The sequence below is a fragment of the Burkholderia orbicola genome (genome assembly GCF_900100915.1).
Lineage (GTDB): Bacteria > Pseudomonadota > Gammaproteobacteria > Burkholderiales > Burkholderiaceae > Burkholderia > Burkholderia orbicola.
Genome location: NZ_FNKW01000002.1, coordinates 573,034 through 630,704, shown reverse-complemented (window position 1 = coordinate 630,704; position 57,671 = coordinate 573,034). Strand labels below are relative to the sequence as shown.

Here is a 57,671-nt window from a genome sequence, read left to right as displayed (position 1 = left end):
AGCGCGAGCGCGGTGGTCGCGTTCCAGCGCCAGCGCACGCCGAACATCGGCGCATCGAGCAGCGCCTGGATCAGCACGTGTTCGGCGCTGGTCGAACGCAGGTAGCGCCACACCTCGTCGAGCGCGAAGCTGTGCGCGAGCGACAGCGACAGGATGATCGCGTCGTCGGTTGCAGCGGCCTGCAATTCGAAGTTGAAGTTGCGACAGAAGCGCTTGCGCAGCGCGAGCCCCCATGCGCGGTTGATGCGGCTGCCGAACGGCGAATGGATCACGAGCTGCGTGCCGCCCGATTCGTCGAAGAACCGCTCCATCACGAGCGTGTCCTGCGTCGGCAATGCGCCGAGCGCGGCGCGGGTGCGGGCGAGGTAGTCGGCGATCTGGCGCGCGGCGTCGGGCGACAGGTGGAGATCGTCGACGAGCCAGCGCAACGCGGGCGCGAGGCGGCTTTCGGTGGGGGCGAGCGCGGTGCCGCCGGGCGCGTAGTCGGGCGAGGCGGGCGGCGCGTCAGTTTCGGCGGCCGCTTGTCGGGATTTGCCGCGGGAGGGCGTCTTGCCGGCCTCGGTGACGTTCGCGTGCTTCGCCGTGTCGGTCCGCGCCTGCCGGTCGCCGTCCGCGAACAGCCCGTCGAGCCGCGCACGCAGCCGGCCGACCGCCGCCGACAGTTCATCGCTGCGCCCCAGCCCCTCGCCGAGCCAGAACGGAATGCTCGGCGATTGACCCTGCGCATCCTCGACGCGCACGCGGCCCGTTTCCACGCGAATGATCCGGTACGACTGGTTGCCGAGCTGGAACACGTCGCCGGCCAGGCTCTCGATCGCGAAATCCTCGTTGACGGTGCCGACCTGGATGCCCTGCGGTTCGAGCAGCACCGCGTAGTCGGCCATGTCGGGGATCGTGCCGCCGGAAGTGGTCGCGGTCATCATCGCGTTGCGGCGGCCACGCACGGTGCCGCCGACCACGTCGCGGTGCAGGTACGCGCCGCGCACGCCGCGCCGGCTCGTGAACCCCTCGGCGAGCATCTTCATCACTTCGTCGAAGCGCTCGCGCGCGAGCCGCGCATACGGCGCGGCGCGCGTGAAGCTCGCATACAACGCGTCTTCCTGCCATTCCGCGCACGCGACTTCGGCGACGATCTGCTGCGCGAGCACGTCGAGCGGCGCCTCGGGAATCCGCAGCGCATCGAGTTCGCCGCGCTGCACGCAATCGAGCAGCGCCGCGCATTCGACCAGCTCGTCGCGCGACAGCGGAAAGAGCCGCCCCTTCGGCACGCCGCCGACGTGGTGCCCCGAGCGCCCGACACGCTGCAGGAGCGGCGCGATGCCGCGCGGCGAGCCGACCTGGCAGACGAGATCGACGTCGCCGATGTCGATGCCGAGTTCGAGCGACGCGGTCGCGACGAGCAGCTTCAGTTCGCCGCGCTTCAGGCGCTGCTCGGCGTCGAAGCGGTGCTCTTTCGCGAGACTGCCGTGATGCGCGGCGATCGCGTCCTTGCCGAGCCGGTCGGCGAGATGGCGCGCCATGCGCTCGGCGGTACGCCGCGTGTTGACGAACACCAGCGTCGTGCGATGCGCGGCCGCGAGCCCGGCGATGCGGTCGTACACCTGTTCCCACACGTCGGTGGCCATGACCGGTTCGAGCGGCACGTTCGGCAGTTCGAGCGCGAGGTCGCGCTCGCGCGTGTGGCCGGTGTCGACGATCGCGCAATCGCGCGGCGCGTCGGCCGGCCCGCCGACGAGGAAGCGCGCGACCGCGTCGATCGGCTTTTGCGTGGCCGACAGCCCGATGCGCGGCAGCGCGCGCCCGGCCAGCGCGTCGAGGCGTTCGAGCGACAGCGCGAGATGGCTGCCGCGCTTGGACGACGCCAGCGCATGGATTTCGTCGACGATGACCGAGCGCACGTTCGACAGCATCTGCCGCCCCGACGTGGACGACAGCAGCACGTACAGCGATTCGGGTGTCGTGACGAGGATGTGCGGCGCGCGCTTGCGCAGCGCGGCGCGCTCGGCCTGCGTCGTATCGCCGGTGCGCACCGCGGTGCGGATCGCCGGCACCGGCAGGCCGAGCTGCGCGAGCGATTCGGCGATGCCGGCGAGCGGCGCGTCGAGGTTCACGTGGATGTCGTTCGACAGCGCCTTCAGCGGCGACACGTAGACGACCAGCGTCGCATCGGGCAGCGTGCCGTCGTGCGCGAGCGCATCGCGCACCAGATCGTCGAGCGCGCACAGGAACGCGGTGAGCGTCTTGCCGGAGCCGGTCGGCGCGGCCACGAGCGTCGACCGGCCGGCCTTGATGTGCGGCCACGCGAGCGCCTGCGCGCCGGTCGGCGCGGCGAACGTGCGTGTGAACCACGCGGCGACGGCCGGGTGGAACACGTCGAGCGCACGGGCGGCAGGGCGGGTAGCTGTGACGTCCATCGGAGCGTTGAAATAGGGTGCGAGCGGGGTGCGAGCGCGCGGATGCATCGCACGCGAATCGAATCGTCAGTGTGCCAGACGTCACGGGTGCGTGCCGGGCATGCGTGCCGACGATTCACACTCAGTTGGGGGCCTGCGCTGCACTTTCAATGGACGGAAAGTTGCGTGCGATTCGGCACGTCGATCGCGTGCCCAATCGTGTCGAATTGCGTCGAATTGCAACTAGACGCGATGCAGCCAGCCGAGCCACTGTTCGATCAGCGGCGCACGCGACCACAGCGATTGCGCGAGCCACAGCGTGCCGCCCCAGGCGGCCGCGACCACGATCAAGTCGCAATGCCCGCTGTTCCACAGGTTCAGCGAATGGCGCCGCCAGATCCACGGTACGCCGAGCGGATTCGGCCAGTCGGCGAGCAGGTGCATCACGCCGCCGCAGGCGAAGCCGAACAGCGGCGCGGCCCACAGCGGATGCGGATGATGGATGAGCCCGTGCCAGCCGAGCGCGAGCAGCGCGACCCAGCCGATGCCCCAGTGCGTGATGGTGCGATGCGTGATCCACAGGCGGCGCTTGCGGCTCCACCAGGCGACTTCGAGCCAGTCGGGCGCGGTGCCGCCCGCGACGCCCGCCGCGAATGCGGCGAGCATGCCCGAATGCCACGGACCGGTTGCGCCGGTTTGCGCGACGAGGACGGCGGCGGCGACGCCGGCTGCGAAGCCGGACGCGTGATGTGCATTGTGTGATGCCATAGGGAGCGAGACGAAGCAACGTGAAGCGGCGCGTGCACGAAACGATGATGCGGCGCGCAAACGGGGCGCTATCTTCGCAGATCGGGCTGTGCCGCGGGCGGGGCGTTCGCAGATTTTTTTGCACGTGCTGCGAGGCTTGCCGCGCGGTTCGCAACTTTCGGATTTGTGCACTGCGCGACCGCGCGCGCCGTGACGATGTCGAACGATCCGCGCGCACGTCGCGGCAGCGCAACGTGACCGCGCGCACACAATCGCCATGCTTTCGTCGCACCCCGCGTGTTCGACCCTTTTTGTCCCCCTATACTACGAAGCCGGCGTATGGCCGTCGGCGCGCCCGCGGCCATCCACGGATCAGGTGCTCGTCGTGCCTGAAGGAGATCCACATGGGGGACATGCAATGACTACGCTGAATCGCTTCAAATCATCCGCAGCCGTGCTCGCGACGGTGGCCGGCATCGGCTTCCTGCCGAACGCGCCCGCCTACGCGAAAGGGCCGCAACCCGCGGTCCTGACGAGTTCCGCGGTGGCGGTGGCCGACAAGTACAGCGCGGATGCCGCGGAGCGGATCTTCAAGGAAGGCGGCAACGCGATCGACGCGGCCGTCGCGATCGCGTTCACGCTCGCCGTCACGTACCCGGAAGCCGGCAACATCGGCGGCGGCGGCTTCATGACGATCTACAAGGACGGCAAGCCGTACTTCATCGATTACCGCGAGCGCGCGCCGCTCGCCGCGACGAAGGACATGTATCTCGACAAGGACGGCAACGTCGTCAAGGGCATGAGCCTGTACGGCCCGCGTGCGGTCGGCGTGCCGGGCACGGTGGCGGGCATGTGGGAAGCGCAGAAACGCTTCGGCAAGCTGAAGTGGAAACAGGTGCTCGCGCCGGCGATCCACTATGCGCGCGACGGCTTCGTCGTCGACGAGCAACTGGCGCAGCGCGGCGTCGACGCATCGAAGGAGTTCGGCGGCAAGACCAACTTCGACAAGTACTTCTCCGGGCTGAAGGCCGGCGTGAACTTCAAGCAGCCCGATCTCGCCGACGTGCTGACGCGCATCGCAAACGGCGGCGCGGAAGGCTTCTACAAGGGTAAGACGGCCGAGCTGATTGCCGCGTCGATGAAGACCGGCGACGGCAACGGGCTGATCACGACCGAGGATCTCGCGCAGTACCGCGCGGTGTGGCGCCAGCCGGTGCAGGCGAAGTGGAACGGCTATGACGTGATCACCGCGCCGCCCCCGAGCTCGGGCGGCATCGGCCTCGTGCAGTTGCTGAAGATGAAGGCCGACCTCAAGCAGGACTTCGAGGGCGTCAAGCTCAACTCGCCGCAGTACATCCATCTCGTCGCGGAAATCGAGAAGCGCGTGTTCGCCGACCGCGCGCAGTATCTCGGCGATCCCGACTTCTACAAGGTGCCGATCGCGCAGCTGACCGACGACGCGTACATCGCGAAGCGTGCGGCCGAGGTCAACCCGAAGGAGCCGTCGGACACGAAGAGCGTGCAGCCGGGCCTCGGCACGACGATGCCGGAGAAGGCCGAAACGACGCACTTCTCGGTGGTCGACAAGTGGGGCAACGCGGTGTCGAACACTTACACGATCAACGGCTATTTCGGCTCGGGCGTGATCGCCGACGGCACGGGCATCGTGCTGAACGACGAGATGGACGACTTCTCCGCGAAGCCGGGCGTCGCGAACATGTTCGGCGTGGTAGGCAGCGACGCGAACGCGATCGAACCGAAGAAGCGCCCGTTGTCGTCGATGTCGCCGACGATCATGACGAAGGACGGCAAGGTATCGCTGGTGATCGGCACGCCGGGCGGCTCGCGCATCTTCACGTCGATTTTCCAGGTGATCAACAACATCTACGACTTCAAGATGCCGTTGAAGGAAGCGGTTGGCGCGATGCGTTTCCATCACCAGTTGCTGCCGCCGAACACGATCTTCTGGGAGCCGTACCATCCGATCGAAGGCGAACTCGCGAAGCAGATCGAGGCGCGCGGCTATACGCTGAAGGGGCAGGATTTCAGCGGCGACATCCAGGTCATCAAGATCGACGGCAAGACGCCGGAAGCGATGGCCGATCCGCGCGGACGGGGGGTGACGCGGGTCATTCGGTGACGTTGATGTTGACGTGAAGCGACGCGTGCGCGAAAGCGACCGCGCACGCCGTTCGGCAGCCGGTGTTTCGAGCCGGCTGCCGAATTTTTTCAGCCCGTCGTTCGAATGAAATCAGCGATTCGCGCGGCAATGGCATCCGGTGCATCCTCGAAGCAGTAGTGCCCGACGCCCGCCAGCCGCTCGATTGGCGCGGACGGAAACAGCGCGGTAAAGAGCGGCAGGAAGTGTTCGGCGCCGAGCGTTCGATCAGCGTCTCCCCAGATCGCAAGCGCGGGCTTGCTGCGTATCGCGCGCAGCGCCGCCGCATCGGGTTCCTCGAACCGGTGTGCGCCGGCTGCGAACCCCCGTGCCCATCCGATCGCGCCGAGACAGTCGGCCGGTTGCGCGAACGGCGCGCCGTATGCGGCGATCCACGTGTCGGTGATGATCGCGTGGTTCTCGAAGCCGTTCAGCTTCAACGTGCTCAGGATGTTGAAGCCGAGCTGCCCGAGCACCGTTTCGAGCGTACCGTCGGCCGCCGCACGCATGATCCACTGGAACCACGGCGCATCGCGGCCATTCGCCGTCAGGCGCTCGGCGAGATCGGTCTGCCCGAACGGCGTCGGGCCGTTGGCCGATACGATGCGCCGAATCCGGTCCGGATGCCGCGCGGCGAGCCCCATGCCGACCGGGCCGCCGAAGTCGTGCATCACCAGCGTGATGCGATCGAGGTCGTGCGCGAGCACGAAACGCTCGAGATTGTCGATGTGATCCTGCAGCCAGTAGCTGCGGTCCTGCGGCGTCGCGCTTTTGCCGAAGCCCATGTGATCGGGCACGACGACGCGGTATGTCGGGCTCAACGCCGTCACGAGGTGACGGAACAGATATCCCCATGTGGGTTCGCCATGCAGGCACAGCACGATTTCGCCGTCGCGCGGGCCTTCGTCCACGTAGTGCATCCGGAAGCCGGATGCGTCGTCGAAATGCGGGGCGAACGGAAAGCTGCCGTCGAACGTGGCATCGGACCGGATCATCGAATGCTCCTTCGGGGAGTTGGAGAAGATGGTTTCAAGTTGAAACTGATTCGAGCGTAGATGATCTGGTTTTAAGTTGTAACCTCGTAAATCACGAGGGCAGTTGCCGAATGCGGGGCCGATGAAGTGGGGCGGCGTGATGAAACCCTTCAATGTATGGATTTATTAGCTGTAACGTATGAATTCATATGCCAATTCCGGCTGGAACGGTCATTCCGTTCATCGATCCCGAACGGTCGAGCACTCAGCATTGATCTTTTCTGAATTAGGTTTTATATTGCAACCATTTATTTCAACGAAAGCGAACGCCGTCGAGTCCGTATCCCGGCCAAGGCATCGCCCCCCTGCACCGATGAACCGACGCACCACGCACGAAGATTCCCTTTGCGGTGTCGCCCGCCCGCTCGACGCGATCGGCGACTGGTGGTCGCTGCTGATCGTTCGCGACGCGTTCGACGGGCTGCGCCGCTTCGGCGAATTCCAGAAGAATCTCGGCCTCGCGAAGAACATCCTGGCCGCGCGCCTGCGCAACCTGGTCGCGCACGGAATCATGGACGTCGTGCCGGCCGCCGACGGCGGCGCGCATCACGAATACGTGCTGACCGAGAAAGGCCGCGGGCTGTTTCCGCTGCTGGTCGCGCTGCGGCAGTGGGGCGAGGATTTCTTCTTCGAACCGGACGAGGCGCACGTGCTGCTGGTCGACCGGAAGAGCGGGCTGCCGGTCAGGAAGCTGGAGCTGCGTTCGCAGGACGGCCGCGTGCTCGGCCCCGAGGATACGGTCGTGCTGCCGCCGCCCGACTGATGTACCTCGAATCAATGAGTATCACCGCTTCAGCCACGTATGCGGCTGCGCACGGGCGCGGTAAGCGACGAGCGGAATCGCGTGCGCCGTCGTCGAACCTCCGACCGGCCGGCACATCGACATTTTTCTTGAAGGTTGTGTACGCAACCTTGCCCGGGATACCGACGTATGGGATATCGCGTTCACCCCTGATCGCTCGCCGCGTTGCTTTCGAGGAAGCTGTCCACCGCGATCAGCGATTGTTCGTCGAGCGTGCCGAGCACGCTTTTCAGCTTCAACTGAAGCTTCAGCGCATCGAGATAGCTGTCGAACAGCTTCTGCCGGATGCCCGAGATGTCGCGCCGCAGGTTCAGCGTTTCGTACGTCGTGCTGTAGCCGACCTGATGCGCTTTCATCGACGCATCGTAGGCGAGCCGCGCGGCCTGCAGCGACTGCTGCAGCGCGCGAATGCGCTTGCCGACCGATTCGAGCGCGGACAACGCCTCGCGGTGATCGGTGCCCAGTTGCTCCTCGACCTCGCGCAGCCGGTTGCGGTACTGCTCGGTCACGTGCTCGGCCTCGACTTGCCGGTAGTACACGCTGCCGCCGGAGAAGATCGGAATCGTGACCTGCACGCCGACCGCGCTTTGATGGAAGTCCGAACGATCGGTGAGCCCGCGCAGGTTCGGGTTGAGCCCACGCGAATACGATGCGAACAGGTCGACGGTCGGCAAGTGTTCGGCGCTGACGCGTTTCGCGGCAAGGCGCGCGACCTGGACGTCGCGATAGGCCTGCCGGTACGCGGGGTTGTCCTGCGGCGCATAGTCGCCGGACGGAATGCGCGGCGACGACCCGCGCATCGCCAGCCGCGGCCAGCGCGAGAAATCGATCGTCGAACCGAGCAACGTCTCGTAGCGGGCGCGCCGCGCATCGACGTCGGTCTGCGCGAGCGCTTCGTCGGATTGCGCGAGGCTGCGGCGCGCCTCGATCTCGGCGGTGTCGCCGATCGTCTTCATCCCGAGTTGCGCCATGCGCCGCGTATCGCTTTCGAGCCGCGTAAGCGCGCTGACTTCGTCGTCGGCCGATTGCAGTTTCTCGCGCGCGCTCAGCAGATCGAAGCACGCGTTCGCGACGCGCAGGATCAGGTCCTGCTTCGCGACCTCGAGCTTCTGTTTCGCCGCTTCCTCGTACTCGGTCGCGCGCCGCATGTCGTACAGGTAGGGCACGTTGAACAGCGCCTGCGTGACCTGCGCGGAGCCGTATGCCGCGTTGCTCGACCCGCTGACGTCGATGCCGAACAGGTTCGCGTGCGTGCCGTAGCGCCCCCACTCGAGTTGCGCGGCGGCCTGCGGCAGCATCTGCGCACGCGCCTCGGGAAATTTCTGGCGGGCCGCATCGTATTCGCTGCGGGCCTGCAGGTAGCGCGGATCGTGCACGGACGCGTACTGGTAGGCGGTATCGAGGCAGAACGCACGGGCGTGTGCCGGCGCGCCGGCTATCGTTACAGCGAACAATGTCATGGTCGCAAGTCGGGGATTCCACCTAGTCGAAAATCTTGATAGGGAAATACCCGCATCCGGTGTCGCCGATCCGCAATTCGTGCGCCTCGTTTCAAACATGGCCGTCTCCGTCTCCTGTCCGTGCCGCAATGCATTGCGGCGGGATTTAAACGTTTTGAAATTGAAATTCAAACAGCATGAATGCCTGCTACTCGCCGTGCATCGGAAAATGCGGCTGTAAGAGTGTGTCCTCCATTGAATTCCGATGCGCCCGCATGATAGCCTGATTTCGGCTGGTAATCGCAGTGATTATTAGATTAACGAGTCGCTCGGGATTAAAAGCCGTTTGTCTTTCAATGAAGGTTCTTTGCATCATCTTTATTTTTTACGAGGAGAGAATGATGAAGGTCATGACGACGGAACAGGTCAGGAATGTGCATGGCGGCGGTGCGATCAGCTCGCTGGGTAGCCTCGCCGTTGACGCCGCGCCGGTGGTGACCGCGCTCGGCCAGTTCCTGCCGAGCCTCGGCAATTACCTGCAGAACCCGAAGACGTTCAATAACACCGGCAAGTAACCGCCGTGCGCGGGGAGGCGCCCCCCGCGTCAGATGCTGCGAAACAGAAGGAAAAGAATCGATCGCCGCAGTGGAAATAAAGTGACTTCGAAATGCATTATTTCGAAATCGGGCGATTATCAGGAGACTGGAGTGCCGGATTATCACGTAATAAAGTGAGCGGCCATCGGGCTTGCAATTGGCTGACGGCTGTTGGCATTCCGACAATATAAAGGCCACCACAAATGCGAGACATCACGGAAGAACAGGCCCGCCAGATTCGCGGCGGCGCGTCGCTTTACTCCAATTCGGCCGCCTATACGGTCGATCTCGTCAATCAGTCGATCGGGACCACGCTGCAGGGCCTGATGACCCAGTACCAGGCCCACGCCGTCGAACAGTTCCGGATGTCGCTCGGCTCGTCGCGCTGAGCGGCCGGCCGAGCGGCCGGCAACACCGATCTTCCGTCGCAGCCGGTAGCGCCGGCTGCGCCCATGCGTATCGCGCACGACCCGTCACGGGCCCGCACCGGCTGGCCCGGGCGGCGCGTCGTCGCGCCCCGGGTGCCCGACCATGCTCTTCAATACGCGTAAAGTCCGTCCGGTCCTGCAGGACGAAGTGACGGAGTGCGGCCTGGCCTGCCTCGCGATGATCGCGTCGTGGCACGGGCGCGAAACGACGTTGCGCACGCTGCGCAACCGCTATCCGGTGCGGATCGACTCCGGCCTGTCGTTCTTCGACCTGATGGAAATCTCGAACGATCTCGGCCTGCGCGCACGCGGGCTGCAGTTCGATGCGGGCGAGCTCGACGCGCTCAAGACGCCGTGCATCCTGCACTGGGGGATGAACCACTATGTCGTGCTGACGAAGGTCGGCTACGGCAGCGTGCACATCGTCGACCCCGCGCTCGGCGAGACGAGGTTGCCGCTCGCGCAGGCGCTCACGCACATCACCGGCTATGCGCTCGAACTGAATCCGGACATCGGTTTCGCGCGGGCGGGGCAGGCCGACCGCATCCGGCTGCGCGACTACCTCGAAGGGCTGACCGGCATCCGCAAGAGCCTCGCGATCGGCATCGCGGGCGGCGTCGCCGCGCAGCTCCTGCTGCTGCTCGGCCCGTCGTACGTGCAACTGACGATCGACGAGGCGCTGAAGAAGACCGACGTCGACATCCTGTACCTGCTGACGATCCTGTTCGCGATCGTGTTCCTGTTCGACACGCTCTACGCGAATCTCGTCGGCAACATCAAGAGCTACCTGCGCAACATCGTGTCGCAGCAGTTGTCGGCGAACATGGTCGGCCATCTCGCGCGGCTGCCGATTGGTTATTTCCTGTTTCACAACACCGGCGATTCGATCTCGCGCGTGTCGTCGGTGTCGGAGGTCGGGCGGTTTCTCGTCGACGGGCTGGTGGGCGGGCTGCTGAACCTCGTCACCTGCACGCTGACGCTCGTGCTGATGCTGTATTACAGCCCCGTACTGGCCGGCATCAGCCTCGCGGGGATGGTGCTGTTCGCGTTGAGCCGGCTCGCGATCCAGCCGCAACTGCAGGACGCGATGTCGCAGATCCTCACGCGCGGCGCCGAGGCCGATGCGCTGCTGATCGAGAACATCCGGTCCGCGCATTCGATCAAGCTGCTGTCGGCCGAGACCGCGCGCAGCAGCCTGTGGGTCAACGCGTTCACGCAGAAACTGCAGGCGATGCGCCAGCAGGAGCGGCTGCAACTGATGTTCGATGCGATCTCGAAGGGGATCGTGCACGTCGAGCAGCTCGTGATCGTCACGTACGGCGCATGGCTCGTGATGCACGGCCAGAGCACGATCGGCGTGATCTACGCGTTCATCCAGTACAAGAACCTGTTCGCGGACAAGTTCATCGATTCGATCCAGCTCTACGTGCGGCGCAAGGTGCTGCAGGTGCACATGGATCGCGTCGCGGACGTGCTGCAGACCGAGACCGAGGAGCCGGCGCCCGACGCGGTCGTGCGGCCGGTCGACGGGTTCGACGGCGCGCTGTCGATCCGCGCGCTGTCGTACACGCCGAAGGGCGGCCATCGGCCGATCCTGAGCGATGTCGCGCTCGACGTGCCGGCCGGCAGCAAGATCGCGATCGTCGGCCGTACCGGCAGCGGCAAGACGACGCTGCTGAACCTGATCTGCGGGCTCGTGCGGCCCGAGCCCGGCACGCTGTTCGTCGGCGGCGTCGATCTCGCGGAAGTGAACCTGCGGCAATACCGCAAGCATCTCGCGGCCGTCACGCAGTCCGACCAGCTGTTTCGCGGGACGATCCGCGACAACATCACGAATTTCGCGCCCGCGCCGCGGATCGGCGCGATGTTCGACGCGGCGAAGCTCGCGTGCATCCACGACGAGATCGAGCGGCTCGACCATCGCTACGACACGCCGCTCGGCGATACGCAGAAATTCCTGTCGGCCGGCCAGATGCAGAGATTGCTGATCGCGCGGGCGCTGTATTGCGAGCCGCGCCTGCTGATCCTCGACGAGTTTTCGTCGAATCTCGACCAGGCGACCACGCACGAGATCTGCCGCAACGTGCTGACGCTGCCGTGCACGATCGTGCTCGTCACGCACGATGCGTCGATCCTGTCGATGGTCGACCGGATCTACCGGATGGATGACGGCGTGCTGACCGATGCGACCGAGGCGTGGCGCACGAACGAGGAGGCGCGGTGATGCTCGGGCGGCTCTTCCTGCTCAATCCGTTCTCGTACGCGTTCCTGCTACGCCGCGCGGTGCGGGCGATCGCGCTGCGTACGTCGCCCGCGCGCGGGCTGCGGCTGATGCGCTGGTGCTCGGGCGCGTGCCTGCGCTGCTTTCCGTGCATCCGCGAGTCGATCGAGCGCGCGGTCGCTTACATGTTGAGCGCGCACCTGAACGACGATCCGCGGCGCGTGCGGGAAGTGTCGGCCGCGATCGTGCGCGAGCTGTTCGAGGCCGAATTCGCGGGACTCAAGCTGCGCACGCACAGCCTCGCATCGATGAAGACGATGATCGACGGGATGGCGTGCGAAGGCGACGACCAGTTGCGCGCGGCACTCGCACGCGGCGGCTCGCTGATGCTCGCGGGGCTGCACTTCGGCAACCTGATGCTGTTCGTCACGAAGCTGCGCTTCATGATTCCCGACGACCGCAAGCTGATGGTGATCCTGCACCGCGACGCGCCGGGCGCGTTCTTCGACGATGCGCTGCGGCTCGTCGCCGAGTACGGCGCCGGCGAAGTCGAATTCATCGACATCGAGGAGCGCGTGCACCTGCGACGACTGATCACGAGCCTGCGGCGCGAGGCGCCCGTGTTCCTGCTGTTCTCCGACTTGCACGGCAAGTTCGGCAAGACCAATCGCTGCCGGCTCGGCGGGCGCTGGGTGCGCATGGCCGGCGGCGGCGTGAAGCTCGCGGTCGAGCAGGGCATTCCGCTGCTCGTCGCGTATGCGACCGGCGTGCCGTTCCGCGATCGATGCGCGGTGCATTTCACCGAGCTCGCGGCCAGCCCGCTTGCACCGATGCTCGGTACCGACGACGACGCGTCGCCCGTGCGCGCGACGCACCAGCGCATCGTCGACCGTCTCGAGCAGGCGCTCGTGCGCCAGCCCGAGCAGTGGCATTTCTGGGAACACTTCACGCCTTACCTGATGCCGACGCCGCTGCTCGATGCGGCCGCGCGGCGTCGCTCCTGACGAGCCCGCCCCATGCCGACCTGGAATTCCGCCCTCCGAGAACAGAAGCCGTCGCGCAAGCTCGCACGCGGCACGACCTTCGGCACCGTGATTCACGGCGTCGTCGACGTGCCGGTGTCGATGCGGTTCTTCTGCTACCTGTCGCTGGCGATGTTCGCGATGTTCGTGACCGCGCTCGTCGAGCTGAGCTACGCGAACACCGAGAGCGTGTCGGGGATGCTGACGCCGCGCTCGGGGCTGATCGGCGTCGGTGCGCCGCCGGGCTGGGCCGTGCGCGACATCTACGTCGGCAAGGACCAGCACGTGAAGGCCGGCCAGCGGCTGCTCGCGGTGACGCGCGACACGAGCTTCGTCAGCCAGGCGAACAACGTGCAGGGGATGCGCGCGGCGCTCGACCGGCAGCGCGTCGAGGTGACGCAGCAGATCGATGCGGCGCGGCTCGAATACCGGTCGTCGGTGCAGCAGATCAATCAGCAGATCGCCGCGCAGGGCGAGAGCCGCGGGCTGATCGACCGGCAGATCCAGGACCAGAAGCGCATCGTCGACGAGTATGGCGAACGGCGTGCGCGCGTGAAGCAGTTGCTCGACGAACAGGTCGTGACGCTCGAGCAGTACAACCAGGTCAATACGCAGTACCTGCAGGCCGGGCAGGCGTACCAGGACCTGCTGCTGCGCCGCGCCGAACTCGCGAAGAACGCGATGAAGCTGCGCGGCGACCTCGACACGATGCAGAGCAAGTACGACGGCGCGAACGCGGAACTGAAGATCAAGCAGGAGGAGCTGAACGCGAAGGAATACAACATCGACGAGAACGTGAACCAGGTGCTGTACGCGCCGGCCGACGGGCAGATCGTGCGGCTCGATGTCGTGCAGGGCGGCGTGATCGACCCGCCCGGCACGCGTGTCGTCGAGATCCTGCCCGCGAAGGCGGACGGACTGATCGCCGAGGTCTACATTCCGTCGTCGAAGGCCGGCTTCGTGAAGAAGGGGCAGGAGGTAAAGGTTGCGTACGCAAGCTATCCGGTGGAGAAATTCGGCACCTATCGCGGCAAGGTGCTGTCGATCTCGCCCGTCGCGTTCTCGGCGAAGGAACTGAACCTGCCCGGCGATGCGGCCGCGCCGCAGACCTACTTCAAGACCTGGGTCGAACTCGCCGACCGCACGCCGTCGTTCGACGGGCGGCCGTTGTCGCTGCGGGCCGGGATGATGCTGAAGGCGGACATCGTGCTCGAGCGGCGCAGCCTGCTCGAATGGCTGTTCGAGCCGTTGTACCGGATTCGCCAGCGCCTGTTCGGCGTGTCGGCCTGAGCCGATGGGCAATCGCGACACCCGCCGCCCCCGCGCGCGGCCGGGCACCGTGCGTCCGCTGTCGCGCTGGCTCGGCGCGACGCTGTTCGCATGCGCGGCCGCCGCGCACGCCGCGCCGCAGCCCGACGGCGACGCCGCGCCGCGCTGGCAGGCCGGCGCCGACGGGATCGGCTTCTGGCCGGGCGGCGATGCGGAGGGCTTCGATGCGAGCGCATGGATGACCGATGCGGGGCCGGCGCGCGGCGCACGCAACGAAGCGTCGGGCGACGGGCGGCAACCCGATACCATTCCGCTGACCGCCCGCAAGATCACGCTCGGGCAGCGAACCGGTGCAGCAGCGCGCGCCTGCGAGGCCGCCGGCGACGCGGGCGCGGACGGCATCGGCTTCGACGACGGCCGTGCCGGCGGCGGCTGCGATCCGGCCGCCACGCACGCAGCCCCGACGGACGACACAGCGGCGCGCGGTGTCGTCCATGCCGACCGGATGCCGTACGAACTGCATCCGGTCGATCCGTCGCGGCTGCCCGATCTGCCGGCCGCGCAGGCGCCGCCCTTGCTCGAGCAACTGATGGGCGACGACCGCAACATGGTCGGCCTCGGCTGGCACTTCGTCGGGACGACCGGCCGCTCGACGCCCGTGACGACGCGCACCGACGCGCTCGGCCTGAACAGTTTCCAGAACGCGGGTTCGAGCCTGTCGCTGAGCAATACGAACACGCTGGCGTTCACGTTCACGCATTTTGTCTCGGAGCACTGGGCGGCCGAACTGGGCGCCGGCATTCCGCCGGTGCTGACGCTGCGCGGGCACGGCAGCATCGCGCTGCCGCTCGACCGCATCTTTGCCGGCGTCCACGGGCGCTTTCCGCTGATCGATCTCGGAAACACGCAAAGCAACCCGCTCGCGACCACGCGGGCCTGGCTAGGCTCGGTCGTGTTCAAGTACTACCTCGGCGAGCGCGACGACCGTTTCCGCCCGTTCGCGGGCATCGGCGTCAGCTACACGCGCTTCACGAACACGAACCTGAACCCCGTGTTCCAGCGCAAGCTCGCATCGCTCGGCGGACTGCTCGCGGCCGGCGCGGACATCGGCAGCCTGCAGTCGCTGCTGCTCGATCCGGCGCTGTTCCAGCGGATCTGGGATGCCGGCGGCGATCTGCTGCTGTCGGGGCGGACCAATGTGTCGGCGAAGGTGAAGAGCGTATGGGAGCCGGTGTTCACCGTGGGCGCGAGCTACCAGATCACGCGCCGGCTCTGGATTACCGGGATGGTGACCTACATCCCGCTACGCACCCGGATCACGCTCGACATCAACCAGCCGAACCGCCTGCTGGCGTCGAATACGTTCGATATTTCGGCGAACCCGGTGCTGGCCACCGTCCTGCTGAACTTCCGCTTCTGACGGCGCAGCCGGCCATTTTCATGAATTTGACGCGCGACGCTGGGATAATGGTCGAGTTTGGCTGCGTCAATGATGGAAGGAGGCCCCATGGGCGACAACGATACCCGCACCGAGACCGACAACCGCACCGAGACGCGCTCGATGGAGGAGCGCCAGCGCCGTTTCGAGGAAGATCTCGTCGACGCCTACGACGAAGAACTCGAGATGGAGCTCGACGACCGCCGCTTCGACAATGGTGAGGACCTGCTGTTCTCGCCCGAGCGTCGCGAAGCGCGCAAGGCGTATTTCCGCGAGTTGTTCCGCTTGCAGGGCGAGCTCGTGAAGCTGCAGGACTGGGTCGTGAACACCGGGCACCGGCTCGTCGTCCTGTTCGAGGGGCGCGATGCGGCCGGCAAGGGCGGTGCGATCAAGCGCATCACGCAGCGCCTGAACCCGCGCGTGTGCCGGGTGGCCGCGCTGCCCGCGCCGAACAACCGCGAGCGCACGCAATGGTATTTCCAGCGCTATGTCGCGCATCTGCCGGCAGGCGGCGAGATCGTGCTGTTCGACCGCAGCTGGTACAACCGCGCGGGTGTCGAGCGCGTGATGAATTTCTGTACCGACGACGAGTACGAGGAATTTTTCCGGTCGGTGCCCGAGTTCGAGAAGATGCTCGTGCGCAGCGGCATCCAGATCGTCAAGTACTGGTTCTCGATCACCGATCACGAGCAGGAACTGCGCTTCCAGAGCCGGATCGAGGATCCGCTGAAGCAGTGGAAGCTGAGCCCGATGGACCTCGAAAGCCGCCGCCGCTGGGAGGCTTATACGGCCGCGAAGGAAGAGATGCTGCAGCGCACGCATATTCCGGAGGCGCCGTGGTGGGTCGTGCAGGCCGTCGACAAGAAGCGTGCGCGGCTGAACTGCATTCACCATCTGCTCGGCCAGGTGCCGTATCACGAGGTGCCGCGCCCGACGATCGATCTGCCGCAGCGCGAGCATCACGAGGATTACATTCGCCGGCCGGTGCCCGACAACATGATCGTGCCGGACGTGTATTGAGCGGTTCGGGCCGGCTGGATCGGCCACCGAGGCGCGCCGTGCAACGCGGCGCGCGTTACTCCCGGATCAGGAATGCGGCGCGATCGCGGCCGGCGATCCAGGCGGGCGTGCGACCGCGTCCACTCCAGGTCGCGCCCGTCGCCGGATCGCGATATTTCGCGTCGATGGTGAACCGCTTCGCGCGATCGCAGTGACCCGGCCCGAAGACTTCCCGCGCGGTCAGCGCATGGTCCGTCACGATCTGGCGTACCTGCACCAGTGCCGCCTGGCGTTCGCGGCGGTGCGCTTCCCGGATGCGTCGATCGAGTTCCGCGAGCTGGGCTTGCAGTTGTTGAAGTTGCATGCGTTGGATATCCCCGTAGCTGAATTCTGATTGTCGGCAGACGCGCGATGTGCCGCATGTCTGCATGCCCGGCCGGACGTTTGCAGAACGCGGCGCGAGCAACACGGGGAGATTAAGTTTCAGTGCTCGGGTTTTCTATCGGACGCATCCGATTTTTCGCGGGAATCTGCCCGTCTTACAGGTCGGGGAAGCCCGAGCGTCCTTGCGTCAGGTCGAACAGTTCAGCTCTTGCCGCGGCTTCGGCGGTTTCGGGCAGCTTGATCACGAGCTTTACCGTCATCCCGTACGCGCTGTCCACCAGCGCGTAACCCGCCTGTTCGATCCAGCGGCGCACGCGCGCCTCTTCCGGGTAGCCGATCTCGATCGCGAGCCGCGTGTGCCGAATGCGCTCGACGCGCTCGGCATCGAGCAGCGCCGACGCGATCGCATCCGTGTACGCCCGCACCAGGCCGCCCGCGCCGAGTTTCACGCCGCCGTAGTAACGCACGACCGCGCCGAGCACGCCGTCGAGGTCGTGATGACGCAGCACTTCGAGGATCGGCCGGCCCGCCGTGCCCGACGGCTCGCCGTCGTCCGACATACCCGACTGGCCGCCCGCCAGCAGCGCCCAGCACACGTGGGTGGCCGCCGGATGCTCGTCGCGCAGGCGCTGCAGCACCTGCATCGCGGCATCGCGGTCCTCGACGGGAACCGCGTACGCGATGAAACGGCTCTTGCGGATTTCGAGTTCGCGGAGGTAGGAGGTGGCGAGCGAATAACTCATGCGTCGCGACGCGAAAAGCGTAGGGAAATCAAGGTGATGATGGCCGGTCGATGCTCGTGGTGTAGGCCCGCGGACCGAGGGATGTCGTCTGCATGAGCGCGGGGCGAAGACGGAATTTTACCGTGGCGCGCGTCGAGGCTATCCAGTTTGGCCGGCGAGCGCGGTCCGGATGGCGAGCATGGCTTGAATCGGGCACGGTACCTGCGCGCGACATGCGCTGCTTTCGTTTCCTGCGCGTGGCTCAAGTCGATTCATCGATGCCGCGCACGGCATCAACGCACGCCGACCGACGACCGCAGCGCCGCGCCCAGCGTGCGCAGCGCCTGCCGGGCGTGCGCATCGGTCAGGTTCGAGTAGAGCACCACGTCGCGCGCCGGCAACGGCGGCAGCCCGTAGCGCATCCCCACGTCGACGGTGCCGGCGGGCGCCACGCGATGCCCGAGCGCCGCGACGGCCAGCCCCGCGGATACCGCCGCGCCGATCGTCGCCACGCCGCCACCGACGAAGACTTCCGTCCACGCGACACCGGCTTCGTCCAGCGCGTCGACCGCCATGCGGCGCACGCTGCACGGTTCGGCCTGCGTGGCGAGCCGCAGCGGTTGCGGCGGATGGTATTCGAAATCGGCCGCCGCCATCCAGCCGAACGACTCCGACAGAATGGTTTCGCCGTCGAGCCGCCGGCTGTCGTGCTGCAGCGCGACGGCCGCATCGAGCAGGCCGCGATCGAACGCATCGAGCACGTCGCGCGACGCGGCGACGCGGATCTCCAGCACCAGCGCCGGCTCCGCTTCGCTCATCCGCCGCAGCAGCATCGGCAGATCGGCGCCGACGACATGGTGGCTGACGCCGATCACCAGCCGTCGCTGGCTCGTGCCGAATGCGCCGAGCGCACCATGGTGAGCGGCCACCAGTTCGCGCGCCGGTTCCAGGAACGCGGTGCCGTCGGCCGACAGGCGAACCTGCCGCGGCGTGCGTTCCAGCAGGCGGCGGCCGAGCCCGTCTTCCAGCCGCTTGATCTTCAGGCTCACCGCGGATTGTGTCGTGTCCAGCGCTTCCGCGGCCCGCGTGAAACTCTTGAGATCGGCGGTCAGCACGAAGGCCTGCACGGCTTCGATGTCGAGCGTTTTCATCGCACCCTCGTTCATTTCAGAATCGAATCATTGAAATATTCTGCCATCGTATTTTCAAATGATTCAAGGTCTTCTACGCTGCGTTCATGCCGTCCGGAATGCCGTCCGTTTCTTTCGCCAGGAGTCGATCATGCTGACCGCGTACTACGTGCACCGCCTGCCGGCGGACTACGACCTCGACATCATCCGCAATCGCGTGCGCGAGCGTGGCCGGCTGTGGGACGACACGCCCGACCTGCTGTTCAAGGGATTCCTGTTGCGCGAGGCCGGCCGCCACGGCGCGACGGAAAACGGCTATGCGTCGTTCTACCTGTGGCGCAACGAACAGGCGTTCGCGCGGTTCGTGACGGATGGCCGCTATCGGGTCGTGACGGACAGCTTCGGCCGCGCGCCGATCGACACGCAGGTTGCGCTCGACGCGCGCAAGGGTAGTGCGTCGACGGGACGTTTCGCGCGTCTTGAAACGATCGAGATTCCGGCGGACGCCGATCTCGATGCGGCACTGGCGCGGGAGATTGCCCGGAATCGTGAAGCGGCGGCACGAGAGGGCGTGGTCGCGGCGGCCGTCAGTCTCGATCCGCTGCGCTGGCGGTTGACGCGTGCGCTCGTGACGGAACACGAGCCGGACGACGGCGGCGCGGGCACGGTGTACCAGGTCCTGCATCTGGCGAGGCCGTTGCTCGACACGCTGGACGCGGGTGGCGCATGATGGCCGGCATCGCGTCGCGATTGCCGGCCGGCGTGGTGATTGCCGCGCATCTGGCGGGGGTGGCGGCGGGCATCGTCACGATCGCGGCGCTCGTGACGGTGCTGGCGCTGCTGTTCAGGTAACGCGCTTCAGCACAGTGGTGGTGGGCGCGGGGGCGCCGCACATGGGATGCGCGGCGCCCCCCGGTCGCTTCATCGCCGCTCGCTCAATGGCCTTGCAAGCGGATATCGCGCGACGACGCGCCGACGTACACGGTCCCGCCCGAGACGACCCGCCAGCCGTTGCGGGACGTATCCCAGACGCTCTGCATCCGTGGCGACACGGTTACGCGCACCCGCCGCGCCTCGCCCGGATTCAGCCGGATCTTTTCCCAGCCGACCAGCCGCTTCGGCGGCTCGTCCTTGTACGGCACGCCGAGATAGACCTGCGGCGTTTCCGCGCCGGCCACGCGCCCGTCGTTGCGTACGGTGAACGAGACGCTCAGCGAGCCGTCCCATTGCTTCGACACCGACAGACCCGAATACGCGAAGTGCGTATACGACAGGCCGTAGCCGAACTCGAACATCGGCTTGATGTTGCGCGCGTCATACCAGCGGTAGCCCATGTTCAGCTTTTCCGCGTACACCGGGTCGTTGTCGAACGCGCCGTTTTGCCCCCACGTCGGCGAGTCCTGATCGCGCGCCGGGAAAGTCACGGGCAGCTTGCCCGACGGATTGACCGCACCGAACAGCACGTTCGCGATCGCCTTGCCGCCGGCTTCGCCCGGATACCACGCCTCGACGATGGCCGACACGTTGTCCTTCCACGGCATCAGCACCGGATTGCCGCTCTGGACGACCACGACCGTATGCGGATTCGCGCGCGCGACGGCTTCGACGAGCGCATCCTGGTTCGATGGGTTCGCGAGGCTCAGGCTCTGCAGGTCGCCGAAATCCTCGCCGGCCGGCTGCGCGACCACGACGATCGCGACGTCCGAGCGGCCCGCGAGCGCCGCGGCCTGGTCGATCTCCTGCTGCGTGTACGCGCGGAACGGCGACTGCTGGTCGCTGTTGCCCGCATACGTGACCTGCGCGGCCGGCGCCAGCGCGCGGATCGCCGCGACGATCGGCACGTCGACCTTGAGCCACGGATTGCGCCACCAGCTGCAGCCGGTCGACGATCCGAACGTCAGGCCGCCGCAGCCGGCGAACGAACCGGATACGGGGTCGCGCGTGTTGCCCGAGCCGCCGCCGGACAGCACGGCTGCATCCGCATGGCCGCCGATCACGGCGATCCGCGACAGTGCCGACGCGACCAGCGGCAACTGGTTGCCGTCATTCTTCAGCAGAACGATCGATTGTTCGGAAGCCGCTTGCGCGAACCGGTTCCCGGCCGCGAAATCGATCGTGCCGCCGCCTTGGGCCGGATCGTCCATCACGCCCACGCGGATCATCACGGCGAGCTTGCGGCGCACCATGTCGTCGAGGCGCGCGGTCGACACCGAGCCGTTCGCGATCGCCTGCTTGACGGCCGCTGGCGTCAGGTACACGCTCGGCCCGACGTCTTCTTCCTCGTCGAGCCCGGCATTGATCGCGGCGGCGGTGCTGTGCGTGGCGCCCCAGTCGGACTGCACCTGGCCCTGGAAGCCCCACTCGTTCTTCAGCACGTCGTTCAGCAGGTGAGGGTTCTCGCACGCATAGGTGCCGTTCAGGCGGTTGTAGCTGCACATTACGCTACCGGGCCGCCCGCGTTTCGCGGCGATCTCGAACGGCAGCAGATACAGCTCGCGCAGCGTGCGTTCGTCGATCTGCGTATTGCCGCCCATCCGGCCGTGCTCCTGCTCGTTGCCCGCGTAGTGCTTGATCGTGGCGATGACTTTTTGCCGCTGCGTGGCGAGCGTGCGTTCGGCGAGCAGGTCGCCGGCGAGCAGCGGGTCCTCGCCGAGATACTCGAACAGGCGGCCGCCGCGCGGCTCGCGTGCGAGGTTGGTGCCGCCGGCGAGGCCCATCCCGAATCCTTGCGCGCGCAACTGGATCGCGACCTGCTTGCCGTAGTCGTACGACAGCCGCCGATCCCAGCTCGCGGCGACCGCGATCGTGGCCGGGAACGTCGTGCTGGCCTGCGACGTGCTGCCGGAGCCGGTCGCTGAATCGACCATGTTGAGATCGGGAATGCCGAGCCGCGGCACGCCCTGGATGTAGCCGGCGCCACCGCCCGGCACCTTGGACATTTCGTATTGCGAATGAATGAATTGAAGTTTCTCGTCGAGCGTCATCTTGCGCACGAGCAGGTCGGCGCGCCGTTGCGCGGCGGCCGATGCGAACGCGTCGGTCGCGTCGCCCTGCGCATTGAAATCGGCGTCGCCGGCGTAGGCAGTGGTGCAGAGGGTCGCTGCCAGCACGACGGCCGGCCAGAGGGTGTCCCGCATGTTGCTCTCCTGATCGTATTGCCGGTTATTCGAATGATGTCTGGAGCTGCACACGTCCGGTGGATTCGGACGGATTCGGCTGGCGGTGCAGGGTGGTTGCGCGTCGGCATGCCAGGCCAGGCGGGGAATCGTTACGGCCGGTTGGGCTCGACCAGTCAATGCGGGCGGCGACGCAGCCCGTCCCGCACTGTCGAATCGGGTGTAGCGATTCTCTGCTGCGACCAATGGTATGAATGTAGTTTGACTACAGCATCGGTGTTTCTACCGATCCGTGTGATCTTTATTTCGTAGTCGCGCTGGGTGGGGTGGAAAGGCGGTCATCGTTCCCGACGAGGCGTGTTTGGTCGGGTAAGAAGTACCTGGGTGCAAGCGGTTTTGCATGGGAATGCGTCGGGCGGAGACCGGCTCGTTGCGTGCGCATCGAATGCGGGGAGGGCGCATCGGGCGAATCCGCTCCCCGCGTGCGGAAAGTGCGATTACTTCGTGACGAGTGCGCCCGTCAACCCCGCGCTGATCGCCGGCAGCAGCAGGTTCAGCACGCGGCTTGCGCGGACGAGCCCGGTGTTGTCGACATACACGACGTCCTTCGACGCGAGCGGGAACTGGTTCGCGAGCAGCATCGATACCGGCGACTGCATGTCGAGGTGATAGATGACGGGCGCGCTATCGGCGGCCTTGCGCAGCACGAACACCTGTTTCGCATTCGACGTCTGCTGGTTGAGCTGGCCGGCCTGCGTGAGCGCTTCGCTGAGCGTGAGCGAGCCGTCGCGCAGCGGTGCGACGGCTTGCGGCCTGACCACTTCGCCCATCACGTACACGGGATTGTCGTCGCGCGCGCTCACATGCAGCATGTCGCCGGGTCTCAGCATGATGTCCGCCGGGTTTTTCCCCGTCTTCATCATCTGCGCGACGTTCAGCGGGTAGATCGTGCCGTTGCGGGTGATCGTGACGCGGCTCTGGTCCGCCGTCGGCGCAAAGCCGCCCGCGCGGCTGACGGCTTCGATCAGCGTCATCGGGATGTCGTTGATCGGCTGTGCGCCCGGATTGCGGACCTCGCCGTCGATATAGACCTGCGTGGCGCGAAACGACGCGACGCGAACCGTGACCTGCGGCTTGACGAACACCTTGGCGAGCTCGGCCCTGACCTCGTGCTGGAGCTGCGCGACGGTCTTTCCGACCGCATGGATCGGATGCGGCACATACGGAAACTGCACGTTGCCGTTGCTGTCGACGACGAAGCCGGGCGCGGCGTCCGCGGCCTTCGTGTTCTGCACCGGCTGTCCGGCGGCCGTCGCGAATTCCGGGTGATCCCACACCGTGATCTGCAGCACGTCGCCGGCACCAATCCGGTACATGTCGGACTTCGCGAACAGGTTCGGCGGAATGGACGTACCGGGGGCGCGTTTCTGCTCGGCCCGGATCTGTTCGATCTGCGTCAGGTCGATCTGCTTGACCGGAACCTGCATGTCGCTGGTGACGTCGCCGTTGTCGGCGGTCGTGACCGGCAACGCGGTCGAACTCATGTGCTGCCCTGGCACCGTGCATGCGGACAGCGTCGCGATGGTCGCGAACGAGAATGCCATGGCCATGCGGCGCATGGCTGTGCGAGGGTGGCCCGGCGCCACGGAATCCAGCGGTTGAGCAATTTTCATTTTTTTATCCAGCATCGTTGAATCGATTGATACGTTATCCGGATCGAATCGAAAGCGCTTGTCGCACCCTCGATTCGTTCTGCACATCGTGACGACGCTCGCGGGCGGCGTTCAGGCGCACGGCAATCCGCGCGTCGTTCGCGGCGACGCTGCTTCCGGCATCGATTGTCAAACATTGCCAATGACGGAAGGAAGTCGTCATGCGGGGGCGGGGACGTGACGGCGATTTCGATGCCGGTTCGCACGTCGCCGTGCCGGTCGCGAACAGAGCGTAACGCAGGTTGGACGCTTCGATTGAGCGCTGGCGGCTTAATGTAAGCCATCGCACGCAGCGTGCCGGACATCTATCGCATAGTGGCGCCAACGAACATGGTCGTGCATTCCCGGCCGAATGTGCGGGAGCGCGAACGGCATCGTGCCGACGGCCGACTCACTGTCTGCGAGAGATTTCATGACACGCTTCATTGCCCGTTCGAGGGCGCCTTTGCGGTTGGGTCTGGGCGGCGGCGGAACCGACGTGCCGCCTTATTCGGACCGGTTCGGCGGTCTGGCGCTCAATGTGACGATCGAGAAATTTGCGTATGCGTCGATCGCGCCGCGCGACGACGCGAAGATCGAACTGGTGGCGGCGGATACGGATACGCGCTGGATCGGCCCGGTGTCGCCGGTGCTCGAAGTGCAGAACGGGCTCGGGCTGCATGTCGGCGTCTACAACCGGATCGTGCGGGATTTTCATGGCGGTCATCCGCTGGCCGTCACGATCACGACGTGTTCCGAGGCGCCGCCGGGGTCCGGGCTCGGCTCGTCGTCGACGATCGTCGTCGCGCTGGTCAGGGCGTTCTGCGAACTGCTGTCGTTGCCGCTCGGCGAATACGACATCGCGCATCTCGCGCACGACATCGAGCGAGAGGATCTCGGGCTTGCCGGCGGCAAGCAGGATCAATACGCGGCGACGTTCGGCGGGTTGAACTTCATGGAGTTCTATGGCGATCGCGTGATCGTCAATCCGCTGCGGATCAAGCAGGAAATCAAGGCCGAGATGGAGGCGTCGCTCGTGCTGTATTACACCGGCGTGTCGCGCGAGTCGGCCAACATCATCAAGGAACAGAGCAGCAACGTGACGGAAGGCGTCGTCGATTCGCTCGCTGCGTTGCACGAAGTCAAGGACGAAGCCGTACGGATGAAAGAGGCCGTACTGCGCGCCGATTTCGATGCGTTCGCCGCGTCGATGCGCGACGCGTGGGAATCGAAGAAACGGATGGCGAAGAACATCTCGAACTCGATGATCGACGACCTGTACCGGGTCGCGGTCCGGGCCGGGGCGAAGGCCGGCAAGGTGTCCGGCGCGGGCGGTGGCGGTTTCATGATGTTCTTCGTGGACCCGGTCGACCGGTCGACCGTGATGCGCGCGCTGGACGCATACAACGGAATCAACGGGCAGGTGCTCAACTGTACGTTCACCGACATCGGTGCGCAGTCGTGGAGAAAGAATCAATGACGATCGGGGCAGAGAGCGAAATTCGCCAGACGCTCGCGGTGCTGACGGCACTCGTATCCGACCGTGAGCAACTGGCGCGGGTCGAGCAGGTGGCCGAACGCGTGACGGAAGCGCTGCGGACGGGCAACAAGGTCCTGCTCGCGGGCAACGGCGGCAGCGCGGCGGACGCGCAGCATATCGCCGGCGAATTCGTCAGCCGTTTCAACTTCGACCGACCCGGGCTCGCGGCGTTTGCGCTGACCGTGGACAGCTCGGTGATGACCGCGATCGGCAACGACTACGGTTACGAGAAGCTGTTCGAGCGCCAGATTCAGGCGACCGGACGCCCCGGCGACATCTTCTGGGCGTACTCGACGTCGGGGCGGTCGCCGAACATTCTCCGCGCGCTGGACGTGGCGCGGACAGCCGGCATGTTTTCCGTCGGCTTCACCGGCAACGGACCCGGCGCCGCCGAGATGCGCAGGCGTGCCGACATCTGCATCGAGATTCCGTCCGCGTCGACGCCGAAGATCCAGGAGGGGCACCTCGTGTGCGGCCACATCATTTGCGGCATCGTCGAAGAGCGGATCTTTGCATGAGCGCGATGCTGCCCTGCCTGATCCTTGCCGGCGGACTCGGCACGCGGCTGCGCCCGGTGCTGGGCGACGCGCTGCCGAAGGCGCTCGCGTCGATCGACGGCGAGCCGTTCCTGGCCTGGATGCTGCGCGGGCTCCAGCAGCAGGGCGTGACGGAGGTCGTGCTGTCGCTCGGTTACGGCAGCGACCCGATCAAGTCGTTCGTGACGTCGCGCGACTTCGGCATCGCGGTTTCCGTGATCGAGGAAGACGAGCCGCTCGGCACCGGCGGCGCGATCGTTCATGCGCTGAATGCTCACGGTGCGCGCGACATGATCGTGATGAACGGCGATACGTTGTCGAATCTGGATCTGCGCGCGTTGGCGGCATTCCATCACGCAATGCGCCCCGATCTCGTCGTGGCGGCGACGCGCGTCGACGATGCGTCGCGCTACGGTACGCTCGAATTCGATGCGACGTCGCGCCGGCTGTCGGCATTCCGCGAGAAGCGGCCGGCGCCGGGCTACATCAATGCAGGGACGTATGTCGTCAACGCGCGCAAGCTGCTCGGCTTCGCGCTGCCGGCGAAATTCTCGTTCGAGCAGGATTTCCTGGCCGAACGGGTCGACGCGCTCGACATCCGCGTATTCCCCGAGGTCACGGCGTTCATCGACATCGGCGTGCCGGCGGACTATCGGCGCGCGCAGACGGTGATTCCGTCGATGCTGGAGACCGGGACCAGTGAAGCCTAAAGCCCTGTTCCTGGATCGCGACGGCGTGATCAACGTCGACTACGGCTACGTGCACCGCCAGCAAGACTGCGTGTTCGTCGACGGCATCTTCGATCTCGTGCGGCTGGCCAATGCGGCCGGGTATCAGGTGGTCGTCGTGACGAATCAGGCCGGGATCGGCCGCGGATATTTTTCGGAGTCGCAATTCGTCGCATTCATGGACTGGATGCGACGCAGGTTCGACGAGCGTGGCGCGAGAATCGACCGCGTCTATTTTTGCCCCCATCACCCGGTGGCCGGAATGGGCCGCTACCGGCAAGCATGCGCCTGCCGGAAGCCGCAGCCCGGCATGCTGCACGACGCGCGGCGCGATCTGGACCTCGACCTGTCCGCGTCGATCCTGGTCGGCGACAAGCCGTCCGATCTCGATGCCGGTGCGCGCGCGGGCGTCGGGCGTCGGTTCCTGTTCGTGGGCGACCGGTCCGGCCATGCGCAAGCCGATCCGGCGGCCGAGGTTGTCGCGCGGCTGTCGGACGTCGGCGCGGCGCTGCAACGCACGGGAATCGCCGCGGCGGGCGTGTAGCGGGCGGCAGGATCGACGACGGCACGCCGGAATGAAACCAACGAGGACTCGACGACGGCTGGCCGGCCGTTGCGCCGGTCGGGAAGCGCGGGGCATCCAGGCTCCGGACGCAACGCGCTCCGGGGCGGCACTGAAGGGTTTCCAGCCGGATTTTCAAAGACATGAACGTGAATCACAACACGCGTAAAGCGGCGAAGCCAGCCGGATCTTCCATTCTGGAGTTCAGCATGAAGATGGACCGACCTGCATTGACCGGGCATCAGAACGAACCGAAACAGGCTGCCGGACATGCGACGCGGTTGTCGCCGATCGATTTGCTGGAGAACGTGCTCGACAACGGGCGCCTGTTTGCGGCCGTGTTCGCGGCGTGCCTGCTGCTGGCGATCGTCTATGCGATGGCGGCCACACCCGTATATTCGGCCGATACGCTGATCCAGATCGAGGAGAACAAGGCCAGCGCGCTGGGATCGCTGTCGTCGATCTCCAAGGCGCTCGATATCCAGAATTCGGCGGTGGTCGGCGAAATCGACATCGTCCGTTCGCGCTCGGTCGTCATGGAAGCGATGAACGCGACGGCCGCCCAGGCGGAGGTGTCGGTCGAGAACCGGTTTCCGATCGTCGGCGGGCTGATCGGGTCGTTCCTGCCGAAGGATGCGAACGGCCTCGTCGACGCGCCGTTCGGGATGTCGTCGTGGGCATGGGGCGGCGAGCGTCTGGAGTTCAGTGCGTTCGAGGTGCCGGCCGCGCAGGTCGGCAAGGCGCTGACGTTCGATTATCTCGACGGCAATCGATTCCAGCTGACGGACCGCAGCGGCCAGGTGCTGCTGAGCGGGGTGGTCGGCGTGCCGAGCGCGAGCAATGGCTATCGCGTGGACGTGGCACGGATCGTCGCGCACCCGGGCGCGGAATTCCGGGTGCGACGCGTCGCCACCGACGTGCGTCTCGAAGCAATCCTGAAGAAACTCGGCGTGACCGAGACGAAGCGTCAGTCGGGCATCATGCAATTGAGCTTCGAGGATGCCGATCCCGTTTTTGCCGCGCGCATGCTCAATGCGATCGCCGCGGCCTACCTGAACTTCAACGCGAGACGCCGCGCCGACGATGCCGAGCGCACCCTCACGTTTCTCAACGCGCAGATGCCGATCGTCAAGGCCAGGCTGCAACAGGCCGAGCAGGCGCTGAACGCGTTCCGCAATCAGCAGGGTTCGATCGACGCGCAGGGCGATATCCGGCTGTTGGTCGAGCAACTGGCGTTCGTCGACAAGTCGCGGCTCGAAACGCGGCTCGAGTATCAGGATCTGCTGTCGAAATACGTGCCGGGGCAACCGCAGGTCGTTGCGGCGGCCAACAAGCTGAAGGAACTCGACAAGCAGGCCGCCGTGTTGAAGGACAAGGCTGCGCGCCTGCCGTCGCAGCAGCAGACGTACTTGCGTCTCGCGCGTGACGTCGAGGTCAACAACCAGCTCTATGTCGGCTTGCTGAACAATGCGCAGCAGTTGCAGATCGCGGAAGCCGGCACGGTCGGCAACGCATCGATCGTCGACAAGGCGGTCGTCAGCGACAAGCCGATCCGGCCGAAACGCCTGATGGCGATTCTGGCGGGCGCGGTGATCGGGCTGATGCTCGGGTTTCTCGCGGCGCAGGGCCGTGCACTGCTGGCCGGCCGCATTCGCGATCCGCATGAGCTGGAAGCGGCGCTCGGTATCCCGATGCTCGGCATTCTGCCGAATTCGCGCCGCCAGGCCGACGCGGATGCGCACGGAACGCCGGCGTTCTTCGCGACGCAGGCGCCGGCCGACGAGCCGCTCGCTGACGCGATGGACAGCCTGGCGCTGACGTTGCGGCACCGGCTGGCGGCCTATGGCGGCGACGCGAAGGTCGTGCTGGTGTCGTCCGCGGCGCCCGCGCAAGGCAAGTCGATGATTGCCGCCAATCTCGCGTACCTGTTCGCCGAGAGGGGGCTCAAGACGGTGATCGTGGATGCCAACCTGCGTGCGCCGGCGTTGCATCGCTATTTGCCGGTCACCGCGACGCAGGGGCTGTCCGACGTACTCAAGGGCACGCTGCCGGCCGACCAGGCGATTACCCGCGTGGCCGGGCAGCTCGATGCACTGGCCGCCGGAACCGAGCGCACGTCGGTGCGCAACCGGTTCGACATCGCGCGTCTCGACAAGCTGGTCGTGTCGCTGCGCAGCGGCTACGACATGGTCATCGTGGATGCGCCGGCCGCGCTGCCGGTGGCCGACATCGAGGCCTTGTCGCGGGTGGCCGACATGACGCTGCTGGTGGTGCGCCAGGGTTCGGCGAACTCGGCCGGCATGACGGACGCGCTCGACAACCTCGGCAAGATCGGGGTGCGCATCGACGGGCTGGTGTTCAACGGTTTCGAGCCGTCGCCGTTGCGCGGCGTTCGCCGGATGGGCGCCGGCTTCGCCGCGGCGCGCGCGTGATCGCACGGGGAACGCGATGCAACCGGGCGAGGAGCGCAACGCATGAGTGATTCGATGGCAGGCAATGACGGGCTGCGGCGCGAAGCGCCCGCGGTGCGGGTCGTGTGGTTTCTCGGGCCGCGGCCGGTGAGCTGGAACGGCGTCATGCGATACAGCCTCAAATGTATCGACTTCATCCCGGCATTGGCGGGATTCGACGTGGAGCCGGTCGACATTCCGGCCGAGCCGCGTTCGTTGCGGCGCTACTGGACACAGTTCGTGCTGTATCCGCTGCGTGCGATCGCGGCGGCGCGCGCGGGGCACTTCGTGATGCTGTACCAGGAGGACCTGGCCTTCATGATTCCGCTGATTCGCTGGGCGGGCGGCCGCGTCGGCATCGTGCTGCATCACGTGCAGCGTCCGGGGCAGGTGCGCGGCGTCGTCGAGCAGTTGAAGAATGCGTACATGCGGTTGACGCAATCGCTGATTGCGACCGCGGACGTGGTGCTCGCACCGTCCGACGTGACCGCGCAGGAAGCGCTGGCCGATCTGCGCATTCGTGCCGACCGGATCCAGGTCGTGCCCAATGCATTCGACGACCGCTATGCGCCGATCGACGCCGAGGTGCGTGCACGGGCGCGCGCGATGCTGCTCGCGCGCTTCGGCATCGACACCGGCGAAGCGTGGGTCGTGCTGAACGTCGGCTCGGACGAAACGCGCAAGAACAATGCGACGCTGTTTCGCGCGCTCGCGTCGCTCGGACGCAAGGACGTGATGATGCTGCGGGTAGGGAGCGCGCAAAACCAGGCGAACCGCGAGGAATGCCGCGGCATCGCCGCCCAGGCGGGCATTTCCGCTCATTTCGTCGAGAACGTCGGCGACGAGGATCTCGGCTACTTTTTCCAGGCATCGGATCTGTACGTATCGCCGACGTTGCACGAAGGCTTCGGTCGCACCGTAATCGAAGCGCAGTTCGTCGGCGTGCCGGTGGTCGCGACCGATTTGCCGGTGTACCGCTATACGATGGGCGACTCGTTCGTGGCCGTCGCCAATGCGATGGATGCCGCCGAATGGGGTCGACAGATCGAACGCGTCGCCGGCGACCCGTCGCTGCGCGCTGCGCTGGTGAGCGCGGGGCGGGCGAACGCACGGCGCTTTTCGTCCGGCGCGGTCAGCGCTCAACTGCACGATGCGTTGGAGCGAGCCGTGCACGACCGGCCTCGCGCCGGCCGGGCACCAGCGTGAAAGAGGCGCCGATGCGAACGATTCGGGCCGACGGCCGGACCGCGGCGCTCACGGGTATGACCGTGTCGACGCTGCTCGTGCTTGCGTTGAGCGTCAATGCGATGCTGCCGGCGCTCGGCGAGATGGAGCCGAGCGCGACCTGCACATTGCTGGTGGCGGTCGCGGGGTTGATCGCGCTGATCGTCGCGCGCCCGGTATTCGCCGTGTCGATCCTGTACACGCTCGTGATCGGCCTGACCGCATTCGTCGCCGGCGTGGGGATCGAATCCGGCGGTTTCCTGCGGGAAACGGACATCTTCGGCGTCGCGAACGGTGCGTTCAGCCGGCTGCTGTCGTTCTATGTCATTTTCGTCGCGTGCGCACTGTTCACGTTCGACCGGCTTCTGAACGCGCGCGCCGTCCACCCGCCGATCCGTGCGCGGATGACGCTTCAGCCGGTCAGCGTGGCGCTCGGGCTGGGGCTGGTCGGCGCGATCCTCGCGACGGGCGTGCTGGCCGGCCTGACCGGCGGCTTCGCGGTGCTGAGCGGCGTGAACCGCTACGCGCTGCGCAACGACGCGTCGAACAGCACGCTGTTCAACCTGTTCCTGAACAACCAGACGTTCGTCGCGGTGCTGCTCGGCACCTTCTGCACGAGTTCGAACCGGGTCGTGCGCTGGACGTCCGTGTGCCTGATCGTCGTCGATCTGGTGCTCGAGGCGTTGCACGGCGAACAGTTCATGGCCGTGCTGCACGTTTGCCTGACGGTCCTGATCCCGTTCATCGCGATCCACGCGATGAACGGCAAGCCGGTCATGCGTTACCTGGGAATCGGCTCGGTCATCGCGCTCGTGATCGGCAGCGTGTCGGTGTTCTACGCATACCGGGGGCAAGGGCTCGACATCGCCGAAACGGTGGTGTCGCGGTTTCTCGAGCAGGGGCAGGCGTGGTACGTGGTGGACGGCGACGCACACCTGTTCGGCGCGCCGACGTTCGGGGGCATGGCGGCGTTCGGCCGCTTCATCGATTCGCTGGGCTCGTTCACCGAGCCGACGTTCTTCAGCGACGCGCCGGTGAGCGGGTTGCGCGACCTGATGCTGTCGTACGGCACGCCCGACATCCTGAAGGCCTACGTGTTCGACGACGTGACGTTCACGATGGGCAACATGGCAGTGCCGGTCTACTGGTTCGGCTATGCGGGCGGCGCGCTCTTCATTGCGCTGACGGGCGCGATCTACGGCGTGGCGAGCGCGATGCTGATCCTGGTCGCGATGCGCGGCGGGGTCGTGATGCTGTGGCTCGCCACGAAGATCTTTGCCTACGCGACCTATGCGATGCAGCAGGGTGATTACTGGACGCTGTTCGGTGCGCGCACGCTGTTCTACCTGGCGATCGCGCTGATCTGGTGGCATTGCATCGACGCGCGGCGCGTGCACGCCGATGCGATGCGGACGGGGACATCTTGAACGCGTTCATCAGGCTCCTGTTTTCGTCGTTCGCGGGCGTGGTGTGCGAAAAGATCATCGGGGCGCTCGCGGCGATCGCGAGCAATCACCTGTTCGCGAACATCTACGGCGCGCGGCTGTTCGGCGAGCTGCAGTTCGCGTTGTCGCTGGCCTACGTGATCGGCAGCGTCGCGCTGATTTTCGGCGCACAGGTGATCCAGCCCATCCTCGGCAAGCACCCGCGCCTGCGGCACATGGTCGTCTACCGTGCGTTCCGCCTGCGGCTCACGCTCACGCTGGCCGTCATGCTGCTGTTCATGGGGATCGTGGTGATCGTCATGCGGCCGTCGAGCGTATCCGAGCTCACGTTGATCGCGGCCTTCGCGTTGATCGTGGAGCCGATCGCGCTCGGTTCGCTGATGGCCTATGCCGAATCGAAACCATGGGTGATCACGCGGGCGAGGGCGTACGCCAGCTGTGTGCGCGTGCTGTGGCTGTACATCGCGGCACACGCGTCGCTGGGCGTGATCGTCGCCGCGTTCGCGTGGCCGCTCGAAGCCTGCGTGGCGGCCGCGGCACCGTTCAGCCGCTATCGGGAACTGGCGTTGAAGTCGCCGAAATCGTTTCGCGGCAGCGCGGCCGTCACGAAAGCGCTGGTCGTGCGCGGGCTGCGGATCTGGCCGGCCATCGCGGCCAGCGTGCTGGTACTGCGCATGGACCGGCTGCTGCTCGGCGTGCTGGTGTCCAAGGCCGATCTCGGCATCTATGCGTCGGCGGCGTCGTTGGTCGAACAATGGAATTCGGTCGGCACGACGCTGGCGCTGGCATTGGCGCCGAGCATGGTCTTTTCGGCGCGGACCGAGCCGCTCGTGCGCGCCAAGGCGTTGAAGCTCGGCCTGTATCTCGGCCTCGTCGGCTGTATCGCGTGGGTCGGCAGCTACTTCGTCGGCCGCAAGGTGTTCCTGATGATCTACGGGCCCGCGTTCGTGCAGGGCGTGCCGATCATGATCTACGCGACCGGCTGCGCGATCGCCACGTTCGTCGATGCGGGGCTTAGCACGTGGCTCCTGGCCGTGCGCCGCTACCGGCTCATCATGATCAAGCAGGTGCTGATCGTCGCGGCGATCGTCGCCGCGCCGTTCGTCATGCCGCGCGCGCTGGTGATGTATGCGCCGTCGACGGGCATTGCGGTGTCGCTCGTCCTGTTCTGGTGCGTGGTGCTCGGCAATCTCGCGTTCAACCGGGAGCGGCCGTGAGCGGGTGCGCGGGCGGTCGTTCGCCGTGCCGGCAACGGGCCGCGCGCGTGCGCTGGCATGCGCCGGCGGGGCAAGGAATCGGGAAGGTTTCGAATCGTTGGGGAGGTCGCTCGTGAAAAACCGGGTGCTGATGGTGATGACGCGGGACATTCCGCAGGACGTATCGAACGGGCGTGAGCGCACGCTGAGCTTCATCCGGAAGGCGATCGGCGACCACATGGACGTGACCGAATTCAAGATCCGGTCGGTGTTCGAGGACGGCGGCTGGCGCGCGAAGATCGGAGCCGCGGTGCGGATCGGATGGAGCGTGTTGCGCGGCGCGCCGTGTGCGCTTCAGGTGGCGATGTTCTCGCATCCGCGCAAGCGCACGGCGCTGCTGCGCGCCGTCGAGACGATCAAGCCGGACGTGATCTATTTCGACGGCATCCGGCTCGTCGATTACGCGATCCTGGTGCGGCGCAGTGTGCCGGGCTGCCGGATCGTCGTGGATTTCGACGACCTCATGTCGCGCCGCGCGAACATCCTGCGCGAACAGGATTTTCCGTTGTCGGCCGGATATCTGGAGAAGTCGATTCCGGGGCCGTTCGTCAGGCTCGCCAACGCGAGGCTGGTTCGCAACGCATTCCTCGGCTATGAAGCGTTCGCGCTGAAACGGCAGGAGCGCGCGGCGATCGACTCGTCGCATGCCGTTACGCTGGTTTCGACGGAGGACGCGCAGTCGCTGCGGCGGTCCCTCACGAACGACGAGGCCGTGAAGACGCACGTGATCGCGCCGCCGATGCATGCGCTGGTGCCGATGCGGCGTCCGACGGCGCCGTTCCGGTTCGTCTTCATCGGTTCGGACCGGCAGTTGCAGAACCGCCTCGCGATCGAATACCTGGTGGCGTTGTGGGCGCGTATCCGGCCGGCTACGCCGCTCGTGATCTACGGGCGCATGGCCGGCCGGTACGCGCCCGTTCCGAACGTCGAATTCGCCGGATTCGCGCCGACCCAGGCGGATGTCTACACCGGGTGCTCGATCGCGTTGTGTCCTGCGTTTCTGCGCGGCGGCATCAAGTCGAAGGTGCTGGAGGCGGTTTCGTACGGTTGCGTGCCGGTCGGCAACGAAGCCGCCTTCGAGGGGCTGGGATTCCACGACGAGGCGCTTGCGATGAGCGACGCGCGACTGGAGCGGTTCGTCGCCGATCCGGCCGCGGATCTGGATCGCGTCGTGGCGGCGGCCACACGCTTCGCCGCCTACTGCGAGCAGCATTTCAGCATGCCGGTATTCGATCGTCGGTGGCGCGAGCTGATCGCGCCGCCGGCCGGTAGCCCGTCGTGACGGGCGCCGCAACGAAGAGGAGGGCCTCGATGGTGTGATTCGAACGGCTCGCGGCCGGCCGGCTTCCGGACCTTGCATGTGCGGCATGGATACCGGAAAGGGGAAAGGCTTCCGCGAGCGATTTGCCGTCCGGCGGCCGATCGATTCAGCAGTCGGGCCGTCGGACGCCGTACCCATTCTTCACCGATACCTAATAGAAAATGAGACCGATCATATTTGGCGGACGGTTCGGATGGCTGCATCCGGGCAACGGGACGCGGGGCGTCGTCCTGTGCAACGCTTACGGACACGAATCCGTCTGGAGTCACGGCGGCATGCGGAATCTGGCGGATCGCCTGTCGGCGAGCGGAATGCCGGTGTTGCGTTTCGATTACCGCGGCACCGGCGATTCCGCAGGGGCCGATGGCGCGAACGACCAGTTCGAAACGGCCGTCGACGACGTGTGCGCGGCCATCGCGCGATTGCGCGAGGAAACCGGCGTCGCACGGGTGACGCTGTGCGGCCTGCGGCTGGGCGCGGCATTCGCGTTGCTGGCGGCGGACCGATGCGAAGTCGACCAGCTCGTGTTGCTGGCGCCGGTGGCAAGCGGACGCAGCTACGTGCGCGAACTGTCGATCATGCGCAATATCTGGCTCGACCAGTTGCCGGCGCCGTTGCGCGCGGCCCAGCCGAAAGACGCGCCGCTCAACGTGCTCGGGCAGGTCTACAGTGCGGCGTTCCGTACGCGGCTCAATGCATTCGACGCGATCGACGCGTTGAAGGACCGCACCGGTGCGCCGGCGTCGAGAACGCTGATCGTCGACATGAGCGCCGGCGGCACCGACGCGCTGCAGAAGCGGCTCGAAGCGCTGGGCGGCAAAGTCGAGCAAAGGCCGTTCGAAGGCTATGCGGCGTTCATGCAGGAGACGACGTTCTCCAGCTTGCCGACGCGCGTATTCGATGCCGTGGTCGACTGGATCGCGGCCACCGATGGCCGGCAGGGGCCGTCGTCGTGCGCCGTGTTGAAAACGGACTGGGAACCCGACCTGATGCTGCGCACGCCCGAAGCATGCGAGCGGCCGGTCAGATTCGGCGTGGCCGGCCGCCTGTTCGGCATCCTGTGCACGCCGCACGAGATGCACGACCGTGGGCCGGTGCTGCTGATCACGAACACGTCGGCCAGTCCGCACGTCGGCGACAGCCGGCTGTCGGTGCGGATTGCCCGTGAGCTGGCGCGTCGCGGCATCGCGTCGCTGCGCTTCGACGGACGTGGGATCGGCGACAGCTCGCCGGTGCACGGCGCCGGTTCGCCGCAAGATGAGCGCCAGCCGGTCTATTCGAGCGCCGTCGTCGAGGACGTCGCGACGGCCGCGCACTGGTTGAAGGAGCAGGGGTATCGACAGGTCGTGTCGTTCGGCATCTGCTCGGGCGCATACAGCGCATTGCGTGCGGCGCTCGCGGGACGCGCGCTGTCTGGCGTCATATCGGTGAACCTGCAGCGCTTCCACGTGCCCGACGGCATCTCGACCGATGCGCTGCGCCAGCATCGCCCCAATTCGATGGCCGGTTACCGCTCCTCGTTCTTCGAGCTGAAGAAGTGGAAGCAGGTGCTGAGCGGCGATCGAAAGATCATGCCGTTCGTCCGGCTCGTGCTGAAGCGCTCGACCACGGCGCTGGCGGTGCGGATCGGCGCGTGGCGACGCCGGATCGCCGGCTGGTCGTGCGCGGAGACGATGCCGGTCGATCCGCACGATATCCTGCGTACGCTGCAGCGCAAGGAGGTGAGCGCGTTGTTCGTCTGCGGTGCATACGACAGCAGCCTCGATCTGGTGACGATGTATTTCGGGCCGCGCGGCAAGCGGCTGTCGCGATTTGCCGGCGCGCGCGCCGTCGTGCTCGACGATCTCGATCACAGCGTGTTCGGTTCGCATGCCGCCGACGCGGTGGTCGGGCTGTGCAGCGAATTCGTCAAGGGGCTCGAATCGCGTCGCGCGACGGCGGCGACGATCATCAACGCGGAGTCGCCGGCGTGATTCGATCCGGGCCGGGCTGTGTCACATGTCGAACAGTCGGCGCACGGAGGCGGTGCTACGGTAACGCATCCGTTATCTGGCGATACCGCCCGGCTTCTACGCGACCCTGACGATGCATTCCGAACACTCCGGACGTCTGGACCATATCGATGCGATGCGCGCCGTCGCGGTCCTGCTCGTCATCTGGACACACTACGCCGAGCGGTTCGTCGCGCTGGCGGGCGCTCAGCAGTGGCTCGACACGCTGCAGCGCTCGGTCAATTTCGGACGGATCGGCGTGGTGGTCTTTTTCGGCATCAGCGGCCTGCTGATCCCGGTCAGTTTGCGCGGCCAGGCTGGACCGGGCACGCGGCGCTTCCTGATCCGCCGTTTCCTGCGGCTGTATCCGGCATTCTGGTTGTCCATTCCGATCGGCTGCGTCGTCTTCTGGACGTTGTTCGGCAAACCGGTGAGCGCGGCGCTGCTGATCGCCAATGCGACGATGATCCCGACCGCGTTCGGGCAGGAACCGGTCATGGGGCATTACTGGACGCTCGAAACGGAACTGTATTTCTACGGGCTTTGCCTCGTGCTGTTCTGGAGGGGCGGGCTGCACCGGATGCGCGACCTGTCGTTCGCCTGCATCGGGCTGTGTGCGGTGTTCGTGATCACCGTCGCGCTGCACGTCTTTCCCGATGACACGCTGGGCCAGTACAAGGCCATGCCGTACCACCTCGCGATCATGTTCTGGGGCGCATGCTTTCGTCAGGCTTACGACCAACCGCTCGGCACGGTGCGGGTGAGCCGAGGGCGTGGCGGCATCACGCTGACGTACCGGTCCGTGGCGGGCCTGCTGACGGCGATGATCGTCGGCGTGGCGCTCGTCGGGGCGGCCAACGACTGGCGGCATCACAACGTCGACCATCTGCCGTCGTCGCTGGCTTACGTGGCCGGCATCGCGATCTTCGTGGCGATGGCGACGGTATTGAAAGTCCGCGCGCGCGGGATGGCGAAGCTGGGCGAGGTCAGCTACTCGATTTACCTGTTTCACGCGATCCCGCTGTTCGGCTTCTACTGGCTGTGCGAACACTACCGATGGACCGGATGGCCGCTGGGCGTCTACATGATCGTTCCGGTCGTGCCTTTGATTGCGTTGTCGTACCTGAGCTACCGGTATTGCGAGGCGCCCTGCGTGCGGCTCGCGCATCACCTGACCGCGTCGCGGCCGCGCGATGATCTGCCGCTCGGCAATCGGCCGGTCAATGCGACGCAGGACCCGGTCGGGAACGGATGACACGCGCGGATGGATGAAACGGCGCGGCGCGGCGATCCCGCGTTGCCGATACGAATGGAGTGAACAGTATGGAGCGGCGATGATGCTGGCGAGTACGGTGGTGCACGACGATTGCGGCGGCATGTCGCGATACCGGATGGTTCAACACACGTTTGGGATATCGAATTGAACGGTTTGTCGTCAATCGGCTCCCGGGAGGAAGCGACGCGCATCGTCGTCGTCAACGACTACGCGCGCAAGGGTGGCGCGGAGGAGGTCTACCAGACCTCCATCGAGGTGCTGCGAAACATCCCGGACGTGGAGGTGACCTCGTTCGACGAGACCAATTTCCCGGCGGGCGCAGGCGCGCTCACGCGCGGCTGGAATCGCGCCGCGGCGAACGCGCTGGCGGCGTTGCTCGACGACGTGCGTCCGCATCGCGTGCTGGTGCACAACTATCACAATCTGCTGACGCAATCGATCCTGCCGGTGCTCGCGCGGCGGCGCCGCGAGCAGGGATTCCGCACGTATCTGACGTGCCACGACTACCATCTGGTGTTCTACAACCCGAACCTGCTCGCCTATCGCGACGGGCGTCCGGTGCCGGTTCCGGTCGATGCGCTGTCGAATCCGGCGCGCTTGCTCGCACTGGCGAGCCCGCGCGGGCGGCTGCACGACACGGTGAAGAAACTGCACTGGCACGCGGTGTACGCGTATTGCAATCCGCGGGACGTATTCGACCTGTTCCTGTGCCCGAGCCCGTACATGCGTACGGCGCTGGCGCAGCGAGGCATCACGCGAACCGCATTGCTGCCGAATCCGGTGAGCACGCTGGCGGAGCCGTTCCCGCCGCGCGTGGGCGATCGCGAGCAGTTCGATCTCGCCTATGTGGGGCGGCTCGACGCGGAGAAGGGCATTCACGAGTTCATCGAACTGGCGCGGCAGACGGCGTTTCACCGTATCGGTACCCTGACGCTCTACGGCGACGGGACCTTGCGCGCGCAGCTCGAAACGCGCCACCACGATCTGGTCGAGGCCGGCCGGCTGCGTTTCGCCGGGCGACTCGGGCACGGCGAGCTGTTTCATGCGCTGCGCGCCCATGATGCACTGGTCCTGCCGTCCGTCTGGGCCGAAAACGCGCCGCTCGTGCTCGTCGAGGCCGCCACGCTGGGGCTACCGGTACTGGCGCACGAGATCGGCAGCCTGTCGACGTTCGGCAGCGAGATCGGCAACAAGATCCTGTACCGGAATTCGCCGGCGGGCCTGACGGGGGCGCTCGATGAACTGGGGCGCCACCTGCACACCGCCGATCGACACTACGATTGTTCGGCTTACACGCCGTCGCGCTACGCGGCCCAGCTTGCGTCGTGGATGGGGCTCGGCGGGCAGCACGGCGGTTAGGGCGTGCCGCCGCGACACTCACGCGGGAGAAAGGTCATGCGGGCATTGCGACGTATTGCGGCGGTCGCGCTGGGTGCGCTGGCGCTGTCGGCCGGTTCCGGCTCCAGCCATGGCGGCGAGCGGGTGGCGGCGCTCGCGCCGGCCAATACGTCCGGCAGCCGCGATTTCAAGGGATCGTCGAACGGGCTGCTCGCCGGCACGTCGTCGATATCGAAAATCGATGTGCACACGCTGCTGTATTCGGGCAGCACCACGCAGGTGCTCGCGCACTATCTGCCGTGGTGGGGCCCCGACCCGCGCGGCGTGAACGTCGGCTATCGGTCCGACGATCCCCACCAGGCGTTTCGCACCTTCGCCGACATGCGTTCGAGAGGCATCGACGGCGTGATCGTCGACTGGTACGGCGCAGGCCATTTCGTCGACACCGCGTGGCAGGCATCGCTGCCCGAACTGGCGAAGTTTCCCGGGATGACGTTCTCGATCATGATCGACAGCGGTTCCTTCAAGTTCAATGCGTGCCGCGGCTGCGACCTGACCGAGACGATCCTGCACAACCTCGCGTACATCAGCCGCGAATACTTCACGTCGAGCCAATACCTGCGCTACGACGGTCATCCGGTCGTGTCCGAGTTCGGGATGGATGCGGTCGGGAAGGCCGACTGGGCACGGATTCACGCCGCATACCCCGACATCTACTGGATTCATACGTTGGCGCAGGGCTTCGATCTTCCGTACAGCAAGGGCGCGTATGTATGGGCGCAGCCGTCGCCGCGGGCCACGCCGCAAGCGATCGGTACGCGGCGCGACCTGCTGTATCGCGAGCGCTTCTACGACATCGCGCGGAACCAGCCGCCGGGGGCGATCACGGTCGGCGGCGTGTGGAGCGGCTTCGACGATACGAAGGCATCGTGGGGCGCCGCGGCGCCGCGCTTTCTTGCGCCGTCGTGCGGCCGGACCTGGCTGGACACGTTCAGGAGCATCAACGAACGCTACAGCGTGCAGCGGCAACTGCCGTTCGTTCAGCTGATCACATGGAACGACTACGAGGAAGGCAGCGCACTCGAAACCGGCATCGCGAGTTGCACCGCAATCGACGCGCAGCCCGTGGGCGCGAGCGTGGCCGTGCGAATCACCCATGCGGAAACCGTCGACCATCTCGAGCTGTACGAGCAACTCGGCGACGGAACGTTCAGCCTGGCCGGCCGCTATCCGGCCGATACCACCAGCATGCCGCTGCCGAACGGCCGGGCAGGCACCTACTTCATCAAGGCGGTCGGCAAGCCGTTCATCCAGAACGTCGTGTCGACGGCCGTCGTCGTGCACTGACGCGCGGGCGTCACGCCCGTTCGGTCAGCGTGCGTCGTCGGCCGCCGGCACAGCAAGCACGGCCGTCTTCTGTGTCGCCGGTTCCGGCGGTACGCAAGTCGCCCGCCCATACTGATCCTCGAACCGCACGATATCGTCCTCGCCGAGATAGTTGCCCGACTGCACCTCGATGATTTCGAGCGGAATCCGGCCGGGATTCTCGAGTCGATGCACTTCGCCGACGGCGATGTACGTCGATTCGTTCTCGCACAGCAGGAACGTGTCGGCGCCGCGCGTCACCTTCGCGGTGCCGCGCACGACGATCCAGTGCTCGGCGCGGTGATAGTGCATCTGCAGCGACAGCCGCTTGCCGGGTTCGACGACGATCCGCTTCACCTGGAAGCGCTCGCCGAGATCGATCGAATCGTAGTGGCCCCACGGCCGCTGCACCTTGCGGTGCTCGCTCGCCTGCGGGCGCTGGTCGGTCTTCAGGCGCGCGACGATGTTCTTCACGCGCTGCACGTCGTGCTTGTTCGCGACCAGCACCGCATCGGCCGTCTCGATCACGACGACGTCCTTCATCCCGACGCACGCGACGAGACGGCCTTCCGAACGCACGAGGCTGTCCTGCGTATCCTCGAAGACGATCGGTCCGCGCGCGACGTTGCCCTGATCGTCCTTCGGCATGATTTCCCAGATCGCGTCCCACGTGCCGACGTCCGACCAGCCGGCCGCGAGGGGCACCACGATGCCTTCGATGCCGAGTTCGGGGTGTTCCGCGAGGCGCTCCATCACCGCATAGTCGATCGAATCCGCCGGACACGCGTCGAAGGCCGCCGCATCGATCCGGAAGAACGGATCGTCGGCGATGCCCGCGCGCCACGCACTGTCGCAGGCGGCGTGGATGCCCGGCGCGAGCGCGCCGATCGCCTTCAGCCAGACCGATGCGCGCGTGACGAAGATCCCGCTGTTCCACCAGTAGTCGCCCGATTGCAGGTAACGCTCGGCGAGCGTTGCATCGGGCTTTTCGACGAAACGCCCGATCGCGTAGCCGCCCTGGCTGCCGTGGCGGCCCGAGCGCGGTTCGCCGACCTGGATGTAGCCGTAGCCGGTCTCCGCGCGGCGCGGCAGCACGCCGAGCGTGACGATCGCGCCTTCCTGCGCATAACGCGCCGCGCGCGCGATCGCGTCCTGGAACGCGCCGACATCGACGATCACGTGGTCTGCCGGCATCACGGCGAGCACGGGATCGTCCGCGAGCGCGCTCGCGTCGAGCGCGGCAAGCGTCAGCGCGGGCGCGGTGTTGCGCGCGGCCGGCTCCAGCAGGATGCGGGCAGGCGCCGAGCGGCCGTGTACCTGCTCGGCGCTCATGAAGCGATGCTGTTCGCCGCACACGAGCAGCAGCGTGTCGCCGAGCGACGCGTTCGCGATGCCGTTCAGGCGGCGCGCTGTCGCCGACAGCGGCGACTCGTTCGAAACCAGCTCGATCAGTTGCTTCGGATACTGCTCGCGCGATAGCGGCCACAGTCGCGTGCCGGAGCCGCCGGCGAGAATTACCGGCAGGATGCTCGGCAGATCGGGTTCGGGAACCGGGCGAAGGGTGCGGGTCATCGGTTCGCTCCGGTATCGGCGGGTAGTCGAGGGTGAGCGCGGCCGTCGGCGCGTGCGTCGTCGTTGCGCGAGACCGAAACGGCTCGCGACAGCAGCTGACGCAGCGCGCCGGCCGCGCGGTCGGCCGACCGGACCAGGCCCACGAACGGCGCGCCCTGTTCGAGATACGGACCGTAGGCCTTGCGGAATCCGAACTGTTTGTAGAACGCCTGACGCGGCGCAGGCACGTGCGTGCGCACCGCGGTGTCCGGCCACGCGGCCTGCGCGGCGGTGAGCGCGCGCTCGATCAGGCGTTCGAGCGTGTCGTCGTCGCGGCAGCTTTCGCTCGTCAGCACCTTGTCGATCACGACGTCCGGATCGATGTCGTCGCCGGGCAGGATGCGCGCGTAGGCGGCGACTTCCGTCGTGTCGCCGTCACGCACGCTCGCATAGACGTGCAGCGCGCCCGCGTCCTTGCCGTCGATGTCGAGATGCGTGTGCGCGTCCTCGACCACCAGCACGGCGTTGCGCGCGCGCAGGATTGCATAGAGATCGACGGCGCTCAGATGTTCGAATTCACAACAATGCCATTCCATGATGCTGTCCTCGCGTGATGCCTTCGGCATGCCGCGTCGCACGGACGCGATCGTTCCGTGCAGCGCGGCGATCCTCATCATCCGGATGCGCGGCACGGCGGTCTGTTCGAAAGCGTACTCACGCTCGGGATTCGCACGCCAGCGCCGGATACGGGGCGATGCGCATGACGCGCGAGCGTCGCAAGGTGCGGTAGCACACACCGTCCGGGCCGGTGCCTTTTCATAATTGATTCATCGTGGCGGCCTGCAATGAAGCACGGTCGGACGACATCGCACGCGAACGACGGACGGAGGCGGGACCGGAAATTGCGATCCTGGGCTGATCGTGCGCGGCAGTGCGTGACACAGGATCGCCGCCGATTGCGGGGCGTCGGCGGATTCATGCGATCTCGCCGCGTTCCAGCGGAATGGCGCGCACCTGCGCGGTGCACCCGTCCGGCGTCGGTACGCTGCCGCTCGCGCGCATGCCCGACCGCCGCGATCTGTCAGCCGTCGGCTGGCGTTCGAGCCGGGCGGCTGGCGCGGCCGCGCAAGGGGGCGATCATGCTGCATCGCACGACACGTGCGCCAACGCCCGGTATTCACGCCGACTCACGCGGGCCGGCGCGAATCCGCCGAAAAGAGCCGGTGCGGCGCGATGTCGAGGATTACGCGGTGATTACGACGTGTAACGGCCGGGCGGCCCGCGCGCCGCCGCGATGCGATCCGGCTACCCGGCCGCGGGCGGGATTATGCGGCCCGGCGAACACGGCGCCGCGATTTTTGGGAGATTTCGATGGAAATCACGGGCAATCGCCAGGATCAATCTTGCGGAAAAGTAGTATTTGCCACTGATTGACGGGAATGGTCATAGATAATCAAATCTCAGTGGTCAAAAGCGCACGGCGCCGCGCCACGGCCAGCGTAACCGACTGATTCAGGTTTATCGTTTGGTAACAAGACCAACGCGAAACGGGGTGTAGATTCAGGTGCGGATGAAATGGGGCGGTCAATCCGGGCGCGGTTTGGCAGCCCTCCGGTTCAGCATCGGGCGCGACTGTCGTGTACGACGCGACGCACATGTGGACGGAATTTCCGTTGCCGACGTGCCCCGCCTGACGGCGGGTCGCTTCAAAGCCGGAATGTCGTGGCTCCCGTAGCCGCGCATTCCGTTCGAGTTCGATGACAACGAGGCCGGATGACATTCGGCTCGACCTCCGGGGGTTCTCGCCGTGTGCAGTTTCGATCTTCGCCAAGGCTGCGGAAACGCAGCGCGGAAAGGCGGCCATGCGCCGCCGGCCGCAGCGCACGCGTACGGTTCGCGGAGTGCAGAAAATGATGGTTCGTTATGAATATGCCAATAACGCGCGATAAGAGCGCCGGCGTGGGGAGCGGTAACGGGCAGCGTCCACTGATTTACTGGACGCAGTCGCCGTCCGTGATGCTGCGAAAGGAATTGTCGCGCCGCGACTGGAAAGTGTCGGTCGTCGCGCATGCGAGCGAGCTGCGCGACACGTCCGGCGAAATTACCTGCGGCATTCTCGACTTGAGCGGCGGCCACGCCGATGCGATCGGCAGCATCGCGTCGACCTGCGCGTCGATGCGCGACGTCGTCTGGGTGGCGCTCGTGGATGTCGGCCAGACCGCCTCGCCGAACGTGCGGGCGCTGTTGCGCGACTACTGCTTCGACTACGTGACGTTGCCGGCGTCGCACCAGCGGATCGCCGATACGGTCGGCCATGCCTACGGCATGGAATGCCTGTTCGCGCGCGATCGCGAACAGCTCGAATCGGAAGAAAAGGGCATCGTCGGCACCTGCAGCGCGATGCTGCGGCTGTTCGATACGGTGCGGCGTTTCGCGCGCACCGACGCACCGGTGTTCGTGTTCGGCGAAACGGGAACCGGCAAGGAACTCACGGCCGTCGCGATCCATCGTCATTCGGAACGGCGCAACGGCCCGTTCGTCGCCGTCAACTGCGGCGCGATCCCGCCGCATCTGCTGCAGTCGGAGCTGTTCGGCTATGAGCGCGGTGCGTTTACCGGCGCGAACGCGCGCAAGATCGGCTACGTCGAAGCCGCGAACGGCGGCACACTGCTGCTCGACGAAATCGGCGACCTGCCGCACGAAAGCCAGGCGAGCCTGCTGCGATTTCTGCAGGAGCGTTCGATTCACCGTCTTGGCGGAAGCGATCCGGTGCCGGTCGACGTCCGGATCGTGTCGGCAACGCACGTCGATCTGCGCGAGGCAATGGAAGAAGGGCGTTTTCGCGCCGACCTGTTCCATCGTCTCTGCGTGATGCGCATCGACCAGCCGCCGCTGCGCGCCCGCGGCAAGGACATCGAACTGCTCGCGCACCACATGCTCGAACGCTTTCGCGGCGACGCGCGCCATCGCGTGCGCGGGTTCTCGACCGATGCGATCACGGCGCTCTACAAGCACGACTGGCCGGGCAACGTCCGCGAGCTGATCAACCGCGTGCGCCGTGCGGTCGTGATGACGGAGGGCCGCCTGATCACCGCGCAGGACCTCGAGCTCGAATACTGTCTCGACGCGGCGTCGCCGTCGGTGGCCGACATCCGCAAGTCGATCGAACGCGAGGCGATCGAAACCGCGTTGCTGCGGACGCGCGGGCGCGTTGCTGCTTCGGCGCGCGAACTCGGCGTGTCGCGCGCGACGTTGTATCGCTGGATGGAGGCGTACGGTATCGAGCGGCCGCGCGGGACGGGCTCGTCCGATTGATACATGGCGGCACGACGCTCGCGGTCGCCGCGAGCGTCGCGTTAGCCGGCCTGCGTGGCCCGCACCGCGCGTGACGCGTTCACGGCACGGATTTCCACCGCGGGCGGCGCGTTGTCGTCAGCCGCCGCGGGCTTCCCGTCGATTCGCAATGGAATCAGCGCGATGCGCGCCGGCGTGCCGGGCGCGAGATGGAACCAGTCGTCGCCGGGCATGAAACCCGGCGCGTCGATCTGCACGTGGCGGGCGACGTGCCGGGTGTCGATGTCGACGTGCCAGGTCTCGCCGGTGCGCGACACGCATGCCTCGATCCCCGGTTCGCGGCGCGCCAGCACGGCCGGATGCGTGCGGGACGGGAAATGGAACGCCTGCGACAGCAGCGTGCCGTCGTCGGCGCGCAAGGTCGCGACGACCGTATCGTGTTCGCAAGGGCCGAAACGGTACGCGTAGGTCCAGTCGAAGAAGCGGCCGAGCAACTCGGCCGAGCCGAGCCGCACCGTGTCGTACGCGGCGATCCGCACCGGGCAGCCGGCCCGCGCGACCGGCGTGCGGCCGTCGCGCAGCGCGACCAGCTCGATCGCCGCCGACAGCGGCGCCGGGCGCTCGTTGACGACGTGCACGTCGAGCCCGTTCAGCCCTTCGTCGACGAGCAGCACCTGGATCGGCTGCAGCACCTGGCGCAGCGCATACCAGGCCGATTTCGGCCGGTGCGCGGCGTCGATCACGCCCCATCCGGCGCCCGGCATCACGTCCTGGAACTGCCACACGAGCGCGCCGGCGCAACGCGAGCCGGCGCGGCGCCATTCGGAAAACGTCTCGCGCATCACGTCCGCGATCACTGCCCGCGACAGCTCGACATAGCGCGCCGGGTCCTCGCGCCGCAGCCGGTCGGGCGCGACGTCGTAGAGCGTCTGCAGATAGTGGTCGCGGATATCGTCGAAATCCCACGACGTGCCGGGGTCGCGCGGCACGGCCGCCTTCCAGCGCGGCTCGTGCACGCCGGGCCAGCCGAGTTCGGCGAGCGTCGCGTCGCACGGCACGTTCGCGAACGCGAGGCATTCGCTCGCGAAGCGCACGTCCGCGCGGCGCGCGTCGTCGAGCGGACGCAGGTACGCGCCGACGCCGTAGTAGTGCGACACGCGCTCGCGCGGCGTGAACGGCAGCACGCCGCCGTCGGGCGAATCGGGTACGTAGGGGACATCGGGGCGGTGTGCGGCCGTGTGGCCGGCCAGCCGGTCGGCCGTCAACTCGAGGAAGCGCTGCTTCGGCCCGAGCCCCGACATCGCGGCTTGCTGCGCGATCTCGCTGCCGCCGCACAGCACCGCGAGCGACGGCGAGGCGCCGCAGCGCGAGAGGAACTGGCTCGCCTCGCGATCGACGTTGACCGCGAACGCGGGATCGTCGAGCGCGTAGTCGAAGTTCGCGAAACCGAAGTCCTGCCAGACCAGCAGCCCGAGCCGGTCGCAGGCCGCGTGGAACGCGTCGGCCTCGTAGGTCATCGTGCCGCCGACGCGGATCATGTTGAAACCGGCGTCGCGGGCGAGCCCGAGCAGGTGGCCGTAGGTCGCGTCGTCCGCGTGCAGCGCGAGCGGCGCGGCGCTGCTCCAGCATGCGCCGCGCGCGAACACGGGCACGCCGTTGATGCGCAGTCCGAACCCCTTGCCGTCGGCGCCGGGATCGATCTCGATCGTGCGAAAACCCGTCGAGCCGAGCGGCCGGCGCGTAGCGCCGATATGCAGCGCGATCTCGTAGAGCGCCGGTTCGCCGTGCGTATGCGGCCACCAGCGGCGCACGTTGGGGATCGCGACGCTCGTGCGCAGCCGGTCGGCGCCAGCCCGTTCGAGCGTCGCGTGATGTTCGCCGCACGACAGCCGCGCCGCGAACGTGTCGGGCAGCGGCGCGGCGAACGTCAGTTCCGCATCGAGCCAGCCCGTGTCGCCTTCGACGCGTGCCTGCAGTTTGTAATCGGTGAGAACGTGCCCGTCGGCCGGATCGAGCACGTCGACGGGCCGCCACGGGCCGGTCGGCACGTACGGCGGAAACCAGCCCGGCATGTGCCCGAACAGCGACGTGCGGATCGTGCGCAGCCCGGCCGGCTCGGCCAGCCGTGTGCGCCAGCGCGCCCGGCGCGGTGCGCGTGCGTCGCGCAGGTGCGGCGCGAGTGCGCGGAAACAGATCGTCAGCCGGTGCGTGCCGTCGAGCGACACGGGCACGTCGTGCGCGACGAACATGCTGTCGGAATGGAGGATCGGCGTGTCGTCGAGCCAGGCCTGCGCGAGCGTCGCGAGGCCGTGAAAGCGCAGGATGCGCGGCCCGCGCCCGCGCAGCTCGAGGCGGTACCAGTGGTCGCGCTCGTCGAGCGACGCGGCTTCGTCGAGCCGGCCGGCCAGCGCGAGCGCCTGTGCGACCGTGCCGGGCACGGGCGCCGCAATCCAGCCGCCGTGGTCGGCAGGGAGGTCGCGCGGGTCCCGCACGGCGCCCGCGGCCGTCGCCAGCATCGACCACGCGGGCAGGGGGCGCGCGCGCGTCACCGCATGGCCGACACGGGCTCCGTGTCGTAGCGCACGGGCGTCACGTGCCGCAGCGGCGCACCGATCTGCCGCGCGCACGCGACGAGGTCGCCGTACGCGGTCTCGATCGCTTCGAGCGTCGAATCGCCACGCTCTTCCTTGCCGCGTGCGCACGCGCGCGCGAGCCGGAATTCGAGCACCATCGCTTCCGACGCGATGCGATCGCACGCGGCGCGGATCTCGGCGAACGGGCCGGTGCAGCCGCTCGCCTGCAGCCAGCGCGCATAGTGGCCGAACAGTTCGAAATTCGCGCCGAGCTGACGCACCGAATTGAACGAATACGCATGGAAGCGCTCGAGCGGCGCCTCCGCGAGGATGGGCGCGTCGGCCTGCAACTGCCGACGGAACGCCGCGATCGGATCGACGACCGGCAGACGCCGCAGGTGGCGCTGCAACGCGGCGATCGACGCTTCGCACAGCGCGCGCTCGTCGAGCGGCGCAAAGCGTCGCTTCGCGCATTCGACGTACGGCGGCAGCGTCATCGGCGAACTGCTGCCGACGAGCCCGTTGTAGTCGAAATCCTCGGCGACGTAGTAGCCGCTGTTGTGGAAGTAGCCGATCTGGTGCTTCGCGCGGTCGATCGCGTCGATGCCGATCGTCGTCTTCGTGTGCTGGGTGCGGTAGCTGCTGCCGCGCGTATCGGGCAGGAACCACGCATCGACCTCGACGATCATCAGGTGGCCGCGTGCGACCTGCGTCTCGATGTGCTGGTCGAGCGGCTCGTAGATCGAATGTTCCTGCACGACGATCCCGTAGAGCCGCTCCAGCTCGTCGTGCGGAAACTTGAAGAACGTGAACTGGTCGCCCTCGAAATCGAGCGCGATCGTAAACGGCAGCGCTGCGTACGGATTGAGGCCCCACCACCGGAGCACCTCGAGCCACATGTCGACGTAGCAGTTGGTCTGTTTCCAGACCATCTCCTGACTGTGCAGCGGGTGCGGCCGGTAGTGGCGCGCGCGATGGCGCACGCTCTCGAACGACGCGTCTTCGCCGTCGCGGGAAACGAACCTCATCGCGTGCCCCACAGCACGTCGCGGACTGCTTGCGGCCATGCGTCGATGTCGAAGCCGTGATGACGGAACAGCGCGAGCGTGAGCCGCTCGAGGCCGAAGCCGACGCAGCCCGTGTGCGCGACGTCGCCCGTCGCGGTGCGGATGTCCCACAGCAGCCCGAAATGGTCCATGTGGTAGTTGAAGCTCAGGCACGCGGTCTGGCGATTGTCGTGCTCGATCGGGATCAGCAGCTCGAACTTCAGGTTCTGCTCGCGCTGGCTGTCCGCGACGATCTTGCCGCCGCGCCCGAAGAACGGGTCGTTCGCGAGATCGATCGCATTCGGCAGGCCCAGCGACTCGATCATCCGCGTGCCGCGTTCGATCCACGTCTCGCGGAACGAGACGATCTGCTCGGGCGTGCCGATCCGCACGTACTCGCGCATCCGGAACAACTGCATGCGGGTCGGGTCGAGCGACGGTTCGTGACGGAAGCAGTACGAGAACACGTCGACGATGCGGCCGTCGGCCGGCAGCGCGCCCGCCCGGGCGACGACGGGATAGACGGGGTAGCACGCGGCCGGCGTCATCACGACGTAGGTCGGCTTCTGGTTCTCGGTCCAGTCGTCGCCGCGATCGAGGCATTGCAGCACGCGCTGATGCTGGCGCTCGTCGCCGCAGAACGCATGCACGCTGCCCGCCAGTTGCGGGAAGCTCTTCATGTATTCGCTGCGCTCGAACTCCATGCGGCTCATCGCCGGCGGAAAGCGCAGCACTTCGGCCTGCTGGTCGGCGCCGATGCGTGTGACGAACGCGTCGAGCGCCTCGACCACGCGCTCGAATCGTTCGCTGCGACCGAACAGGCCCTGGATACCGGTCGAAACCAGCAGGCCCGCATCGATCAGCGCGTCGCGCAGCGGATTGACGCCCGCGCGGTCGAGCGGTGCGTCGGCGGGAACGGAGGCGGCGGAGGGCACGGCGAGGCGATCGTTCACGTATGTTTCTCCAGCGTCGCAGGACGCAGCGCGAGCAACAGGCTCGCAGTGTTGGCGGCAATGCGGTCGTTGCTGATCATCAGCGGCGCCGCGTGCAGGTCGCGAATGTGGCGGCCGATGCTGAACGGCGTGCCTTGCTTGTAGCCGGCCATCCCACAGATCATCATCGCCTGCTGCGCGACTTCGAGCGCGGTCGCCGACACGTAGGTCTTCAGCGTATTGATCTCTGCGGCCCAGGCCATGCCGGCCGACCACGAGCGGGCCGACGCGTTCGCGTGGAGGCGCAGCACGTTGTCGACGCGGGCCTGCATCGCTTGCATCAGCGCGAGCGATTCGGCGATGCGCCGCGCGGCGGGCGACGGCGCGCCGTCGGTCTGGCGCGCCTGTGCGCGGAAGAACTGGTGCGCGCGATGAAACGCGTCGCCGGCCACGCCGATCCACACCGCGGCCCACAGGATGTGCGAGACCGGCACCATCGTTTCCTCGGCGATCTTCGCGAACGGCACCGGCAGGCATTGCACGGCGGCGCCCTGCGCGTCCAGCACGAAGCCGTTGCTGCACGTGCCCCGCATGCCGAGCGTGTCCCATTCGCCGCGGCGCGTGAGCGTATAGCCGTCGCGCAGCAGCGTGACGAGCACCTGCTCGGAAGCCGGCGCATCCGCATCGCGTCGCGCGGTGGCGAGAATGCCGTCGGCGTAGTCGCCGTACGAGATCGTCGGCGCGGATTTGCGCAGCCGGAATCCACCGCCGTCGATCTCGAGTGCGCACTGGCTCGCACGCAGGTTGCCGCCGACGCCGTCTTCCGACGTGGCCGATGCGAGCAGCCATTGGTGGCGCACGAGCTGTTGCAGGAACAGTCGGTGCCAGCCCTGGTCGGCGGCGTGGTCGACGATGCAGGCGACCTGGATCTGGTGCATCGCGAACACCATCGCCGACGACGCGCAGGCCTGGCCGAGGATCGAGCAGGCCGACGCGATGTCTTCCAGCGACGCGCCAGCGCCGCCGAGATGGGTCGGCACCATTGCGCCGAGCAGGCGGCGCGCGCGCATCGCCTCGATCGCCTCGACGGGGCAGCGCGCGTCGCGATCGACCGCATCGGCATGCTGGGCGGCGATCTGCGCGACGGCATGCGCGGCCTCGTCGAGCCGATGCGAATCGCTGTCGGACGCGAGTTCGGGAAGCAGCGCGCTCATGCGGAGTGCTCGGTGCGTTGCAGCGTGGCGATCGTGTCCGCGAGCGCGTCGATGCTGCGGAACAGGTTGCGGTTCAGCATCTCGTCGGGAATCTCGATGTTGAACTGCTTTTCGATCGCGAGCATCAGCTGGATCGTATCGAGCGAGGAGAGGCCCGCTTCGTAGAGGTCGTCCCCGTCACCGATCGAATCGATCGCGGCTTCGAGGTGGGCGACGTGCTTCAGGATGGTTCTGATTTCGTTTTTCACGTGCTGCTCCGGCGTGCGTGGTGTCGTCCGCTCGGGCAGACGCGCGATCAGCGCTGACATCCCCCCGGCAGTCCGGCATCAGTAGACCATTGGCAGACACGACGTTCTGTTCGCCACCCTACAAACGGCTGACCCGGCACGCGGGCGGCGCTGAAGCGCCGTCCCGGCCGGTGCGCCGATCACGCACGCGACGCGGCCGGCACGCCCGAGTCGGCCGACAGGATGCGCTTCATCTCGTCGCGCACGATCGCGCGGCAGCCGCACGACATTTTTTCGAGGCCGTCGAGGTCCGCGAGCTCGATCGAGCTGCGGTATTGGCGAATCAGGCCGAGCTTCTGGATTTCACCGGCGGCGTCCGTGACCGTTTCGCGCCGTACGCCGAGCATTTGCGCGAGCATGCTGTGCGTCACCTGGATCTCGATGCTGCGCGTGCGGTCGAACGCCAGCAGGAACCATCTGCATAACTGATGTTTGAGCACGTGATGACGGCTGCAGAACGTGATCTGCGACACCTGCGCCATCAGCAGCCGCACGCAGACGAACACGAGGTGGCGGATCACCGGCGACGCATCGAACGCGGCGGCGAACACACGCCGGTCGAGTCGGTAGACGAAGCCGTCGCGGCACGCGAGCGCACGGCACGGCATCCGGCCGCTGCCGCCGATCACGTCGTCGCAGACCACGCTTTCGCTGCCGATCTCCGCGACTTCCAGCGTCATGCCGCCGGACGACACGTACTGCAGCGAAATCGCGGTCGTGACCGGCAGGTAGACCGCGGCGAGCATTTCGCCGGGTTCGCAGAGCACTTGCCCGGATTTCAGGTGAACGAGTTGCAGGTGGGGCGTCAGTGTGAGGAGTTCGTCGCGGTCGATGGCCGCGAGAAACCGGTTGGCGTCGAAGCTGTGGGAAAGCTCGATCATGCCGTTCGCATGCGCGACGGCGTCGGCGGCCTGGTGAGTCACGGGCGCATCCTCGCAGGTTGGCGGTCGCGCGTCGTTTCGGCGAATCCCGGAACGGAATTTCGCACGATCGTGCGGACTTTTGTGGATCAAAAACGGAATGACGATACTCGCGAAAAAGGCTAGCACGCAATTGAAATCGTCCAATTCCGCATTCTGTAATTTTACAAAGTTTGACGGTTGCGATTGAGCGCAAACGTTATGCCGATTTAAGAATTCATTTCGCCAGAATTAATCATCCTGAAATGGAATCGTGTGCTTGCTTGTCATTCGATGTCGATAGGGAATCAATCGAACGACGTGCGCATCGTACAGCGAAAGTGTCGGAAAGGCATTGAACATTATTTGACAAATAAATGGGGATCGCCTGATTTTTCATTTGAATCAAAGGCTTGTGGGTGATATGTGCGGTAGCGGACAGAATGCCGAATGAGTATGCCGATTCAATTTTGAGACAGTTTGAAACGAGCGTGTGAGGCGCTGTGGCGCCGGTAAATGCTGCGCTGCACATCACGGAAACAATTGAAAATCGGCCGTAAGTATTTGAACGATAAGCGTCGTGGCCGCCGCGTAGCAGCCCTGATCCGATACGCGGGAATTGATCAGTCGAATGCGCGCTGTGTCCAGCGGATGGAGGAGTGTCCGGAAATGAGACGTTTTTTCGCTTTTGGGGCCGGTTATTCGGGGGCGCTAAATCGGATGTGATTCATATATTAAGGACGGGCGGCTATTGGCACGTAAATCGCTTATTCGGGCTGGCGTGTAGAGAACGGGACAGTCGACTCAATCGGGCAATGACAAACCGATGGCCAGTCGGATTCAGGGTTGTGGGCCGCAACCGCTGTCAATGTCCTGGCGCGCATCGCGATAACGAATTCCGTGCATGCGGTTGCAGGCGGCGCGGACGATAAAAGGGATACAGACATGCTTCATCTTCACTCGAGCTATTCGGCGAATGCCATTCTTGCTGCCCTCCCGGAGGACAGCATCCGCACCATCGCACCGCATCTCGAACTGGTCAGGATCAAGGCCGGGATGCTCGACCGGGTCGGCGAGCCGATGCGTCATCTGCATTTTCCGACGACGGCGATGATGTCGGTCCAGCACCTGATGGAGGACGGTGCGATGGTCGAGGTGGCGGTGGTCGGCCGCGAGGGTGTGGTCGGGCTGGGGACGCTGGTCGGCGGGATCGCGGCGTCGAACCGGGTCGAGGTGCGGATCGGCGGGATGGCTTATCGCGTGCCGAGTTGCGTGATGCGCGCCGAATTCGAGCGGTCGCCGCAGACCTATCGGCTGCTGCTCAACACCTGCCAGGCGACGATGGCGCAGATCTCGCGCAGCGCGCTGTGCAACCGGCACCACTCGGTCAGCGAGCAGCTCAGCCGCTGGCTGCTGCTCGCGCACGACCGGATCGACGGCGACGAGCTGGCGGTCACGCAGCAGACGATCGCGAACATGCTCGGCGTGCGGCGCGAGGGCGTGACGGAAGCGGCCGGGAACCTGCAGGAAGCCGGGCTGATCCGGCAGCGCCGCGGCCGCATCACGGTGCTCGACCGCGACGGCCTCGAACATCACGCCTGCGAATGCTACGACCTGATTCGCGCGGACTATCGGCGGTTGCTCGGCACGCGCGGGAATGCGATGCCGGCGACGGTTCGCCCGCGCATGCCGGAAGGGCACCGCGGATTCCCCGCACACGGTGCGTGACGATGCAGTCGATGTCCGGTGGAACGAATTCGATGCGGCGTGCCGCGATCGCGGCGGCCGACGTCGTGCTCGTGCTGGCCGGCGCGCTCGTCGCGCAGGCGGCGTCGGGTCTCGGCTGGCATGCGCTGTCCGACGCACAGCGCGGTGCGATCGCGCTGCTGTGCGTGCTGACGGTGGCGCTGCTGCCGCGTTACCTGCGCACCGTGCGCGGCGGCGTGGCGGTGCAGGGTGGCGCGCACGTGCTGACGCACACGCTGGTGGCGGTCGTTTGCGCGAGCGTGCTGACGGTGGCCGGCACGATGTGGATCATGAATCGCAGCGGGACGGTGACGACCCGCTGGATCGTGCGCACGGTGCTGGCCGGCGACGCGGCGCTGCTGCTCGGGCGCGCGGCGCTGCTGGCGCTCGCGCTGACGCGCGGCGACCCGCAGGCGCGGCAGCGCCGCGTCGCCGTCGTCGGGGCAACGGCGTACGGGCGCGTGGCGATCGAGCGGATGCAACTGGCGCCGAATGGCCCGTTCGTCGCCGCATGCGTATTCGACGACGATGCCCAGGCCGCCGCGGGCGGCATCGGCGGCGTGCCGGTGATCGGCGACTGGAACGCGTTGCGCGAACTGATTCGCGGCGGCGACATCGACGAGGTCTGGCTCACGCTGCCGATGTCGCACGAGTGGCGAATCCAGCGCATCGTGCGCGAGCTGCGCGACGAGTTCGTCGAGTTGCGGCTGTTGCCCGACGTGCGGCAGATGGCGGTCGTCGATCGCTCCGCGACCGACGTGCTCGGCATGCCGGCGATCAATCTCGCGACCACGCCGCGTTCCGCGCCGGAGCTGTGGGCCAAGTTCGCGTTCGACCGGCTGTTCGCGTTCGGCGTGCTGATTCCGTTGCTGCCGCTGCTGACGATGCTGGCGATCGCGGTCAAGCTGTCGTCGCCGGGGCCCGTGCTGTTCAGGCAGCGCCGCAAGGGGGTCGACGGCCGCGAGTTCGATATCCTCAAGTTTCGGACCATGCGCGTGCATCGCGCGCAGCCGGGCGTCGTGCGGCAGGCGTCGCGCAACGATTCGCGTATCACGCGCGTCGGCGCGTTCCTGCGGCGCACGTCGCTCGACGAGCTGCCGCAGTTCTTCAACGTGCTGTTCGGGCAGATGTCGGTGGTCGGCCCGCGTCCGCACGCGATCGAACACGACGACTTCTACCGGCAACTGATCGACTGCTACATGTACCGCTACCGCGTGCGGCCCGGCATCACCGGATGGGCCCAGGTGAATGGCTATCGCGGTGAAACGCGCAAGGTCGAGGCGATGGAGGCGCGCGTGAAGTTCGATCTGTTCTACATGCAGAACTGGAGCTTCTGGTTCGACATCAAGATCATCCTGCTGACGGTGGTGCGCGGCTTCATCGGGCGCAATGCGTTCTGAGGATGACGAATGATCGAAGCGGCGCCGCGCGAGCGATCGTCCCGACGCAGTGAGGCCGGTTCGGGCGCGCGGAAGCAGCGCCGTGGCCGCGCCGGCAATTGCTGCGCTGCGGTTGCGCCGGCCGGCTTCGCGGCGCGCGCGGCAGGTTGGGATTCCTCGTCCGTCCCCAGTTTCCCCTCCTTTGCCGCGGCATGACCGGCACGCTGATTCCGGTCAACACACGCGTGTTCAATGGGTTTATCCTGCGTCGCATGCGTCCGGCGTTTTGCGCGTCCGGCCGCTCATCCGGATGCGACGGCACGGGGCATGCCCGCGTGCCGCGCACCCGCGCGATACCGCGCGCCGCTCTTTTCGCGCGGACCCGGCACAGGAGAGACGGCCATGTCGCTCGACCCACAACAACGGCAGACGCTCAAGCAGCGGCTGAACGAGAGCGAGCAGACGCTGCGGGCGGAGATTCGCACCAGCGAAGACCAGCGCGCGTCCGAATCCTATGCGGAGCTTGCCGGCGCGGCGCCGGACGAGGGCGACGAGGCGAACGCTGACCTGTTCGTCGACGTTGATCATGCGTTGATCGGCATGAAGCTGACCGAACTGCGCGCGATCGGCCGCGCCCAGCAGCGGATGCGCGACGGCAGTTACGGCGAATGCATCGACTGCGACGGCTCGGTCGGCTACGAGCGCCTGCTGGCGCGCCCGACCGCCGAACGCTGCACGCATTGCCAATCGCTCTACGAGCGGCGCTACGCCACGACGCCGCGCGCGTCGCTCTGACGTTGCGGCTCCCACCGCGCCGCACGTACGGCGCGGCCGGCGCAGGATGACCAACGGGCGCCCGGCGGCGTCGACATGCGGCGCCGGGCGGGCAGACGCCGTCGCGCCCGCGCGCGGCGCCATCCACGTGGAAGGGAGCCACGCCAATCATGCCGATCCACAATGCCGAGTGCGCGGCCGTGTTCGCCGAGATCGCCGACATGCTCGAGATCCAAGGCGCCAATCCGTTTCGCGTACGTGCGTACCGCAACGCCGCGCGGACGATCGCCGACTACGGTCGCGACATCCCGACGATGATCGCGAACGGCGACGATCTCGGGAAGATTCCGTCGATCGGGGCCGATCTTGCGTCGAAGCTGCGCGAGATCACCGCGACCGGCACCTGCGAGCTGCAGCAAACCTTGCGTCATGCGCTGCCGGGCGCGATCGTCGAGCTGCTCGACGTGCCCGGGCTCGGCGCGAAACGCGTGAAGGCGCTGCATGACGCGCTGCACGTCGATTCGCTCGAACAGCTGCGCGCGGAAGCGAAGAACGGGCATGTGCGCGAGCTGCCGGGCTTCGGCGCCAAAACCGAAGCGCATCTGCTCGAAGCGATCGACGATCGCCTGCAGCGCGAGCCGCAACGCTTCCTGCTGCCCGATGCCGCGCACGCACTGATGCCGTTGCTCGAACGCCTGCGTGCGGTGGCCGGTGTCGGCAAGGCCGTGCCGGCCGGCAGTTTCCGCCGCCGCCGCGAGACGGTGGGCGATCTCGACATCCTCGTTACCGCACGTGATCCGGTCGCGGTCACCGAAGCGTTCGTCGGTTACGGCGAGGTGGCGCGCGTGCTCGCGCACGGCAAGACCCGGTCGAGCGTGATGCTGGCCAACGGCTTGCAGGTCGACCTGCGCGTCGTCGATGCCGATGCGTTCGGCGCGGCGCTCGTCTACTTCACGGGGTCGAAGGCGCACAACATCGCGCTGCGCCGGATCGCGCAGGCCGGCGGCCTGAAGATCAACGAATACGGCGTGTTTCGCGGCGACGAGCGGATTGCCGGCGCGACGGAGGCATCGGTCTACGCGGCCATCGGGCTGCTCGAGGTGCCGCCCGAGTTGCGCGAGGATCGCGGCGAGATCGATGCGTCGCGCGCCGGGACGCTGCCGGCGCTCATCGAGCGCAAGCATCTGCATGGCGACCTGCACGCGCATACCGATGCGTCGGCCGGGCGCGACGGCCTGCGCGCGATGGCCGCCGCCGCGCGTGCACGCGGGCTCGCCTACCTGGCCGTCACCGACCGCGTGCCGCCTGACGGCGGCGATCGCAACGGTTTCGACTGGCTCGCGCGGCAGCTCGAC

General features: G+C 66.7%; 46 protein-coding genes (2 of these 46 only partly in view). 29 read left to right on the top strand and 17 right to left on the bottom strand.

Going from position 1 to position 57,671, the window contains the following annotated elements; all coding sequences use genetic code 11:
* Positions 1-2,414, bottom strand: partial view of a DEAD/DEAH box helicase gene (locus BLS50_RS19690; protein ID WP_074803598.1) — the 5' portion only. It extends 2,095 nt beyond the left edge of the window; the window shows 2,414 of its 4,509 coding nt (coding positions 1-2,414); its start codon is at positions 2,412-2,414; its stop codon lies off the left edge, out of view.
* 222 nt (positions 2,415-2,636) lie between these two features.
* On the bottom strand, positions 2,637-3,161 hold the full coding sequence (locus BLS50_RS19685) for a metal-dependent hydrolase (protein WP_053524869.1): 525 nt from the start codon (positions 3,159-3,161) through the stop codon (positions 2,637-2,639).
* A 397-nt stretch (positions 3,162-3,558) separates the two neighbouring features.
* Between BLS50_RS19685 and ggt the strand changes: the two genes are divergently transcribed.
* A complete protein-coding gene (gene ggt, locus BLS50_RS19680; protein WP_053524868.1) occupies positions 3,559-5,280 on the top strand; it encodes a gamma-glutamyltransferase in 1,722 nt (573 codons plus the stop codon).
* Positions 5,281-5,369: 89 nt separating this feature from the next.
* Here the strand turns inward: ggt and BLS50_RS19675 are convergent, their stop codons facing one another.
* The gene (locus BLS50_RS19675) at positions 5,370-6,293 is read right to left on the bottom strand and encodes an alpha/beta fold hydrolase (protein WP_074803596.1); all 924 of its coding nucleotides are present in this window, start codon (positions 6,291-6,293) and stop codon (positions 5,370-5,372) included.
* Between the two features lie 352 nt (positions 6,294-6,645).
* Between BLS50_RS19675 and BLS50_RS19670 the strand changes: the two genes are divergently transcribed.
* Positions 6,646-7,095 carry a winged helix-turn-helix transcriptional regulator gene (locus tag BLS50_RS19670; protein WP_069231019.1) on the top strand — a complete coding sequence of 150 codons (450 nt, stop codon included), beginning with the start codon at positions 6,646-6,648 and terminating at the stop codon, positions 7,093-7,095.
* 182 nt (positions 7,096-7,277) lie between these two features.
* On the opposite strand, the gene BLS50_RS19665 is transcribed toward BLS50_RS19670, so the two are convergent.
* Entirely contained in the window at positions 7,278-8,693 is a 1,416-nt protein-coding gene (locus tag BLS50_RS19665; RefSeq protein ID WP_074803594.1) for a TolC family protein, read from the bottom strand.
* A gap of 281 nt (positions 8,694-8,974) precedes the next feature.
* On the opposite strand from BLS50_RS19665, the gene BLS50_RS35990 reads away from it, so the two are divergent.
* The 7 genes from BLS50_RS35990 (at position 8,975) to ppk2 (ending at position 16,567) form a co-directional block, all read left to right on the top strand.
* On the top strand, positions 8,975-9,148 hold the full coding sequence (locus tag BLS50_RS35990) for a hypothetical protein (RefSeq protein WP_006495012.1): 174 nt from the start codon (positions 8,975-8,977) through the stop codon (positions 9,146-9,148).
* Positions 9,149-9,372: 224 nt separating this feature from the next.
* Complete coding sequence (locus BLS50_RS19660) at positions 9,373-9,558, top strand: hypothetical protein (protein ID WP_006479215.1); 186 nt, start codon at positions 9,373-9,375, stop codon at positions 9,556-9,558.
* A gap of 142 nt (positions 9,559-9,700) precedes the next feature.
* Positions 9,701-11,821 (top strand): peptidase domain-containing ABC transporter, encoded by a 2,121-nt coding sequence (locus tag BLS50_RS19655; protein WP_027810618.1) that lies wholly within the window; start codon positions 9,701-9,703, stop codon positions 11,819-11,821.
* Complete coding sequence (locus tag BLS50_RS19650) at positions 11,818-12,822, top strand: lysophospholipid acyltransferase family protein (RefSeq protein WP_074803592.1); 1,005 nt, start codon at positions 11,818-11,820, stop codon at positions 12,820-12,822. The genes BLS50_RS19655 and BLS50_RS19650 overlap by 4 nt, the downstream gene beginning before the upstream one ends.
* Positions 12,823-12,834: 12 nt before the next feature.
* On the top strand, positions 12,835-14,130 hold the full coding sequence (locus BLS50_RS19645) for an HlyD family secretion protein (RefSeq protein WP_074803590.1): 1,296 nt from the start codon (positions 12,835-12,837) through the stop codon (positions 14,128-14,130).
* Positions 14,131-14,134: 4 nt separating this feature from the next.
* The gene (locus BLS50_RS19640) at positions 14,135-15,529 is read left to right on the top strand and encodes an OmpW/AlkL family protein (protein ID WP_074803587.1); all 1,395 of its coding nucleotides are present in this window, start codon (positions 14,135-14,137) and stop codon (positions 15,527-15,529) included.
* Between the two features lie 87 nt (positions 15,530-15,616).
* Entirely contained in the window at positions 15,617-16,567 is a 951-nt protein-coding gene (gene ppk2, locus BLS50_RS19635; protein ID WP_027805840.1) for a polyphosphate kinase 2, read from the top strand.
* Between the two features lie 55 nt (positions 16,568-16,622).
* Here the strand turns inward: ppk2 and BLS50_RS19630 are convergent, their stop codons facing one another.
* The 3 genes from BLS50_RS19630 to BLS50_RS19620 form a co-directional block, all read right to left on the bottom strand.
* The gene (locus tag BLS50_RS19630) at positions 16,623-16,910 is read right to left on the bottom strand and encodes an H-NS histone family protein (protein ID WP_027805841.1); all 288 of its coding nucleotides are present in this window, start codon (positions 16,908-16,910) and stop codon (positions 16,623-16,625) included.
* Positions 16,911-17,085: 175 nt separating this feature from the next.
* Complete coding sequence (locus tag BLS50_RS19625) at positions 17,086-17,673, bottom strand: IMPACT family protein (RefSeq protein ID WP_074803584.1); 588 nt, start codon at positions 17,671-17,673, stop codon at positions 17,086-17,088.
* Positions 17,674-17,945: 272 nt separating this feature from the next.
* Positions 17,946-18,803 carry a LysR family transcriptional regulator gene (locus BLS50_RS19620; RefSeq protein WP_074806534.1) on the bottom strand — a complete coding sequence of 286 codons (858 nt, stop codon included), beginning with the start codon at positions 18,801-18,803 and terminating at the stop codon, positions 17,946-17,948.
* A 130-nt stretch (positions 18,804-18,933) separates the two neighbouring features.
* Here BLS50_RS19620 and BLS50_RS19615 point away from each other — a divergent pair, with 130 nt between their 5' ends.
* The gene (locus BLS50_RS19615) at positions 18,934-19,512 is read left to right on the top strand and encodes a DUF4865 family protein (protein ID WP_069231025.1); all 579 of its coding nucleotides are present in this window, start codon (positions 18,934-18,936) and stop codon (positions 19,510-19,512) included.
* Positions 19,509-19,634: a hypothetical protein gene (locus tag BLS50_RS36380; protein ID WP_256334098.1), complete on the top strand. Its 126-nt coding sequence runs from the start codon at positions 19,509-19,511 to the stop codon at positions 19,632-19,634. The genes BLS50_RS19615 and BLS50_RS36380 overlap by 4 nt, the downstream gene beginning before the upstream one ends.
* Before the next feature lie 83 nt (positions 19,635-19,717).
* Here BLS50_RS36380 and BLS50_RS19610 read toward each other — a convergent pair whose 3' ends face one another.
* Complete coding sequence (locus tag BLS50_RS19610) at positions 19,718-21,919, bottom strand: glycoside hydrolase family 3 C-terminal domain-containing protein (RefSeq protein ID WP_074803580.1); 2,202 nt, start codon at positions 21,917-21,919, stop codon at positions 19,718-19,720.
* A 476-nt stretch (positions 21,920-22,395) separates the two neighbouring features.
* Positions 22,396-23,502, bottom strand: coding sequence for a polysaccharide biosynthesis/export family protein (locus tag BLS50_RS19600; RefSeq protein ID WP_023477330.1), 1,107 nt, complete (start codon positions 23,500-23,502; stop codon positions 22,396-22,398).
* Between the two features lie 520 nt (positions 23,503-24,022).
* Here BLS50_RS19600 and BLS50_RS19595 point away from each other — a divergent pair.
* The 13 genes from BLS50_RS19595 to BLS50_RS19535 all read left to right on the top strand — a co-directional run bounded on the left by BLS50_RS19595 (position 24,023) and on the right by BLS50_RS19535 (position 40,603).
* Complete coding sequence (locus BLS50_RS19595) at positions 24,023-25,069, top strand: GHMP family kinase ATP-binding protein (protein ID WP_027805847.1); 1,047 nt, start codon at positions 24,023-24,025, stop codon at positions 25,067-25,069.
* The gene (locus tag BLS50_RS19590; protein ID WP_027805848.1) at positions 25,066-25,647 is read left to right on the top strand and encodes a D-sedoheptulose-7-phosphate isomerase; all 582 of its coding nucleotides are present in this window, start codon (positions 25,066-25,068) and stop codon (positions 25,645-25,647) included. The genes BLS50_RS19595 and BLS50_RS19590 overlap by 4 nt, the downstream gene beginning before the upstream one ends.
* A complete protein-coding gene (locus tag BLS50_RS19585) occupies positions 25,644-26,375 on the top strand; it encodes a nucleotidyltransferase family protein (protein ID WP_034174839.1) in 732 nt (243 codons plus the stop codon). Before BLS50_RS19590 ends, BLS50_RS19585 begins: the two co-directional genes overlap by 4 nt.
* Positions 26,365-26,937, top strand: coding sequence for a D-glycero-beta-D-manno-heptose 1,7-bisphosphate 7-phosphatase (gene gmhB / locus BLS50_RS19580; protein WP_074803575.1), 573 nt, complete (start codon positions 26,365-26,367; stop codon positions 26,935-26,937). Before BLS50_RS19585 ends, gmhB begins: the two co-directional genes overlap by 11 nt.
* 161 nt (positions 26,938-27,098) lie before the next feature.
* A complete protein-coding gene (locus BLS50_RS19575; protein ID WP_080486893.1) occupies positions 27,099-29,387 on the top strand; it encodes a GNVR domain-containing protein in 2,289 nt (762 codons plus the stop codon).
* Between the two features lie 42 nt (positions 29,388-29,429).
* Entirely contained in the window at positions 29,430-30,611 is a 1,182-nt protein-coding gene (locus BLS50_RS19570; RefSeq protein ID WP_023477336.1) for a glycosyltransferase, read from the top strand.
* A gap of 11 nt (positions 30,612-30,622) precedes the next feature.
* On the top strand, positions 30,623-32,056 hold the full coding sequence (locus BLS50_RS19565; protein WP_069231890.1) for a DUF6418 domain-containing protein: 1,434 nt from the start codon (positions 30,623-30,625) through the stop codon (positions 32,054-32,056).
* Complete coding sequence (locus BLS50_RS19560; protein WP_053525860.1) at positions 32,053-33,291, top strand: MATE family efflux transporter; 1,239 nt, start codon at positions 32,053-32,055, stop codon at positions 33,289-33,291. The genes BLS50_RS19565 and BLS50_RS19560 overlap by 4 nt, the downstream gene beginning before the upstream one ends.
* 112 nt (positions 33,292-33,403) lie before the next feature.
* Positions 33,404-34,612 carry a glycosyltransferase gene (locus tag BLS50_RS19555; protein ID WP_176934260.1) on the top strand — a complete coding sequence of 403 codons (1,209 nt, stop codon included), beginning with the start codon at positions 33,404-33,406 and terminating at the stop codon, positions 34,610-34,612.
* Positions 34,613-34,812: 200 nt separating this feature from the next.
* Positions 34,813-36,624 carry an alpha/beta hydrolase gene (locus BLS50_RS19550; RefSeq protein ID WP_074803569.1) on the top strand — a complete coding sequence of 604 codons (1,812 nt, stop codon included), beginning with the start codon at positions 34,813-34,815 and terminating at the stop codon, positions 36,622-36,624.
* Positions 36,625-36,736: 112 nt separating this feature from the next.
* A complete protein-coding gene (locus BLS50_RS19545) occupies positions 36,737-37,897 on the top strand; it encodes an acyltransferase family protein (protein ID WP_074803565.1) in 1,161 nt (386 codons plus the stop codon).
* A gap of 165 nt (positions 37,898-38,062) precedes the next feature.
* Entirely contained in the window at positions 38,063-39,277 is a 1,215-nt protein-coding gene (locus BLS50_RS19540) for a glycosyltransferase (protein WP_006479197.1), read from the top strand.
* A gap of 36 nt (positions 39,278-39,313) precedes the next feature.
* On the top strand, positions 39,314-40,603 hold the full coding sequence (locus tag BLS50_RS19535) for a glycoside hydrolase family 71/99 protein (protein ID WP_074803563.1): 1,290 nt from the start codon (positions 39,314-39,316) through the stop codon (positions 40,601-40,603).
* Positions 40,604-40,627: 24 nt separating this feature from the next.
* On the opposite strand, the gene BLS50_RS19530 is transcribed toward BLS50_RS19535, so the two are convergent.
* Together BLS50_RS19530 and BLS50_RS19525 are read right to left on the bottom strand one after the other, a co-directional pair.
* Positions 40,628-42,193, bottom strand: coding sequence for a mannose-1-phosphate guanylyltransferase/mannose-6-phosphate isomerase (locus BLS50_RS19530; protein ID WP_051656974.1), 1,566 nt, complete (start codon positions 42,191-42,193; stop codon positions 40,628-40,630).
* The gene (locus BLS50_RS19525) at positions 42,190-42,768 is read right to left on the bottom strand and encodes a GNAT family protein (RefSeq protein WP_011547863.1); all 579 of its coding nucleotides are present in this window, start codon (positions 42,766-42,768) and stop codon (positions 42,190-42,192) included. The genes BLS50_RS19530 and BLS50_RS19525 overlap by 4 nt, the downstream gene beginning before the upstream one ends.
* A 1,327-nt stretch (positions 42,769-44,095) precedes the next feature.
* On the opposite strand from BLS50_RS19525, the gene BLS50_RS19515 reads away from it, so the two are divergent.
* Complete coding sequence (locus BLS50_RS19515) at positions 44,096-45,487, top strand: sigma-54 dependent transcriptional regulator (RefSeq protein WP_034196362.1); 1,392 nt, start codon at positions 44,096-44,098, stop codon at positions 45,485-45,487.
* Between the two features lie 41 nt (positions 45,488-45,528).
* On the opposite strand, the gene BLS50_RS19510 is transcribed toward BLS50_RS19515, so the two are convergent.
* From BLS50_RS19510 to BLS50_RS19485, 6 genes are all read right to left on the bottom strand, one after another.
* Entirely contained in the window at positions 45,529-47,982 is a 2,454-nt protein-coding gene (locus BLS50_RS19510) for a glycoside hydrolase family 2 protein (protein WP_256334096.1), read from the bottom strand.
* Between the two features lie 29 nt (positions 47,983-48,011).
* The gene (locus tag BLS50_RS19505) at positions 48,012-49,067 is read right to left on the bottom strand and encodes a DUF1839 family protein (protein ID WP_074806532.1); all 1,056 of its coding nucleotides are present in this window, start codon (positions 49,065-49,067) and stop codon (positions 48,012-48,014) included.
* Positions 49,064-50,038, bottom strand: coding sequence for an amino acid--[acyl-carrier-protein] ligase (locus tag BLS50_RS19500; protein ID WP_074803557.1), 975 nt, complete (start codon positions 50,036-50,038; stop codon positions 49,064-49,066). The genes BLS50_RS19505 and BLS50_RS19500 overlap by 4 nt, the downstream gene beginning before the upstream one ends.
* Complete coding sequence (locus tag BLS50_RS19495; protein WP_074803555.1) at positions 50,035-51,231, bottom strand: acyl-CoA dehydrogenase family protein; 1,197 nt, start codon at positions 51,229-51,231, stop codon at positions 50,035-50,037. The genes BLS50_RS19500 and BLS50_RS19495 overlap by 4 nt, the downstream gene beginning before the upstream one ends.
* A complete protein-coding gene (locus tag BLS50_RS19490; protein ID WP_006490451.1) occupies positions 51,228-51,479 on the bottom strand; it encodes an acyl carrier protein in 252 nt (83 codons plus the stop codon). Before BLS50_RS19490 ends, BLS50_RS19495 begins: the two co-directional genes overlap by 4 nt.
* A 179-nt stretch (positions 51,480-51,658) precedes the next feature.
* Positions 51,659-52,441, bottom strand: a complete 783-nt coding sequence (locus BLS50_RS19485) for a Crp/Fnr family transcriptional regulator (RefSeq protein ID WP_011547857.1) — start codon at positions 52,439-52,441, stop codon at positions 51,659-51,661.
* Between the two features lie 921 nt (positions 52,442-53,362).
* Here BLS50_RS19485 and BLS50_RS19480 point away from each other — a divergent pair.
* The 4 genes from BLS50_RS19480 to polX all read left to right on the top strand — a co-directional run.
* Positions 53,363-54,145, top strand: a complete 783-nt coding sequence (locus BLS50_RS19480) for a Crp/Fnr family transcriptional regulator (protein WP_027805863.1) — start codon at positions 53,363-53,365, stop codon at positions 54,143-54,145.
* An 11-nt stretch (positions 54,146-54,156) separates the two neighbouring features.
* Positions 54,157-55,563, top strand: coding sequence for an undecaprenyl-phosphate glucose phosphotransferase (locus BLS50_RS19475; protein WP_074806529.1), 1,407 nt, complete (start codon positions 54,157-54,159; stop codon positions 55,561-55,563).
* 381 nt (positions 55,564-55,944) lie between these two features.
* A complete protein-coding gene (locus BLS50_RS19470) occupies positions 55,945-56,337 on the top strand; it encodes a TraR/DksA family transcriptional regulator (RefSeq protein WP_011547854.1) in 393 nt (130 codons plus the stop codon).
* A 149-nt stretch (positions 56,338-56,486) separates the two neighbouring features.
* On the top strand, positions 56,487-57,671 hold the 5' portion of the coding sequence (gene polX / locus BLS50_RS19465; protein WP_074803553.1) for a DNA polymerase/3'-5' exonuclease PolX. Its footprint extends 594 nt past the window's final position; the window shows 1,185 of its 1,779 coding nt (coding positions 1-1,185); its start codon is at positions 56,487-56,489; the stop codon falls past the right edge of the window.

What these genes read in the sequence shown, in the direction of transcription:
- BLS50_RS19685 (WP_053524869.1), bottom strand. Translation starts at nt 3,161, where the DNA reads ATGGCATCACACAATGCACATCACGCGTCCGGCTTCGCAGCCGGCGTC.
- BLS50_RS19660 (WP_006479215.1), top strand. Translation starts at nt 9,373, where the DNA reads ATGCGAGACATCACGGAAGAACAGGCCCGCCAGATTCGCGGCGGCGCG.
- BLS50_RS19620 (WP_074806534.1), bottom strand. Translation starts at nt 18,803, where the DNA reads ATGAAAACGCTCGACATCGAAGCCGTGCAGGCCTTCGTGCTGACCGCC.
- BLS50_RS19545 (WP_074803565.1), top strand. Translation starts at nt 36,737, where the DNA reads ATGCATTCCGAACACTCCGGACGTCTGGACCATATCGATGCGATGCGC.
- BLS50_RS19470 (WP_011547854.1), top strand. Translation starts at nt 55,945, where the DNA reads ATGTCGCTCGACCCACAACAACGGCAGACGCTCAAGCAGCGGCTGAAC.
- BLS50_RS19630 (WP_027805841.1), bottom strand. Translation starts at nt 16,910, where the DNA reads ATGCAACTTCAACAACTGCAAGCCCAGCTCGCGGAACTCGATCGACGC.
- ppk2 (WP_027805840.1), top strand. Translation starts at nt 15,617, where the DNA reads ATGGGCGACAACGATACCCGCACCGAGACCGACAACCGCACCGAGACG.
- BLS50_RS19480 (WP_027805863.1), top strand. Translation starts at nt 53,363, where the DNA reads ATGCTTCATCTTCACTCGAGCTATTCGGCGAATGCCATTCTTGCTGCC.
- BLS50_RS19610 (WP_074803580.1), bottom strand. Translation starts at nt 21,919, where the DNA reads ATGCGGGACACCCTCTGGCCGGCCGTCGTGCTGGCAGCGACCCTCTGC.
- BLS50_RS19655 (WP_027810618.1), top strand. Translation starts at nt 9,701, where the DNA reads ATGCTCTTCAATACGCGTAAAGTCCGTCCGGTCCTGCAGGACGAAGTG.
- BLS50_RS19575 (WP_080486893.1), top strand. Translation starts at nt 27,099, where the DNA reads ATGAACGTGAATCACAACACGCGTAAAGCGGCGAAGCCAGCCGGATCT.
- BLS50_RS19665 (WP_074803594.1), bottom strand. Translation starts at nt 8,693, where the DNA reads ATGTTTGAAACGAGGCGCACGAATTGCGGATCGGCGACACCGGATGCG.
- BLS50_RS19525 (WP_011547863.1), bottom strand. Translation starts at nt 42,768, where the DNA reads ATGGAATGGCATTGTTGTGAATTCGAACATCTGAGCGCCGTCGATCTC.
- BLS50_RS19615 (WP_069231025.1), top strand. Translation starts at nt 18,934, where the DNA reads ATGCTGACCGCGTACTACGTGCACCGCCTGCCGGCGGACTACGACCTC.
- BLS50_RS19565 (WP_069231890.1), top strand. Translation starts at nt 30,623, where the DNA reads ATGCGAACGATTCGGGCCGACGGCCGGACCGCGGCGCTCACGGGTATG.
- BLS50_RS19640 (WP_074803587.1), top strand. Translation starts at nt 14,135, where the DNA reads ATGGGCAATCGCGACACCCGCCGCCCCCGCGCGCGGCCGGGCACCGTG.
- BLS50_RS19530 (WP_051656974.1), bottom strand. Translation starts at nt 42,193, where the DNA reads ATGACCCGCACCCTTCGCCCGGTTCCCGAACCCGATCTGCCGAGCATC.
- BLS50_RS19675 (WP_074803596.1), bottom strand. Translation starts at nt 6,293, where the DNA reads ATGATCCGGTCCGATGCCACGTTCGACGGCAGCTTTCCGTTCGCCCCG.
- BLS50_RS19505 (WP_074806532.1), bottom strand. Translation starts at nt 49,067, where the DNA reads ATGAGGTTCGTTTCCCGCGACGGCGAAGACGCGTCGTTCGAGAGCGTG.
- BLS50_RS19585 (WP_034174839.1), top strand. Translation starts at nt 25,644, where the DNA reads ATGAGCGCGATGCTGCCCTGCCTGATCCTTGCCGGCGGACTCGGCACG.
- BLS50_RS19590 (WP_027805848.1), top strand. Translation starts at nt 25,066, where the DNA reads ATGACGATCGGGGCAGAGAGCGAAATTCGCCAGACGCTCGCGGTGCTG.
- BLS50_RS19595 (WP_027805847.1), top strand. Translation starts at nt 24,023, where the DNA reads ATGACACGCTTCATTGCCCGTTCGAGGGCGCCTTTGCGGTTGGGTCTG.
- BLS50_RS19515 (WP_034196362.1), top strand. Translation starts at nt 44,096, where the DNA reads ATGAATATGCCAATAACGCGCGATAAGAGCGCCGGCGTGGGGAGCGGT.
- BLS50_RS19645 (WP_074803590.1), top strand. Translation starts at nt 12,835, where the DNA reads ATGCCGACCTGGAATTCCGCCCTCCGAGAACAGAAGCCGTCGCGCAAG.
- BLS50_RS19550 (WP_074803569.1), top strand. Translation starts at nt 34,813, where the DNA reads ATGAGACCGATCATATTTGGCGGACGGTTCGGATGGCTGCATCCGGGC.
- BLS50_RS19475 (WP_074806529.1), top strand. Translation starts at nt 54,157, where the DNA reads ATGTCCGGTGGAACGAATTCGATGCGGCGTGCCGCGATCGCGGCGGCC.
- BLS50_RS19570 (WP_023477336.1), top strand. Translation starts at nt 29,430, where the DNA reads ATGAGTGATTCGATGGCAGGCAATGACGGGCTGCGGCGCGAAGCGCCC.
- BLS50_RS19495 (WP_074803555.1), bottom strand. Translation starts at nt 51,231, where the DNA reads ATGAGCGCGCTGCTTCCCGAACTCGCGTCCGACAGCGATTCGCATCGG.
- BLS50_RS19625 (WP_074803584.1), bottom strand. Translation starts at nt 17,673, where the DNA reads ATGAGTTATTCGCTCGCCACCTCCTACCTCCGCGAACTCGAAATCCGC.
- BLS50_RS19535 (WP_074803563.1), top strand. Translation starts at nt 39,314, where the DNA reads ATGCGGGCATTGCGACGTATTGCGGCGGTCGCGCTGGGTGCGCTGGCG.
- BLS50_RS36380 (WP_256334098.1), top strand. Translation starts at nt 19,509, where the DNA reads ATGATGGCCGGCATCGCGTCGCGATTGCCGGCCGGCGTGGTGATTGCC.
- BLS50_RS19600 (WP_023477330.1), bottom strand. Translation starts at nt 23,502, where the DNA reads ATGGCATTCTCGTTCGCGACCATCGCGACGCTGTCCGCATGCACGGTG.
- BLS50_RS19510 (WP_256334096.1), bottom strand. Translation starts at nt 47,982, where the DNA reads ATGCTGGCGACGGCCGCGGGCGCCGTGCGGGACCCGCGCGACCTCCCT.
- BLS50_RS35990 (WP_006495012.1), top strand. Translation starts at nt 8,975, where the DNA reads ATGAAGGTCATGACGACGGAACAGGTCAGGAATGTGCATGGCGGCGGT.
- BLS50_RS19670 (WP_069231019.1), top strand. Translation starts at nt 6,646, where the DNA reads ATGAACCGACGCACCACGCACGAAGATTCCCTTTGCGGTGTCGCCCGC.
- ggt (WP_053524868.1), top strand. Translation starts at nt 3,559, where the DNA reads ATGACTACGCTGAATCGCTTCAAATCATCCGCAGCCGTGCTCGCGACG.